A 57,671-nucleotide genomic window follows, 5' to 3' on the forward strand; every position below is an offset into this window, starting at 1 on the left:
TTGCCTAAATCGATACCGAGTAAGGTGATGTTGGACATGAGATGGCTCCTCTTGAAGATTACCTCCCAAGTTTAGACTTCGGAGGGAGGGGAACCATCTCATTAAACCCGCACGAGGCGGGTTCTTCACAACATCTAACTGGCTATTAATAAAATATTAGCCTGCAGATCTCGCTTTGAATGCACGTACAACCTCATTGAAATCATCTGCAATTTGTTTCAAATCATCCAACTCTTTCTTCTCAGATGAACGCGGCAAGCCAGCGCACCCCAAGTAAGCTTCTACACTTTTGATATAAGCTTTCATATCATTGTTAGCCTTTACCATTTGTGCGGTAACCACGGTGGCTGCATCGGGAATTTCTGGTTTAGCTGCAGGCTTTTCGCAAGCGGCTGTTGCCATTGAGGTAGCCAAGCATGATGCAAAAAAAGTAGCGGCAATAACAAACGACTTCATGGAATTTCCTCTTAACAAAAGAACAAGATTAAAAAATCGATAACACAAATCAAAAAAAAACCTTACAAAAATATTAAACCCGGAAGCGCCCGACCAACTCAGCCATTCGCGCAGCCATTTCAGCTAGATTGCCAGTGTTAGTGGTAATACGGCTGGAGCTTTCTGCAGTGTGAGTGGCGACAGATGAAATGCGATCAATATTGGTTTCAATTTGGCGGGTAGCTGCACTTTGCTGCTCAGAAGCAGCGGCAATCTGATTCGTTCTATCGCGAATAACACTTACAATTTCAGTGATGCGCTCCAGCGCATGACTCGCATCATTCGCTTGTACTACAGCGGTATCGGCCTGATTAGTTCCTGCCGCCATCATCTCTACCGCCTCATGCGAACCGGACTGCAAACGCTCAATCATTTCGCGAATCTCAGTGGTAGATGTTTGAGTTTTGGAGGCAAGCGTACGCACTTCATCAGCTACTACCGCAAAGCCGCGCCCTTGCTCACCAGCGCGCGCTGCTTCAATTGCCGCATTTAAGGCAAGCAGATTCGTTTGTTCGGCAATACCGCGAATCACATCCAACACCGAGCCAATACTGACGGTTTCTTTGCGCAAACGATCAATCACATCCGCTGCGGTTTTAATGTCACCGGACAAGTGAGTAATTTGCCCCATGGTATTCACTACCAGCGTTTTACCCGAGGCAGCTGCGCTATCGGCCTGAGAGGATTTATCCGCAGTTTCAGTCACACTGATGGTGACATTTTGCACTACGCCAGCCATTTCTTTTACCGCGCCAACGATATGTTCAATCTCAGTTTGCTGAGTGCGAATTTCACGCTCGTTGTCGCGCGACATTTGCGACAGATGTACCGCGTTATCACTCACCTCACGTGCAGTCTGCGCAACGCTGGAAATAATCGATTGCAAACGCTCCACAAATTGATTGAAACAACGCGCCAATTCCGACACTTCATCATTACCGGTTACCGGCAATCGACGCGTTAAATCCCCCTCGCCCTGGGCGATATCACGCAGCGCGGTCACCACATCATTAACCGGGCGCACAATGCTTAATTGCACCGCATAAGCAAGTGACGCCGCCACCAAACTGATGACCAATATCAGGCCTAACGCCGAAAAAATCGCTGAGGTAATAATGGCATCGACCTCAGACATATCCACACGCAAACTGATCGCGCCTATATCCGCTCCATCAGCTTTAATACCTTCCGTAATAACCAATAACCTGCCATTGGTTTGAATACCAGTCGCACGCGGACCGCCTGACAATTCACGCGGAATTGTTTTTGAATCCGTATTTTTTTCGTACCAGGCGAACGGGGTTTTGTTGTTATAAACCACTGCACTCAACACCCGCGGACTTACCCGCAAAGCACCCAGCGAAGCGCCAACAGTCGCACTATCATCAAACGTCATAGCACCAATACTTGCTTCACCTAAAACTTGTGCCAAGGTGCGCGTATCCTCAATGATTGCCGCCTCGGTTGTTGCAATGCCCGAACGAACAGTAACTAACGTGGTTACAACAACAGCGGCGATACAGGTCAAGGTAACGCTGAGCAAAATCTTCCATTTAAGTGATAAATTTTTCACTTACACCTCGGTTTGAGACAAATAAAATAACGAAAAACAGTGTGTGATGCCGGTCACAATTTGCGCGCTAGATTAGCAGATGGTCGCTTAAATACATCTTTTATTATTCCATTATTAGAATGATGCGCAATAAATTTGCAGAAATTTAATTATTCTGGAATAAGGTGCAGTGATTTGAACAAAAACATGACGCTAACAAAACCCAACAACAAAAGAAGATTTAAATCGACAGAATCTTGGCGGCCAATCAATTGCGGTGTGCATAAGTTAACTGCACCAATCAAAAATCAACAACATTACCGCCCTAAAAATCGCGCTCCGCAACCCTGTGTGGCACCTAAATGACTATAGGCAGAGATAGCTATTTATGCAGAATATTTGCAGGTGAATTTAACTAAAAATTACACTTATGTACGCGCAACAAGCAGTAAAAAAAATCCACTCACCGTGCGGCGGAGAGTGGATTTTGTTAACGGAAAAACAAGAAGTAAACGCAGGTCGTCTACAACTAGTCAATCATCGATGGCTTGCCAAATACCGGCATGCCCTGCTCGTTCCAACGCAGAGGTTTTACAAAGGTATGGCGGTCAGGATTCCACAATGGATCGCCTTCTATCTCCGTATAAGTGCGCGCGTGATAAACCAACATCACCGTATCGCCATCTTCCGCGTAGGTGAAACTATTGTGGCCCGGGCCAAAAATTTTATTGGGGATATCCGAGCAGAGCACTGGCTCCTTCGATTTAATCCAGCTGGCAGGATCTAACAAATCGGCATTTTCATCCGCCCACAATAAACCCATCGCATAATTTTCATCGGTAGCGCTGGCAGAGTAGCTGATAAAAATGTTGCCATTGCGTTTTAATACTGAGGCGCCTTCGTTCACCCAAAAGCCGCGAATTTCCCACTCGAATTCCGGTTTGGTTAACATCACCGGCTCGCCTGCTAATTGCCAGGGGGTTTTCATCGGCGCGATATACAAATTGGAGTTGCCACGGATATTTACATCTTTTTGCGCCCACACATAATAGAGCACACTATTGTGGGTAAAGGTGGTCGCATCCAAACAAAAGGTATCTATACCGCTATCGATTTGGCCCATAAATTCCCACTCACCTTCAAGTGGATTTTCGTTTTTATTGCGCACGCAATACATGCGATGCTGAAACAAATCGAATTTAATTTCACGGCTGGGTGCTGCGGCAAAATATACATACCAGGCCGATTCGCCCGATTGTGGGTCTTGATTGAAATGAATTTCCGGCGCCCACAACAATTCACTGTAAGGCCCGGTTTTCGGTTTGTGCCATGCATCAACTGTGGGTGCCGCAGCTAATTCCGCAATAGTTTTAGCGCGACGTAATTCAATGCGGTCATACTGCGGCACAGAGGCGGTAAAATAATAATAGCCATCGGTATGTTTATAGATAAATGGATCGGCGCGCTGCGGGATCAGGGGTTTTAATAATTCACTCACAATTTCTCTCCAATATTTTTCAAAACGTAGTTCTTAGTGATCGACGCGTTTTTCATCGATCATAGTGCGATAGTAGTCATCTGAAATTTTATATTTAAACAAAATGAATCCTAAAAGCGCATGAAAGACACCCGGAATAATGGTGAGCATTAGCGCCAAACCATTCAGTGTTGCCGCGCTTTGCACTTCATTAGGAACATAGTTGAAATAGGCCAGCAATAGTCCGCCGGTCAAACCTGCCAAACCACCGCCCGCTTTTTGACAAAACGATATGCCGCCAAAAGATAAACCGGAGGCGCGCACACCGTCTTTAATCTCGCCGTAATCCACCGCCTCGGCGATCGCCGACCAAAATACCGGCGCGTGCAAATCCACCACAAACGACAGCAGGATGTACAGGATAAAGGCGAGCATTACATCGCCTGGTTGCACGGCGAAGTACATCGCAATCGAAATAATCAATACCGCAATCTGCGACCAGCGGAATAATTTAATTTTGCAAAAACGCTTGGTAATCCAGGTACTGGCCACCATCGCGACAATCGATGCGGCAATACCGGAACTAGCGAAATAACCGGCCAATTGTTCATCGCCTAAAAAATATTTAGCGTAATACAACGCAACGCTACCGCGAATTGCGTACCCCAAGGTTCCCAATACACAGGCCGCACACAGCAACAACCACTGATCATTTTTCAACAGGACTTTGAGCTGCACCAAAATGCTTTGCTGCTCCACGCGATGCTCAATACGCTCGCGTGTCGTGCCAAAACAAAATAGCATCAACACTACACCGCAAACAGACACCAGCGTCATAGCCAACTGATATCCCTTACCCAAATCACCGCCACCCCAGGCAGTGGCAAGTAACGGCACGGAAAAGACAATCGCGACATTGGCAATTTTTGCAAAAAACATACGATAGCCATTCGCCGACAAACGCTCTTTCGGGTCAGCCGTTAATACACCTATGTAGGAAATATAAGGAATGGCCACACCGGTAAACATTAACGTTGCAAATAAGTAAGTGGCGTAGGCCCAAACTAGCTTCATGTTGTAACTAAAATCAGGCGTAGTAAATAACAATACTATTGAAAAGCCATAGGGAATAGACAGATATAAAAACCAATGGCGGAAATTTCCCCAGCGGGTTTTTACGCGATCAGTAATGACCCCCATCAAGGGATCCGTAAAGGCATCGACAAAACGTGCAACGAGAAACAAGATGCCCATATCGACAGGATCAAGGCCAAACACATCGGTATAGTAAAACGACATAAAATAGAAAAGTGCCGCAACCATAACGTTAATGGCCATGTCGCCGGCACCAAACCCGACTTTTTCAACCACGCTTAATTTCTGTGACTGCATTATTATTTGACCTCGTATTTATATTTTTTTATGTGTAAAAAAAGCGGCATTACGCTATGAGTAAATGCCGCTTCCTTTATCTCTCACCGTTTTCGGTTTGTTCTTTCTTACTAACCTTTATTGCTAATCTTTCTTGCTGACTTTTATATTATTTTTTCTAACTGTTTTTAACGGGAGCTATAAAAAATAATCGTTTTCTACCGCGTGTACTAATAGCACATCAATTCCCGCCATACCTGCGCTTGCCGCTGCTTGCAAACCCAGTTTTGAATCTTCAAATACCACACATTGTTTTGGATCAACACCCAATAATTCTGCACAGCGCAAGAATGTGTCCGGTGCGGGTTTCGGATTTTGTACCTGATCAGCGCCTACAATGGCACTGACATATTTATCCAAGCCACAAATTTTCAAAATAGTTTCGGCTTCCTGTGTGTATGCACCTGTGCCAATCGCCATAGGTTTTATGCCGTGGTATTTCTGCGCCACTTCAAGAAGTGCAGTGGGCTTTACATACTTGTGCATATTGTCATGCACAACCTGCTCTTTAAAATCATTCATTTCATCGAGGCTGGCATCCACCTTGAGGTTGAATTTTTGCAACAGTATTTCAATAGTGCCTTTAGTGGGCACCCCTGCCAATGAACGCATCAAGGGGCGATCAATGGGAATACCGTATTTATTTAACATGGCGCTCCATGCAAACTCATGTAATTGGCCGCTATCTACCAGCGTGCCGTCCATATCAAAAATCAGTGCTGCGTAATGGTCGTACATCATTTACTCTCTTGTTTGCCATTGAAGGCAGAAATTAGAGCACAGATTCCGCTAAACCACACCCTGATTATGGGCGTGATAAATCACGCCCCTACAAATCGTCACTCCATTACATCGCGTTGCATTTATCGGGCATACATTGGGCGTGATAAATCACGCCCCTACAAACCGCGCAACCGTAGGGGCGCAATTTATTGCGCCCTATTTATTGCACCCTATTTATAGCGACCCATCTATTGCGCCCTGATTCATTACAGATGCAAACAGATTTAAGTCAAACGCCATCTTTCAAATGATAGTAAGCCGCGTTGTGGCGCAGTTCGGTTTTGAATGCGCGCACGGTGGTGTCTTCACCGATCACAACCGCTTCAATACCGGCCATTTCTGCATAGTCAACAATTTCATCTGCAGTGACACCTTGAGTGTAAGCACTGTGGTGCGCACCACCAGCTTGAATCCAGGCAGCAGCAGAAATTTCCAGGTTAGGGCGCGGTTCCCACAGGGCTTTAGCCACTGGCAACTTCGGCAATTCTTGCGGAGGATTTACTGTGTCAACTTCATTGATAATCACACGGAAACGGGTGCCTATATCGATCAAAGAAATACACAGCGCAGGGCCCGCTTTGCCGGTGAAAATCAAACGCGCAATGTCATTGCGGCAACCGATGGTGTGCAGGTGCACTTCCAATTTTGGTTTTGCCGCTGAAATACTTGGGCAAACTTCCAACATATGCGCGCCCAATACTTGGCCAACTGCACCAAAGTGATAGGTGTAGTCTTCCATAAAGGATGAACCACCCACGCGGCCTTTGGACATGACTTTACAGATGTGAACCATAGCGGCAGTTTTCCAATCGCCTTCACCGCCGTAACCAAAACCAGCCGCCATCAAACGTTGGGTTGCCAGACCCGGCAAGTTGGTTAAACCCGTCAGGTTTTCAAAGCAGTTGGTAAACGCACCAAACTCGCCATCAGTTAAAAATTTCAACATGCCCAGTTCCAAACGCGCTTCGTTTTTCAGCATTTGGTATTGATGCTCATCATCAAAAATACCCGGGTTTACATCGTATTCTTTTTTGTAGATTTCAATTTGCGCTGCAACTTGCTCATCGGTGACTGCATCAACCACTTTTTGCAAATCGCCCAAACCATAGGCATGAACTTCGTAACCAAATTTAATTTGCGCTGCAACTTTATCGCCATCGGTTACTGCCACTTGACGCATGTTGTCGCCAAAGCGCGCCACTTTCAGGTTTTGGCTGGCATACCAGCCCATTGCCACGCGGCACCAGCTGTCGATTTGTTTTTGTACGGATTCAGTTGCCCAGTGACCCACAACCACTTTGCGCTCTTGACGCAAACGCGTGCTCACATGACCAAACTCGCGGTCGCCGTGAGCCGACTGGTTGAGGTTCATAAAGTGCATGTTAATTTCTGCAAACGGCAGCTCTGCATTGAACTGGGTGTGCAAATGCATATAAGGCTTGCTCAATGCGCTTAACCCGGCGATCCACATTTTTGCGGGAGAGAAAGTGTGCATCCACAGAATCAAACCCACACAGTTGGGGTTGCTGTTAGCCGCTTGGCAGACCGCCAAAATTTCTTTCGGTGATTTAACCGTGTCTTGCGCAACAACCTTGATAGAAATGTTGGCAGACTCAGTTAAACCCGCTGCAATTTTTTGACTGTTCTCGGCGACTTGTTTTAATACGCCTGGACCATACAAATCTTGTGAACCGGTGACCAACCAGACTTCTTTATCGCCGTAGATTTTCATTTTGTTTTCCTCAGGAAATATTTTTTCAATTTTTGTGTCGGGTATCGCTGCGCTCCACCCAACCTACAATTTGCTACCGTAGGATGGGTGGAGTGCAACGATACCCATCAACGATATTGATCAGATTACTTTTGCCCGTAATAGGCATTTTTTCCGTGCTTGCGCAAATAATGTTTATCTACAATGCCCTGTTTTAACGGCGCAGTTTGTTGCTGTAAGGTTTTGGTTAAGTACGCCATGCGTGCAATTTCTTCCAGAATCACTGCGTGGTACACCGCATCCGCACCATTTTTACCCCAGGTAAAAGGCGCGTGACCGGCAACAATTACCATGGGTACTTCTGTTGGGCTGCGCGTTTTAAAACAATCGGTAATTTGCACACCGGTTTCTTCTTCGTAATCGCGTTCGATTTGTTCGTCGGTCATCACCGCTGTGCAAGGAATTTCGCCGTAGGCGTAATCTGCATGAGTGGTGCCGTAGCACGGAATCGCTTGCTGGGTTTGCGCCCAAGCAGTGGCATAAGTCGAATGAGTGTGAGTCACGCCACCGATACTTTCAAAATGACGATACAAATGGGTATGGGTTTTGGTGTCGGATGAAGGGCGCATCTTCCCTTCTACAATTTGGTTTTCCATATCCACGATCACAATATCGTCCGGCGTCATCACTTCATAAGCAACGCCGCTCGGTTTGATTGCAATCACACCTTTACTGCGATCAATTTGCGATACATTGCCCCAGGTATACACCACCAGATTGCGGCGGTTTAATTGCATATTGGCTTCGAAGACTTCGCGTTTTAATTCGATGTAGCTCATTAAGCCTTACCTCCAGCACTACCAACCTCAGCTTTTGATGCAGAGACAAATGCACCGAGTTTGAGGTACTTCTGATACAAGCCTTCATAATTTGCAGCAGCGGCAGCATTAGGCAGATAGGTTTTACACACGCTGGATGCCATCACTTTCTGCGCCGTTTCCACATTGGGATAAACGCCACCGGCAACCGCCGCAAAAATCGCCGCGCCCAGTGCACAGCTTTGTTCGCTCTCTAATACTTCGATCGGGCAGTTCCACACATCGGCACAGGTTTGCATGACAAAATCAGATTTTTTGGATATGCCGCCAATCGCTACTACCGAGTTGATCGCCACACCCTCCTGCTTAAATCGCTCAATAATAGCGCGCGCACCGTATGCAGTTGCTTCAACCAAAGCGCGAAAAATATGCGGCGCATCGCTGCCCATTTTTAATCCGGCAATCGCCATAGCAACCGATTGATCGGCATCCGGTGTGCGGCGGCCATTGACCCAGTCCAGCGCGGTAATACCCGTCTCACCAATCGCTAACTTGCTTGCGGCATTGCTTAATTCGATAAGCGTTTTATCTTCAATTTCTTGCGCGAGTTTTTGTTTGGTTTCTTCATCAAGCAGCGAAGAGTTTTGCAAAATATTGGCAACCGGCCAGTTCACCAGATTGCGGAACCATGCGTACAGATCGCCAAACGCAGACTGCCCTGCTTCCAAACCAACCAAGCCCGGTGTTACTGAACCATCAACCTGACCGCAAATTCCAGCGATGCATTTATCGCCAACATCCGCGTAAGTGGCGACGGTAATATCGCAAGTTGAGGTGCCCATAATTTTGGTGAGTACACCAGGTTTTACTTTGGCGGCGACGGCCCCCATATGGCAATCGAATGCAGAAAAACCTACCGGTGTATTAATTGGCAGACCAAGTTTGTCGGCCCATTTGGCAGTGAGGCCGCCACACACTTGATCAGAAGTAAAAGTTTCAGCCGGTAAACGATCGCGCAGACCATTTAATAAAGGATCGATACCCGCAAAAAAATCATTGGGTGGATAACCGCCCCAGCTTTCATGCCACATTAATTTGTGGCCTGTAGCGCAGCGCCCCATGCGCAATTGGCTCGGGTGGGTGGTGTCAGTCAAAACGGCTGACATCCAATCGCAATGCTCAACCCAGAGGTAGGCCGCTTTAGCAACGGCGGCATCTTCACGCAATACGTGCAGGGTTTTTGCCCAGAACCACTCGGACGAATAAATTCCACCCTCGTATTTCAAATAGTTCGTTGCTGATTTGTTAGCAGCCTCAGTAATTTCTTGTGCTTCTTTGATGGCTGTGTGGTCTTTCCACAAGACAAACATCGCATTCGGATTTTCAGCAAATTCCGGTTTTAGCGCGAGCGCCACACCTTCACGATCGACCGCCACCGGTGTAGAGCCAGTGGTATCAAAACTAATGCCGACAACTTGTTGTGCAGCGCCAGCGGGAGCCGCGCTCCACAAACCCCGCACCACTTGCTCAAGACTTTCCAAATAGTCGAGTGGATGCTGGCGAAATTGATCTTTCGCCGGAACGCAATACAAACCTTTTTTCCAGCGCGGGTAATACACCACATTGCTGGCCACTTCTTTACCAGTCAGGGCATCTACCAACAGAGCTCTGACAGAATCAGAACCATAGTCCAGCCCCAAGGCATAAGAGGTCATATATCCACCCATTTTTATACTATTGCCTCATTAGAGGATGTTAATATTGTATGACAATATTATTCAGATTAGAGAACCCCATGTCAATTGCTTTCACGGGGTTAAAGAGCGCCTGAACGTCTATTTCTTAGCGGGCTTTACAGCCTTGTTGGCCGTCACACCTTCGCTGGTCATGATGATACGTTTGATGGTGCCATCGGGGTTGTAGAACAACTCATCAATACTCACTGAACGGCGATATTGCCCGCCATCTGGACGCCCGGCTCCGGTGTGATAAATGAAGTAGTGTTTGCTGTTGAACTCGATAATCGCCTGATGATTGGTCGGCGTATTGCCCGCCACCTCATTCAAAATGCCCTTGTATTGCCAAGGCCCATTGATGCTCTTACTCATTGCGTAGCCGATTTTTTCGGGGAAACCCATGGCATAAGACAGGTAGAAGTTGTCTTTATGCTTATGGATCCAGATAGCTTCAGTGAAGTCGGGCAAACCTTTAATTTCCATAATCGGGCCGTCTAGCTCGATCATATTTTTCTTGAGCTTGGCGTAATAGGCCTTGCTATTACCCCAGAACAGATAGGCTTGGCCGTCATTGTCGATAAAAACGGAAGGATCTATATCGTCCCAATCGTTGGGTGTATCAGTCGTCATATCGTTAGTAATCAAAGCCTTGCCCAGTGCATCTTTAAAAGGCCCGAGCGGACTGTCGCCCACTGCGACCCCAATCGCAAAACCGGGCTTGGTGTCATTGTGGCGCGTGGTGATATACCAATAGAACTTGCCGTCGCGCTCAATAATCTGGCTCGCCCAGGCATCGCCTTTAGCCCATTTGAAATCTTTTACCCGCAGACGCGGACCATGGGATTCCCAATTGACCATGTCATCTGAGGAGTAGACCAACCAATCGTGCATCTCAAAAAATTTAGTGTTGTCTTTCGCTTCGTCATGCCCTGCATAGAGGTAGACCTTGCCGTTATGCACCATGGCCGCTGGGTCAGCGGTAAACACATCGGTAAAAATCGGGTTGGCGGCCTGCGCGCTTGCTGCAACAGCCGCTAAAGTCAGGACTAGGGGTTTGATTAAGCTTCGCATCTATACCTCTCTTATTCTCATCAACCAGCATATGCGCTGGGGTTGATTTATATTGATATTATAATACAATTAAATCAAGTCTTAACCGCGAAAAGTTTTATCAGTGTGTACCGATAGTGATGAATTATCCGTAAACCTGCGTAATTTGCATTGCTTCGGCCTAACGACACTCTTTATATTGTATGACTTTAAGAATAATTAACAGGCATGATGAGCACCGTGCCCAAATCTAACAAGTAGCACTACCCACGAGGACGCCCTATGAGAACCCTGTTTAAAACCCTCACGCTCGCCGCCGCTATCGGAATTAGCGCCACCGCCAATGCACTCACTGTGGGTTTCGCCCAAGTGGGTTCTGAATCCGGCTGGCGCACCAGCTTTTCTGAATCAGTAAAGGCAGAGGCGGAAAAACGCGGCATCACCCTGAAATTTTCTGATGCCCAGCAAAAACAGGAAAATCAAATTAAGGCGGTTCGAAGTTTTATTGCGCAGCGCGTGGATGCCATTTTAATTGCACCAGTAGTGGAAACCGGTTGGCAGCCGGTGTTGATGGAGGCCAAACGCGCGCGCATTCCAGTAGTGATTCTGGATCGCAACGTATCCGTTACCGATCAATCCCTCTACCTCACCCGTATCGCCCCGGATTTTGAATTGGAGGGCCAACGCGCAGCAAATTGGCTTACCGAAAAAACCCAAGGCAAGTGCTCGATTCTGGAACTGCAAGGCACTGTTGGATCAAGTGCTGCCATCGGCCGCATGAAGGGTTTTAACGAGACCATCGCAAAATTTCCGGAAACCAAAATTGTTCGCAGCCAAACTGCCGAATTTACCCGCTCTAAAGGTAAAGAGGTAATGGAAACCATGCTTAAGGCGGCCGGTGGCGGCAAAGACATTTGTGCAGTTTGGGCGCATAACGATGAAATGGCGCTGGGTGCAATTCAAGCTGTGCGCGAAGCGGGTTTGCAGCCGGGTAAAGATATTTTAATTGTATCGGTTGATGCAGTTGACGATGCGCTGAAAGCGATTGTCGCAGGCGATATTAATGTATCGGTAGAGTTAAGCCCGCATCTTGGTGGCCCTGCGTTTGATGTGATCAATGAATATCGCGACGGAAGAAAAGATTTCGATAAATGGATTCGTATGGGTGACGCGGTTTATACGCAGGAAAATGCGGCGGATGAATTGGCGAAGCGTGGTGCTAAATAATTTTTTGGCGCAAGGACACTAGCGAATAGGGTTGTGCGACTCGCCGTCAATACTTCCATGTAGGCTCGGGCACAGCATCCATGCTGTGCACGGTCGCCCAACCCTATTCGCTAGCATCCCGAAATAATGTGCTAATTCCTAAAACAAAGCGATTTTTAAAAATGAATACGACTCCTGTTTTACAACTCAAAGGAATCCACAAAATATTTCCCAGCGTCCACGCTTTAAAGGGTGTTGATTTCAATTTATACGCGGGAGAAATTCACGCATTACTTGGTGAAAATGGCGCGGGTAAATCAACACTGATCAAAGTGATGACCGGTGTTTACCAGCGCGATGGCGGTGAGATTTTATTAGAAGGAAAACCAATCATCCCCGGCAACACCGGCGACGCACAGGATCTCGGTATTAGCACTGTGTATCAGGAAGTAAACCTGTTGCCCAATCTCACGGTTGCGCAAAATATTTACCTCGGTCGCGAGCCCCGCCGTTTCGGTTTAATCAACTGGAATAAAGTGAATCGCGACGCGCAGGAATTATTAACAGGTTACGATCTGGATATAGACGTCACACTGCCTCTCTCACGTTACTCGATTGCGGTGCAGCAATTAATCGCCATCGCACGCGGCGTGGATATGTCTGCAAAAGTATTGATTCTGGATGAACCCACCGCGAGCCTCGATGCCGATGAAGTGCAATCACTGTTTCGTATCATGCGCGATTTAAAAGCGCGCGGCATAGGCATCGCGTTTGTGACGCACTTTCTCGATCAAGTCTATGCTGTGTGCGATCGCATTACCGTATTGCGCAGCGCGCAACTAGTCGGTGAATTTGAAACCGCCACCTTGTCGCGCAGTGAACTGATTGGCCATATGCTCGGCAAAGAGCTGGCCGAATTGGGCGAACACAAACCGCAAAGCAAATCCGAATGTGGCGATGCCTTGTTAGACGTTTCCGGAATCGCTCGCGCCGCTACTTTGTCGCCTACTGATATTCAAGTCTGCAAAGGTGAAGTGGTTGGCCTTGCCGGTTTACTCGGTTCCGGTCGCACGGAACTGTGCCGCTTGCTGTTTGGTGTTGATAAAAAACACGGCGGCACAGTGATGTTTAATGGCAAAGCCGTCAACTTTTCATCCCCGCGCGACGCAATTGATGCAGGCATAGGGCTATGCCCGGAAGACCGCAAACACGATGGCATTCTCGGCCAATTGTCTATTCGCGAAAACATGATTCTTGCCCGCCAGATCAAACAGGGGTGGTGGAAATTTATTTCGCGCAAAGAGCAGGAAGCTATCGCTAATCAATACGTAAAAGAATTGAGTATTGCGACCTCTGATATTGAAAAACCCATCGAACAATTAAGCGGCGGCAATCAACAAAAAGTGATTCTCGCGCGCTGGCTCGCAGCCAATCCATCGCTGTTAATTCTCGATGAACCTACGCGCGGAATTGATATTGGCGCTCACGCCGAAATTATTCGCTTGATCCGCAAACTGTGCGATCAAGGTTTGGCGCTAGTGGTTGCATCATCCGAATTGGAAGAATTGGTTGCCTTTAGCAGCAAAGTGATTGTATTGCGCGACCGCAATAAAGTTGCCGAGTTGGAAGGCAGCGATATTAATCCGCAACGCATTATGCAGGCGATTGCAGCGAGTTAAACAATAGTTAAATGGGAATCGTCATCCTCCGCAGTGGGGATCCATAAAAACAAAGAGAAGTTTATGAACCTAAGCAAAAATCCAAACTTGCGCCGCTATTTGTGGCCCTGCGCCGGTTTGCTGTTGTTATTGTTAATCAACGCCATCATCGCGCCGGAATTTTTTCATATTGAATTTAAAGACGGTCGTTTTTACGGCAGTGTCATTGATGTATTAAATCGCGCAGCACCGGTTGCGTTACTCGCCATAGGTATGGCGCTAGTGATTGCAACCGGCGGCGTAGATTTATCGGTTGGCTCGATCATGGCTATCGCCGGTGCTGCTAGCGCGTATTACATCACCAAGGGTGTTGATAACCTCGCGATTATTATCGGCGCCGGTTTGCTCGCCGGATTAATTGCCGGTGCAATCAACGGCTTTCTTGTCGGTTATATGAGCATCCAGCCCATTGTTGCCACATTAATTTTAATGGTTGCCGGGCGCGGCATTGCGCAATTAATGAATGAAGGTCAGATAGTCACGTTTGATCACGCGAGCTTTGCCTTTTTAGGCACCGGCGATTTTCTCGGTCTGCCCTTCCCCGTGGTGCTGGTAATTATCACTTTTATTATCGTGCAATTATTAACGCGCAAAACAGCGTTGGGTTTATACATTGAGGCGGTGGGTGCCAATCCATCGGCAAGCCATTACATGGGCTTGAATGCAAAAGCGATTAAAATGAGTGTATATTGTGTTGCGGGTTTGTGTGCAGCACTTGCCGGTATGATTGCCGCCGCTGACATTAAAGGTTCCGATGCTAACAATGCCGGTTTGTGGTTAGAACTGGATGCGATTCTCGCGGTAGTCATTGGTGGTGCATCACTAATGGGCGGACGCTTTTCGATTTTCCTCGCGGTGATTGGCGCGCTGATTATTCAAACGCTCAGCGTCACCATCATCCTCAGTGGCATTCCACCGAAATTTAATCTGCTGATCAAAGCCAGCGCGATTATTATCGTACTCCTAATGCAATCTCCTCGCTTTCAACAACAATTAAGCCAGTTAAATTTCTGGAGCAAAAAGAACAAGGAGATTAACCGTGCTTAATCCAAAATTTATTCCGCTCGCCGTCACCTGCTGTTTATTCTTTTTATTATTTGGCATTGGCGCCGTTCAATTTGAAGGCTTTGGTAGTTCGCGGGTATTGTTTAATTTGCTCAGCGATAATGCCTTTTTAATTATTGCCGCTGTTGGGATGACCTTTGTGATTCTATCGGGCGGCATCGATTTATCGGTCGGCGCAGTTATCGCATTAACTGGCGTAGTGTGCAGCGTATTAATCAGCCAATACCACTGGCATCCACTGGCGGTATTTCCCGTGGTATTAATTGGCGGCACAGCGTTTGGCGCAATCATGGGCGCGATTATTCACTACTACAAAATGCAACCGTTTATTGTCACACTCGCAGGAATGTTTTTTGCGCGCGGTTTGGCGAGTGTGATCAGCGAAGAGTCGATTCCCATCGAACACGAGTTTTACCATCAAGTAGCGGAGTTTGGTTTTATGCTCCCTGGCGATGCCTGGGTCGGCACCTCAACGATCATTTGTTTGTTGGTATTAGTCGCCGCAATTATCATCGCCCACTACACTCGCTTCGGCGGCCGCGTTTACGCCGTGGGTGGCGATGCAAATTCCGCTGCACTCATGGGTATTCCACTCGCACAAACCACCATTCGCATCTACGCCATCAGCGCCTTTCTCGCGACCCTCGCGGGCATCGTCTACTCCTTCTACACCTTCTCCGGCTATTCCCTCGCCGCCGTCGGCGTAGAGCTGGACGCAATCGCCGCAGTTGTTATAGGCGGCACACTATTAACCGGCGGCTACGGCTACATGTTCGGCACCCTCATGGGCGTGCTGATTATGGGTGTAGTACAAACCTATATTTCATTTGACGGAACGCTAAGCAGCTGGTGGACAAAAATTGTGATTGGATTATTACTCTTTTGTTTTATTGCATTACAGCAGTTGTTGGTGCGAAGTAAACCGAGATAATCATTTCAGGGCGGGATTCCTCACAACCCGCCCTGCTTCTTTTCACTCCTCGATTCCTTCTATTCCTCCCTTCTACCTCCGTTACAAATCACTGCACCTACCCAGAAGTTAGGCAAGATAATTGACTTCACCAAAGCAAAACAGGTAGTTTTGCGCAACTCCGTTTATAATGTTGTATCGATATCTCGCCAAGTCTATTTAGGAACAAATAGATCGCCACCGAACAAAGCTTTTCCTCATGAATCACTTTCAAACAGCGGAGAATAGCGTCGCTATACCACAAGGAACATATCACCATGCAATTAAATAAGCATGTTGGTCTCATGGCTGAATATAATCTAAGCATGAACCAGAAAGTTTACGCTGCGGCGGAAAAGTTATCCCCAGGTCAGCTGTATGAAAACTCTGATGCGTTTTTTGGTTCCGTATTTTGCACCCTGAATCATATTGCTGTTGGTGACGCTATATGGTTAAAACGACTGTCCACTACAATGCATTCACATACCGCGTTGGCACCAATTTGTGAGCTGCCAGTTCCAGAGTCGCTAGATTCAGTCCTTTTTGAAAGTCTTTCTGAATTAAAAGTTCGTCGTGACCTGCTCGATAACGCCTTTATAAATCTGGGAAAATCGATATCAGATGTGGAGCTGGCTTCATCCGTTAACTATAAAAACGTGAAAGGTGAATCATTTTCTAAAAATCTGTTTAGCTTATTAATGCATGTGTTTAATCATCAAACACACCATAGGGGTCAAGTTACTACATTGCTCTCACAGTTTGGTTTTGATTATGGAGCGACAGATCTTGTATTACTTATTCCAAACACATAGAAATCACGCAAATTAAAAGGAAACACAATGAAAGGAAGTTGCCTATGCGGCAGTATTGTTTATGAAGTAGAAGAGTTTGCTTCTGAAATAATGCACTGCGCCTGTAAAACTTGCAGAAAAGCACACGCCGCTGCTTTCAATACTGCTGCTGCGGTTGAAACAAGCAAATTCAAATGGCTCAACGGTGAGGACTTATTAAAATTCTATGAATCCTCACCCGGAAAATATAGGTATTTTTGCGGAAATTGCGGAAGCCAGCTTATTAAGAAAATCGAGGGCAGGAATCAAATAGTTCTGAGAGTAGGAACACTGGATGATGACCCACAAAAAATCCCGCAGACTTTTATATGGGCATCACATTCAGTTCCTTGGCTATCTCACGAAACACAACTTAAAGTATTTTCGGAGAGCGAAATAAAATAGATCTCCAACACTTGCTGCGGCAAAAAACTACACTTACCGTTAAAAAATAGAACTACTATTAACTACGCCCTAAGGAAGTTTCCGCTGATGTACCAACTATTCTATTACCCCGCAACGCCAGTTTCGCACCGCATATGCTGCTGGCGGAAATGCAATTGGATTATGAGTTGGTTCTGGTTGATAGGAAAACCGAGGCTCAGAAAAATCCAGAGTATTTAAAACTCAATCCCACCGGCAGAATTCCCACCTTGGTTTTTAATAGCGAGGCGATTTATGAAAGTGCAGCTATCTGTCTATTTTTGTGTGAACAGCACCCTGAAAAAAACCTGATGCCCGCGCTAGGTACAATTGCGCGGGCAAAATTTTACCAGTGGTTATTTTATTTAAATGCATCATTGCAACCGGAACTGATGGTGTATTTTTATCCGCAAAAACATACCTGCGATGAATCGGGTAACGCAGCGATAAAACAAGCGCAGCAACAGCGTATTGAAGAAATGCTTTCGCTGCTCGATAACGAACTGGAAAATAAAAAATATTTATTGGGCAACAACATTAGCGCCTGCGATTTTGTATTGTTTATGTTGTTGCATTGGGGCAGCGGATTGGATCGGCCACCGCTATCATTCCCGCATTTAGGCCGATTTTTACATGACATGGCCAAGCGAAAATCGGTAAGACAAGTTTGTACGGCAGAAGGAACTTCGCTGGATAGTTATCAATAAAAAAGGCATTTATCCACTTTTTTCGCCATGTTAGATTCCCCCCAGCGTAGGCCTGGTGGACTCATACGCAGCACTCAGCAACGAGCATTAGCCCCGGCACTTAATTGGGCAAGTTACCCTTTGTGACCTATACTCTGATTTTATCTCCACTCCTCCCACATATTTAACAGTCGACCGGACAAAGTAATGACTTCAGATAAACACTGCGGCCCTCAGGGTTGTGTGGAATGTACCAATGGCGAAGGGTTGGACTTTGAATTCACCATGGCGTTTCAACCCATTGTTAACGTCAATACCCAGAAGATTTTTGCCCATGAGGCGTTAGTCAGAGGCCTTAATAATGAAGGTGCTGGCCATGTTTTCAGCCATGTAAATGACGGTAATCGCTATAGATTTGATCAGGCATGCCGAACCACCGCAATTAAATTGGCGGCCGAGCTTGGTATGAAACCGCTTCTGAGTATTAATTTTATGCCTAACGCGGTTTATCGCCCTGAATTGTGTATTCGCACCACCCTATCCGCTGCCGAACGGTACGGATTTCCAATAGAGCAAATTATTTTTGAAATTACCGAAAGCGAAAAAGTAGAAGACCTTGGCCATCTACGTGAAATTGTTGAGTACTACCACAAACGCGGCTTTAAAACGGCAATCGATGATTTTGGTGCAGGCTATTCAGGCTTAAACCTACTTGCTGAAATTCAAACGGATATCATCAAACTGGATATGGCGCTGATTCGCAACATTGATACGCGCAGAGCCAACCAGGCTATTGTAAAAGGCATTATTCAAGTATGTGAAGATTTGGGTTCCGTCGTCATCGCCGAAGGAGTTGAAACCTACGAAGAACTCACCGCGCTACGCTCTTTAGGGATCGAATTGATACAGGGATTCTACCTTGCCAAACCCAGCTTTCAATCACTTGCAGAAATTTCACCTGGTGCAATTATATCCCCCGAAAATTAATGATAGTTTTTCACGACATAAAAAATATCACACTGGCAATTTAAATCTTATCGGACAGCGCCATTTTTCTGCGTGTCTGAGGCTAGCTAAACGTCATACTCCTGAAGAGGGTATGCTGGTATCAAACCATTAAAAAAAACAAAACTTAGTATAACCACCCACTACAGCGGCACGGACTGGATGTTATTTGCAAAGAGCTAGAGACTTTTCCATAAAGGAGAGCTGGTTGAAATTTTTTGCACACTTATGTTGCGTTATTAGTGGTTTACTATTAGCGCTCCTTAGCCATGCCGGTAATACTATTACCGCCGCAGTGGACGAGGACATTATTGCGGACTACCAATTATTTGTCGGCGAGCGCGACCCACTATCCATTAATTATTATGGCGGCTTGGGTGCGCGCCGCGATGTGATTGAAATTGTGCTGCTGCAACAAGCGTTACACCTGGGGGGATTTGAAGGGAAAGTGGTGCTGCGCCCGGAAAATAGTTATTTGCGGGTTTTAAAATTAATTCAAGATGGCCATGTACCACTTTCCGGCGCACTGATGTGGCGCGATGATATAAAGCCCTATACCAACGCGTTATTCAAAACCCAAGCGCTGGTGCATGAAGGTGAATTTATTGCCGGACTTTATACTCGCGCAAGCAACACTCGCGCCCTTGCTGCGACAACACCGGAACAAATTCAGCACCTAAGCGCCGCGTCTAACGATCACTGGCAAGCTGATATCGCGACACTAAAATCACTGGGAATTAAAAAAATTTATTACGCAACTTATTGGGTACAAATAGTGCGCATGGTAGTTGCTGGCCGCGCCGACATAACGTTGGCACCGTTTCAAAGTAATCCCGACATGAAAGTGCAAGTCGATAATCTGGAACTAATTCCGATCCCTGGTGTAAAAGTTACCCTGCCCGGCAGCCGCCATTGGCCCGTCAGTAAAAAACACCCGCGCGGACAGGAAATATTTGCTGCATTGGAAAAAGGTATAGCGCTGCTGGAGCAACAAAATATTATTCAGCGCGCCTACGAAGAGTGTGGTTTTTTTCATCCACAGGTAAAAACCTGGACTTTATTAAATGCTTCCGAGAATTCCCCGCAACTAAAACCTCAGTCTACGTCCTCCTCCAGCAATTCATTACACATTAATCCTTAACAAGATCGTACCGGCTAGTTATTCTTATCACATTCATTTTTCCGATAAGAATGCTTATGCCCGCCAGTATCGAAGCCTTAATCAATGGACTTTATCGCAGCGAATCGCGCCGTGTACTGGCGACCTTGATTCGCCTGTTAAAAGATTTTGATCTCGCCGAAGAAGCCATGCACGATGCCTTTGCCGCTGCTCTGCAACAGTGGCCGCAAGACGGCGTGCCGCATAATCCACGCGCATGGTTAGTCTCTACTGGCCGCTTTAAAGCGATTGATCAGATTCGGCGCCGCGCCAAATTTCATGTTTCATTGGAAGATATTGCGGAGCAACTGGAAGAAGAAATTCAAGAACAGGAGGATGATTCTGCAAGCCATCTTGAAGACGACCAGTTGCGTTTAATCTTCACCTGCTGCCACCCGAGCCTTGCGCCGGAAGCGCAAATGGCACTCACCTTGCGTGAGATTTGCGGGCTAACAACCGAAGCAATTGCGCGCGCCTTTTTAACCTCACCCAGCACACTTGCGCAGCGCATAGTGCGCGCCAAAAATAAAATTCGCACCGCAAATATTCCCTATGAAATTCCCCCACGCGCCGAATTGCCTGAGCGCTTAGACGCTGTATTACACGTAATTTATTTGGTCTTCAACGAGGGCTATTCCGCATCATCCGGCGCGGTATTGATCCGTCAGGAATTAACTCAGGAGGCAATTCGTTTGGGGCGCCTGCTGGCCGATTTATTGCCCGAACCGGAAGTGCTTGGTCTGCTCGCATTAATGTTAATTCAAGATTCACGGCGCCATGCGCGCAGCGATAACAACGGCGATTTAATTCGCCTGGAAGACCAAGACCGACACCAATGGGATCGCGCACAAATTGCAGAAGGCAGCGCCTTAATTCAACGTGCGCTGAGCGCTGGGCACGTGGATATTTACTGTCTGCAAGCAGCAATTGCCGCACTGCATGCCACCGCGCCCAGCTTTGCCGAAACCGATTGGGCAGAAATTTGCGGCTTCTACGAATTATTATTGTTGCGCAACCCCTCCCCTATTATTCAACTCAACCGCGCAGTGGCCATCGCCATGCGCGATGGCCCAGCCGCTGGTTTAACTCTGCTCGACCAATTAGTTGCACAGCAACAACTGATCGATTATTACTTGCTCCATGCCGCGCGCGCAGATTTGTTAGCGCAATTAGGGGAACTTGAGCGCGCTACCGCTGCCTACACTAAGGCACTGGAGTTAACCGAGCAGGAACCGGAGCGTCGGTTTTTGCAGAAACAAATGAGCCGCTTGCACCGCTAGTGTAATTGCGCCTTTTAAGTAAACCTGGCCGGTACTTTTAAGTTTCACCTAAGTATAGATCGATATCATCCACAGCAGTGCCTGTTACAGACGTCGCACCTTATTGCTATGGGTAATCACTTGTGTATAACACCTCTACGCTATTGCTTGAAATAGCCCCCTACGCCACATGTTGCATTCTATTGCTGATCACTGTTGCTACCGTGTATTTGCGCAGCACCATACTCCGCTACACTGAAAAAAACCTGCCACACAACTTTATGGAGTTTAAACTCCATGAAGAATACCAAGAAGACACCACAAGCCTCGCACTCTATCGTTACATTACGTCTAACGCCTTTGCTCAGAGCAACGATCCACGTTTTATCGCGCTATGTAGACGCTATATCCGCTGGGGGCAATTATTTATTGTGTTTTTTGTCCTCGCTATTATCGATATAAATGTTATCGCTCGTTTGTTATCGCTAAGCTAAAGTACTTACCTATAGCAACTAATTAGCGTTTTATCTCGGAGTTAATTCATGCGGGTGTTATTGATCGAAGATGATCAAATGATTGGCGAATCCGTTGCTGAAAGCCTGAAAGATTCAGGTTACGCGGTTGACTGGGTAAAAGATGGCGATGCCGGAATACATGCAATTGCCAGCCAACAATACGATCTCTTGTTATTGGATTTGGGACTGCCGCGCAAAGATGGCATTAGCGTATTGCGCAGTATCCGCCAGCAACACTATCCCCTGCCAGTCATTGTATTAACCGCACGCGATGCGCTGGAAGATCGCATTGCAGGATTGGATGCAGGCGCCGATGACTATCTGGTTAAACCCTTTGCCCTTGGCGAATTAAATGCACGTATGCGCGCCGTTTTGCGCCGCCAAGCCAATAGCGCTGGCCCACTGTTGGGCAATGGCATTATCTCATTAGACCCTGTCACACGTGAGGCATGCCTCACCGATGCAACTCCACTGCGTTTATCTGCCCGTGAATTTGCCCTGCTGCAAGCATTGCTGGTGCGCCCCGGTGCGATTTTATCGCGCGCCGAGTTGGAAGAAAAAATATATGCTTGGGGCGATGAAGTAGAAAGTAATGCAATCGAATTTTTTATTCATGCATTACGCAAAAAATTTGGCAGTGACATCATAAAAAATGTGCGGGGGTTAGGGTGGATGGTCGCAAAAGCAAACTAAGCGATTCGCTGCAATTTCGCTTATCAGTTGGTATGGCCAGCGCCATTTTAGCCATGGCGTTAGTGGCGGGATTATTTTCCTACTGGTGGGCATTTGAAGAGGCGATTGAACTGCAAGACGAACAACTGATTCGGCTGTCGGCATTAGTTAATCATCAGCGCATTGTGCAGCCAGCGGCGAATACACCCATTGAAGTTTCAAGCGCTGACCCTGAATCCCATTTTGTGGTGCAGTGGTTAGACAGTACGCCAGAACAAGGCGTCATTGAATTACCCGGCCTTCCAGCAGACTTACCCGAAGGATTACAAACACGATTAGTAGAAAATACCAGTTGGCGCTTGCTGGTAAAAACATTTCAGAATGGTGCCCGTATTGTGGTGGGGCAGCAAACGGAAGTGCGCGATGAGCTCGCGCGCAACAGCGCACTCAACACCCTGATCCCGCTGTTTATATTAATCCCACTCTTATTGCTCTGGGTTGGCTATTTAATTCGGCAGGTATTTGCACCATTAAAAAAAATGGCACTGCAACTCGATCAGAGCACAGACAACAATTTAACCTCACTGCCCGAAACCGATCTCGCGACAGAAATTTCACCCTTTGTCGGTGCGATTAATCATCTATTAACACGCGTGCGCGATTCCATCGCCCAGCAGCGACAATTTGTTCGCGATGCCGCCCACGAACTCCGCTCACCGCTCACTGCTATTTCACTGCAAGCCGAGCGCTTGGTTGAGCTCAGTTCAGGCCAAGACAATATTCACCAGCGATTAATTAATTTGCATCGCGCCACCGAGCGAACCCGCATTCTGATCGAACAGCTCTTAACTATGGCGCGGGCGCAAGATAAACACATCAGCGTCAACAGCCAGCTATCGGTAAAAGCATTACTGCGCGAACTACTGGAAGATTTATTGCCCTTGGCAGCGGTGAAAAAAATTGACATTGCCGTGATTGGCAATGACGTTCAGGTATATAGCCAGGCGATTGATTTGCAAATTCTGCTTAAAAATTTGATTGAAAATGCCATTCACTACACGCCAGCGCAGGGGCATATTGAAATTGTATTAAGCGAGAACAATCATTGCGCCGAAGTACTGGTGCGCGACTCAGGGCCAGGTATTGCAATTGCCGATCAAACACGGGTTTTTGATCCTTTTTATCGCGTGTTAGGTAATGACCAACCCGGCTCCGGTCTTGGCCTTTCTATTGTGCGCACCATTGCCAACCGCTTAAATTTAAAGGTAAGGCTGTACAACAATGATGCCGCAGAACAAACCGGCCTGTGTGTGCAAGTCACCTTTCCCGCGCAGCTGTTAAAGCCTTAATAACCCACCGGGGTTACAAGGCTTTTTTACAACTGCGTACTATATCCAGATCCGCAGCGTACACCTGGGTTTGCACATTCAACAAGCCCAGCACAGTATGAAATAAATTGTCATGGGAGTAATCATTGCTGGTGAGATTGGCCAAACACTGCTGGTCAATATGATTGGCCATTTTATAACCCACCGATAACCACATAAAAAACGGAACCTGTTTTTGTTCTTTTGGCGCGATTGAATAGGGCATACCGTGCAGATACAAATGGTTTTCGCCCAGCGACTCGCCGTGATCCGATAGATAAATCAACGCCGTGTTGTAGTCTTCACTGTTGCGTTTTAACCACTCAATAGTTTGATTGAGAAAATAATCGGTATAGCGAATCGTATTATCAAACGCATTCACCACTTCTGCTTGACTGCAGTGCTGCAACTGATTGGTTTTACACACAGGTGTGAAATAGGTTTTGTGTTGCGGATAGCGGTTGTAGTAATCCGGCCCATGGCTTCCCTTTTGATGCAACACAATGACTTTACTGCCTTTAGTAGCGGCAATTTTTTCATGCAATTGCTGCAATAGAATCTCATCAAAACATTCGCGCTCATTACACAAGTCAGGCACTTGCAAGTGTTGCATGTCTTCATAGGCAACACGATCGCACGCGCCTTTACAACTGGAATTATTATCCCGCCACAACACCCACAGTCCCGCATGTTTTAGCACATCCAACAACCCTTCTTGCGTTTTGGCTTTTGCATCGGAATAGTCGCGGCGCACAAGTGCGGAGAACATACAGGGAACGGATACCGCAGTTTCAGTGCCGCAGGAGCTAACTCGTTTGAAGTTAATAATATTCTGCTGTGCAATCAGCGGCGTGGTATCGCGCTTATAACCATTGATAGCAAAATGGTCGGCGCGCGCCGTTTCGCCCACCACTAAAATAAACAAGGTAGGTTTTGCTTGTGCTTTTCCAAATGGACTCAGCGCTGCGTCCTGCCCAATCGGTTTCACCTCGATGGGATGATTACTAGTGGTTGCGTAAGATAACCCCGCATAAATTACATTGAGCGGATTGGCCATTTGGCGGATATTTTTATGGTTGCGAAAAAACGACGCATAGTCCATTGACATACTTATGATTAGTGCCAAGCAACCGATAAAAGTGAGCAGAATAAATTTAACTTTACGCCAAAGCTCCAACTTCACACTGCCAAACTTCACCTTTACTTTTAACAGCAATAACGATGGCAACACACCCAAAGCAAACCAATAGAGCAAGAGCCTGCCGCTCAATAGCCCCATGGATTCAGCCATATCGGTTTCCATCACATTCTGAATCATCATGCGATGTATCACTACGCCATAGGCATCCATAAAATAGGCAACACTGGCGGCAACAAAAAACAACAGCGACAACACCGGCTTAAACACATAGGGCAGCGCGATAAAAGACAACACCAGCGAGGTAAGTAAGCAGAGCACCAAACTCACATTGGCAACAAATAAAATACCTTTCACGCTGGCGACATTCACCAAACCGAAGATTGCCTCAAAAAATGTAGCGTTGTAAAACACTACAAACAAGAGAGCCGACAAAAGCGAAATAGTGTTTGCACTAAACTCTACTTCATTGTGTTCAACACGAGCAGCGGCAGAAACAGTTATAGACATACCAAGGCCTCCTCAATTTTAGTTTTCGCGGATGCCTTGAAAAAAATAAAGTAGAGCAAGAGTGAATAAAACCAACAGATTGCCAGCGCCCAGAGATCGTGTGAGAGAAAATGTGCGCCGCGCAATTGTTGCGCCAGACCAAAGATAAAACCCACCAACAATGGCAGGATCAAGCCAAAGCGGCGCAAAGGCGATTGATAATGCATACCAAAAAAATAAGCAGCAACCCAGGCGTATCCCGCACTCGCATGCCCGGCGGGAAAACAGCCTTCACCATTGCGCAACAACAACTGATCGATCACATTGCTATAAAGAAGATCGCCACCATAGCGCGAAAATTCCCAAGGGCATGACACTGCAAGTAGCGACTTCAAAGCGCTGATTAACAAACTTCCGCCCGCAGCCGCCAAAAATAAATAGAGCAAGGGTTTTTGATGGGGGCGCAAAAAACGAGTGAAGTGCGAGGCGATAACGAGAGACAACAAGATTAAAGCAAGCAATAGTGAGAGCGCGCGACCACCCTTATGAAAAAAGGTTTCAGCCAGCCAAGCATTTTTTACCGCCCAGCTATTGCCCTGTATGGCGTAAAAAAAATCTGCCAGGCGACGATCCAAATCCCCCACAACAATAACAATTGAAACAATAACCAATGCCGTTAAGGGATAAATAAAATGAGTGGTCAGCAGGTTGTTGCGAAGTTGGGGCATAAATAGAATCATCCTGAGTGAAAGCGATGATCCTAAAATAGAAAACTTAGCTCTCCCTTAAATTCCCCCAATCTATGCCGACAAATGCAATCTAAAATTACAACTGCACATCCTTACTGAATAGATCCTGTAATTCTTTACGGCTTTGTTTCACCAGTAGCGCCAATTCTTTTGGGTCTTTACTTATCGCAATGGCCGCGTGCAACAAACCCATATCGTGTTCGCGAAATATATCGATAGCATGTTGGGATTGCCCCTCGGTGTAGCCCACTTCGGTGAGCGCGCGTGCTGCCGCACTGAGACTGGATTCGTAAATCTCGCGAATAGGATTCTCCACTCCTAACTCCGCCAACTGATACGCGTGGGCGCGGTCGCGGGCACGCACAATGAGGGTAATGTGTGGAAAGTGCGCCTTCACTAATTTGGTAATGGCGAGTGAGGCATCGATATTCACCAAGGCGATCACTAATACTTTGGCATCGCGAATGCCCGCCGCTTCTAATAATTCAAGGCGAGTCGCATCGCCGTAATAACTTTGCACACCGTAATTTTTTAGAAACTCGATATGGTCAGGATTCTTATCCAAGGCGTTAAAAGGAATATTTCCCGCGGTAAGAATGCGACCGATAATTTGCCCGAAACGCCCAAATCCGGCAATGATCACTTCCGCTTTTTGTGCCTCCGGCTGTTCTAATTCCTGCAATGAAAAGGCAGTTTGTGCTGCCTCTTTACGCGCCCTTTTCTTCAGCGAGCCTTTATGTGCAATTAACTTATGCAGTATCACCAATGGGCTTGTTAGCGCCATCGAAATACCCACCACCAACACCACATAACTGGCAATATCATCGGGAATAAAGTGCGATTGCCCGGCAGTAGCCATCACCACAAACGCAAATTCACCACCCTGCGCCAACATAATCCCCACCAGCATGCCGTCTTTTATCGGGTGCTGGCGCAAGCGCAATATCAACGCAATTACGGCTATTTTTATCAGCATTAATACCAATGCCAGCGCGATAATTAATAACGGCTCGGCAAACAATAAACGCAAATTTAATGACATACCCACGGCGATAAAAAATAAACCGAGCAACAAGCCTTTGAAGGGTTCAATATCCGCCGCCAACTGATGGCGAAAGCTGGACTGCGCCAACAGCATGCCTGCCAGAAAAGCCCCCATACTCATGGAGTAACCCACCATCTGCATTAAGTAGGCAACACTCAACACTATTAATAACCCCGCCGCAGTAAGAATTTCACGGCTGCCATATTTGGCCACCACTTGTAATAGCGGATTGAAAATGCGCGCGCCAGCTAAGAGTAAAAATGCCACAGTGCATAGGCCCACCCACCAAGGTACCGGGTGCGCTGCATTCGCCGAGGGCGACCAAGTGGCCAGCAGTAATAAAATAGGAATGACCGCAAGATCTTGCAGTAATAGAATCGAAAAACCTTTGCGTCCAATACGCGAGCCCATCACCTTGTGCTCTTCCATTAATGGCACTGCAAACGCAGTAGATGAAAGTGCAAGCGCAAGGCCAATCATAAAACCCTGCTGCCAGGTCAATTCAACCAATAGCGCGAGTAGCCCCGCAATCGCCATGGCGGTTAATAACATTTGGGCGCCGCCGAGCAGCCCCACATCAAAACGCATTTTCCACAATTGCTGCGGGTTTAACTCCAAACCAATTACAAACAGCAATAACACCACACCCAACTCAGAAAACTGAAATGCCGCTTCCGGTTGATAAATCAGCCCCAGTTCGTAGGGGCCAATAATCGCCCCCGCCACCAGATACCCCAAAATCGCACCCAACCCCAAGCGCCGAAACAGCGGCACGGCGATGGTCGCCGCCAGTAAATAATAAATCGCGTGCAGTAGTGTTTCGTGATGTTCCATTAGATTGTCTCTCGCGTTGAAGTATCTTCTTACTGTCAACAATACCCTTACACATTGCACCCTGCCAGTACTTAGCGCGTTGAACACCAAGTAAAAATTCTGGCGATTCCGCCAGAATTTTTACTTCAATGAAATCAATAACGACCCACACTAACCTCGTAGCTGCCGAGATTGTCGCTACTCTCCGCCAGCGCAGTTTTATCGTTAACAGCAAAAAATAACTCGCCCGCGCGGTCTGCTGTTAATAGATAACTTTCACCGGCAACCATCCAACGTCCGTGAGGCCCAATTTTTACCAATAACGCACCTAAATATGCACCAGGAAATAAACATAGCTGCCCGCAGGACTCAGTACCTCTGGGCGAAGAAAGCGGATAACCCGCATTGGCAGGCCATACATTAACGCGCCCTGCAGCTTTGATTATGACGCGCTGACCAGCAACCACTGAAATATTGGATGCAGTACTGAAGCTTGTCCCTCTTACAACAAAACGTTTCGGCTCATAAAAACCTATAACATCATGAAATTTACGGGAGCTTTTAGTTACACGATAGTAGGCTGTCGCAGTGTGAGCATCATCATTAAATTGTTGAACGGTAATTGTTAACTCATTAACCCCTTCAACAAATGGAGAATAATCCAAGCTCTTGCACAACAATACTCGCTCATTCACTGCAGTCACCCAGTGCTCCTGTATACACTCGTGAAACCAAGCGCTCACATCAGCACTTTGATTGATGACTGCCTTTATTTTCAAAGCAGATGGCCCCCGCTGTGGCGCTAGCGCGGGAGACGGGTAAGGTGATGGATAGACTGGCTCAAAATCCGGGCGGGTTAGCGGTAGCTGAACATTCTGTGGAAGATAGACTGCAATATCAAACTTCTGCGCCTCCAATACATCTGCGACCATAGGCTCTATCCTCAAACCGATATATTCCTCTGGGCTTTGCTGTGCCAACAAATGGCTGCTGAAGGTTAAACCTGCAACAACGTTAAGCAAAGAAAATATTCTCTTAAAAGTCATACTTATATCCTATTAGTTATCCAGTCAATTATTGAGCAATTCGATAATCCAAACATTCTCTCCTTGCCCCGCTACTCTCTTATGAATTAGCGCCATTCTTAGGGCGGCATTAACATAGAGAACTTCATTTTAGCGGTGAATTCTTTTGGCGCATAACGTATTTAAGCTCTGCACTCGGCTCACTCATCGATGAGAGGGATAGACCTCAATAAATATTTACGATTTTCTTTTCGAGGCTGTCGATTTTCCGCGCCCCCACTCGACTAGACAGTGAAAGCAACCTATCCATTAATATACATCCCCATAAATAAGGAGACTGTTATGACTCATTACATCGATGGTTTTTTATTACCTATCACTCCAGAAAAATTGCCGGAATATCAGAAAATGGCTGATTTATCCGGTTCAGTTTGGAAAGAATACGGTGCTATCGCCTATTGGGAATGTGTGGGCGATGATTTGGACATTCAGGATATGACCTCTTTTCGCACTATGGCAGGCTGTAGAGACAATGAAACCGTGGTGCTCGCCTGGATTGTTTATCCTTCGCGAGAAGAGCGCGACCGCATTAATGCTCTGGTGATGGCTGACCCGCGCCTGGCCGATATGTGCAGCAAAGACAATCCACCATTCGATTTCAAACGCATGGCTTATGGCGGTTTTAAAGAACTTGTGCGCCACGAATAATCATTCAAACTTCATATTGTAAAACGACTGAGATTAAGGAATCCGATTATGTCCACCCAAGTATTTATCAACTTCCCGGTAAAAGATTTGGAAAAATCCAAAGCGTTTTTTGCACAGCTGGGTTATACGTTCAATCCACAATTTACCGATGAAAATGCCGCTTGCATGGTGATTAGCGACACGATTTATTCCATGCTATTAACGGAACCTTTTTTCCAAGGTTTCACATCCAAAACTATTGCCGATGCCCACACCAGCAAAGAAGTATTAATTTGCCTTTCGTGTGAGAGCCGTGCGCAAGTAGATGAGATGGTGAAAAAAGCAATCGCAGCAGGCGGCAAGGCGGCGCCTGCAGAACCTATCGATCACGGCTTTATGTACTATCACGGCTTTGAGGATCTTGATGGGCACAACTGGGAAATCATGTATATGGACCCCAGTCACGTTCAACAATAAATGACACAGGAATTTTTATGAAATATCTCTGTTTGGTTTTTTACGATGAAAACATTATTAACAGTATGACTTCCAGCGAATGGCAAGCGCTGAACCATGAATGTGTGGCCTGCGGTGAAGGATTGCGTGCGAGCGGAAAAATGATTGGCGGCAATGCACTGCACCCTTCAGTAACCGCGACCAGCTTACGTATTCGCGAGGGCAAGCCGCTGATTACCGATGGCCCGTTTGCCGAAACTAAAGAGCAATTGGCCGGTTACTACATGTTGGACGCACGGGATTTAAACGAAGCCATTCAACTCGCGAGCAAAATTCCACCCGCGCGTTTTGGCACAATTGAGATTCGACCCATCCGCGAATTGGACCCTGAAAAAGATGAACGATTCCAACAGCACTTTGCTTGAACCCGATGCCAGCGCCGTTTTGTCACCGCATTTTGTAACAGCAGGCCCGTTATTGATTGCCGGTTTACGCGAGCCACTCGATGCAAATGCCGCGCAAAAAATCCCGCAACTTTGGCAGGAACTAGTCGCCTGTTGGGATGACATTCCACAGCGTGTTGGCGCTGCAGATTATGGTTTGTGCATTCGGCTTAACGATCATGAGTACTATTATATGGCCGGCTGTTCCGTGTGGGATTTTACTGGGCTACCGGAAAAATTCAGTCCATTTATTATTCCCTCGCAAACCTACGCGGTATTTAACCATGTAGGTTCGGTACAGTTTATTTGCAAGACTGTTGAGGCCATTTTTGACCAGTGGTTGCCACGATCAGCTTATCTACATCAGGCACCGAGAGAAAATGCGCTGCATTTTTTTGAGCGCTATGGCGAACAATTTGACCCAATCACTGGCGAGGGAGATATTGAAATATGGCTACCCGTTATTCCTAATCGACTAATTTAATTAAAAAAACGGAGAGCCTAAACTCTCCGTTTTTACTACCGAGCTAACCGTATTATTGCAACCGGGTTTTAGACTTGTCAGTTTCCGGGCTTGAATTAAGCGACACAATACGTGTTTTGCTGATTTTATGGCGATAAATTTCACGCAAGTATTTGATCGCTTTTTTCACGCTGTCGCGCGACAGGCGAATATCGTTGATCGAGCAAAACTTGTCGGCATCATTGATTAACTCGCGGTACTTTTTCTCGTACATGGGTTTAATTGCATACCAGTTAGTATCGAGAATTTTTGCCGGGTTCTCATACTCATTGAGCATTTTATCCACCAGTTTTTCATCAAATTCATCTGCGCGAATAAAATCCAACATTGCCGCATCTAGCTGCTCATCAAAGCGGTAAGGGTCTTTGGCAAAACAGCGCTTGATAAAGGCGACAATCAAGGTAAGAAAGTCATCACTCAAACAGGGGCTTTTTACAATCAGCGTAGTCAGCGAGATATTAGCCGAGGCGCCGATCACCAGAGCGTAGCGCTTCAGCGTGGTATTGGGGAACAGCGCATTTAAGTGGGATTTGAGTTTATTCAAGTCCATGTAGCTGAGTTTATAATCTTTGGGCAGTGAAATAATCGACACTACCGACGAACAATTTTTAAAGAAATGCAGGTCTTTTAATTCGTTAGCGTCGTAACCTTTTTGCAAATACTTCGCCAGCGCTTCGCGATAGCGCGCCGACTCAATTGGCAGCAAACTAATGCCTTCAATCGCCTGGGTTATTTTATTGAAGTGCGGCAAATCAATTGAACGATAAAATAAATCATCGATATTCAGTTCGCCAATTTTTTTGGTATCTATACCACGCAGTTTATCCACTCCTTGCGGCAAACTGCTGGGAATAACTGATTCAGCATAGGCAACCGCCACTGGGCCAGCGAGGCTCATAAACAAGTCGTTGGCATCGAGGCGAATAGTTTCGCCTATATCGATACCGGCGCGGCGGAAATAATTTTCGTCGTAGTCCGTGGTAACCGCCTGTGCGGTGAGAATATTAAAAATCTGCTGGGAGATATACTGGTTGGCGTACTTCTCCATAGCGTTAACATCGATATGCTGAATTGCGCCTTCGTCGGTTTCCTCTGCGTAACGCATAATGTCGTTGGAGATCAGCATCATCGCATTCCAGGGGCGAATACGATGCATCACACTGGCTTCACTGCTGTCTTCATTGTCGAAGTTGTAAGAGAAATCCCACTCTTCTGACAAGTATTTACACAGTAAACGCCCGGCGTTGATATGCAGAGCTTCCGACATTTCTACACCGTGATCAGAAATATTCGGCAGAATACAAATACCGCTAGTGAAGATCGGCTCAAACACAAAGGAGTGGCCGTGATTTTCTGCGCTTTCAGGTTGTGCGCGGGAATCAAAGGTTTTGCTCATGTAGGCATATTGTTGCGCAAGGCCAAACTCGCTCGCCATGCCCGAACCAGTGCCACCACCGGCGCTGAAAATATAAAAATACAACCGCGACTGATTGGCTTTAATGCCACAGGAATCAATTAGATAAGAGTGCACGAATTTCCAATCGGGATTGGAAAAACGCTGGGTATCTTTATTCAAAATTATTTTGGCCAGATATTGGCCGAGAATCGGCGCGTTACCGGAACCACCGGCATGGACTTCAGACAAGTCCATAATTTTCATTTTGGTGTAATCTTGGAGAAAACCGGAGCGCTCGCCTTTGTGCGAGAAACGAATGCGCCCTTCGATGTCTTTATCCAAATCACCCAACATCACCAGCGGCTCAATCAAAAATACCGGTTTAACTTGATGGCTACCTTTTAAGTGCAGGCTGCGTTTAATCCAACGCATGGGCTTATCCTGCTCACGCACTTCTTTTTCTTCGCTGTTAAATTCATTGAGATAAAAATTGCGCGCGTTGTACACCAGCGAAGCTACATCCAAAGCGATATTAGAACCACAGCGCCCCAAACCAATCAGGCATACCGACGGAAACTGCGGCTGCTTGTAATTCTCGGAGTCCTGCTGATTGGCCGTATTGGGGTACACACTGGTGCGCAGGGTATCCAGGTTGTACAAAATTTTGTTGAGGTCACGTTCGGTAAAATACATGTAACCATTGTTCGGCGCCGGTGTGAGCAGGTTAATGACTTGCTCATCCGGCGGCGAATCCAAAGTGATCAGATCATCTTGGTCCGTAGGTTCTGTGGTGCGAGTGGTTTTTCTGGTGGCCATGGGGTGTAGATCCTTGGTGAGCTGCACTGGGCGTTTTTTTAAAACCAATTCCTGCAAACCAAACCTAAAAAAAAACAATTTGGCTTATGGTCTAAATTCCTATTAACGCTAGTCGCGACTTGGCATAAATACAAATTTGCATGCCGTAATCACACAATAAGTCACCAAAATCTACTTTTTTACCCCTTTGTTGGCTTAGCGCCGCTCATTTAGGGCGGCCAGCACTTTGGCATCCCGCGCATAAATATCCGGTTTGAATGCAATGCGAGTTTCATCCAAAGCATCCACTGTCCAGTAGGCGAGCAATATCGGCACACGCTTGGCCAGCGTGACGTTACGGGTTTTGCCTGTCGCCAGCGCTTTATTGATCGCCGCAGAATCCCATGCGGGCGTTTCGGCTAACAACAGCTCAACCAATTCCAATACGCGCTCCACCCGGATGCAACCAGAGCTAAACGCCCGCTGGCTCTTATTAAATAATTTTTGGTGCGGTGTATCGTGCAAGTAAACCGCATGGCTGTTGGGGAAGCGAATCACCACCTTACCCAGCGCCGCATCGTCGCCCGCATCCTGCCGTAAGGTGATATTGCCGGGCCTCTGCCAATCGACAGTCGCCGGATCTACTTCTTTGCCGCTGCTATCCAGAACGCGGATATTGCGCTCGCGCAAGTAATTCAGGTTTTGTCGCACCTTGGGCAATACATCCTTGCGCAGTATGGTGGGCGGCACAGTCCAGGTGGGGTTGAGGGTGATGTAATTGACCTCCGATTTAAAAATCGGCGTAGTGCGATAAGCCATGCCCACCTGCACCCGCGAGCGCCAAATCGGCTGGCTCGCTTTAAAATAAGTGACTTTAAACCCGGCCACATCGACCAATAACATCTCTGGCGGTATGTTGTGCAACAGCCAGCGCGCGCGGTCAAGGTTGACGCGGATCTGATCGATACGCGCTTGCACCGAGATATTTAACGCGGCGCGGGTCGCCGGGCCGATTGCGCCATCCACCTCCAGATATTGTTCAGTTTGAAACTTCTTAACCGCTTCCACTAAATATTCATCGAAAACTTCATCGGGATTAACCGGTGCCGCGCTGGAAGATTGCACGGATGACACCGCAGCAAACGCAGTAGGTTCAAGGCTTGCAGCGATCGAACTGGATTCGCTAGCAGCCGTCAGTGATGACTCATCACCTATTGCGCTGGCAGCCGCACTGGAGCTGGATGCAGCTAACAACGCCGCTTGGGCTTTTGCCTTGGCCTCGGCATTCGCGATCAAACACTTTTCCGCTGGTGTTGGCGCAGTGTCATCAACCGGCAAGCCCGGATCGACATACTCACCGGTGACGCGCAAGCGCTGGCGCAGGATAGCGACCGATGGATCCACCATGCAGGGTTTGAGCGTCTCCCCCACCGGCAGCGACGGCCAACCACCCTGTTCAGCCAATTGACGATACTGCTGCAAACCCGCTTTAAAGCTGCGATAGGTAGGGTGCTGTGGCCGGGTTTGTTCAAATAAGCGGGCAATTTGGCCGGTCTCTATGCTCTCAATCAACCGCGTAACATCCGCAATAGGTGCCATATCCTGCAGCTCAAAATCCCACTGCGGCGCAAGGCCGGCGGAATCTACCTTGCCGTGATACAAATGGTAGAGCGCCCGCAGATAGGCATTGGTTGCACGCAATTCATCGGCAACCCGCATAGGAACGGCTTCCGGGGAATCATCGCCCAGCAGCGGCAAGGCGTGGCGCAATTGCTGGAGCTGATAATCCGCCGGTGTAAGTCCATCGGACTCCAGCTCTTGCAGTGCGCCAATCAACTGTTCCAGGCGACCGGCCTGATCCCATATTGGGCGATACTGGCGCTGCTCGTAAAAATCGACCACCGCCTGAGTCAAATTATAGGAGGCAGGTGTACGGCGCCCCTCCAGCACATCCAGCTGTAAAGCAACCATTTGCACTTCAATTTCGCGGGCAATCAAGCTTGCCGCACTAAGCGCCTGCCCCATGCTGGCAGTGGACGGATTGCCCCCCTCGGCCACGGCAAAGGCAGTACCAACGCCGAGTAACACCAGTAACAATCCTTTCGCCAAGGCAAGACGAAAACACCTAACAGATCCCATTAAACGCGATAACAACATAAACGAGCGCTCCTGCGCGCTTAAAACAACGTGAATTTATTCCCTAAAAAGCGACCCCAACAGCAAGGTGGCGATTAATTTTTGAACTTTTGTTATTTGCCGCATTCCCATATGGATGCTAGCATTTCAACACTATTGAATTAACTGACTACGCATAAATTTTCATAGCAAGGCTGCTACAACTTTAATTACCCAGCGCATTCGGGGCTATCCATGTTGTACAAAACCCTTAAGGGCCGCTTTTTTTTGGCCTGTTGCAGCCTTCTATTCACACTAAATACGGCAATAGCACAAGATCGCCCAACGAATCCGTTTAATTACACTCCTTTTAGCAAAGACCAAACCTCCGCTGACCTGCTTAACAAACTTAGCCGCGCAGCGCCTGCTGCTAACCCCAAGGTGATTGGATTAGCACTATCAGCCTTGAACTGCGCGCTCACACAGGGCATGTCGCCCGCGCGCAACCTGACGGTAATTGATTATTCGCTAGTCTCGACTAAACCGCGCCTGTGGGTGTTTGATCTGGTCACCGGCAAACTCCTGTTTCAAGAGTTGGTCGCCCACGGCATGAATACCGGTAAAAATTACGCGCGCAACTTCTCCAACATCTATGGCAGCCGCCAAACCAGCCTTGGCCTATTCCTCACCAAAGAAACCTATGTTGGCGCCAATGGATATTCACTGCGAATGGAAGGTTTAGAGGACGGCTTCAACGACAAAGCCATGGAGCGCGCGATTGTGTTTCATGGTGCCGATTATGTGGATTTAAAACTCGCCAAAAAACTCGGCCATCTTGGTCGCAGCCATGGTTGCCCTGCGGTGCGCAGAGGTATAGCGCGCAAAGTCATAGATACCATCAAGGGCGAGCAATTTTTATTTTCCTACTATCCCGACCAACAATGGCTCGCCACTTCGCAATTTTTAAACTGCCCAGACAATGGTCATCTGGCCCAAAAGTAGTTCCCTCCCCCCGCGATACCGGCCCCTACCCTCGGCGCCCGGCGCCCCCAAGCGTTAGTCACACAATGTAAAGCAATGTTAACAATCTTTTGATTTATCTGATAATTTTATCAAGCTATGTAAAAGCAGTCGCCGCACTGTAATTTACCCGCTATAACTACACTCAAAAGCACAATCAAAAAAATACAACCATAACAATCAAGACAAAAACTCCACTACAAAAGCTCAGGGTCAAACTCCATGAAAAAACGTTTGCTAACAAGCGGCTTACTGCCCGCCATCAGCCTGCTCAGCACCGCATTTATCTATTCGGCAACCTGCGTAGCGGCTGAAAAAAAAGAACCCTGGCAACTCGCCGAAGAAACCGAAGTGTGGGAACCGGTTCCCGCTGTTATCAGTGTTCCAGCAAGCGGTATACCTTCAGATGCAATGCAACTATTCGATGGGAAAAATTTAAACCAATGGCAAGGCGCCGAAGGTGGCGAAGCGAAATGGAAAATTGTCGATGGCGCACTTGTGGTAGTCCCTAAAACCGGCGACATCAAAACCAAAGAATCTTTTTGCGATGTGCAACTGCACGTTGAATGGAAAACCCCCACCTTAATTACCGATGAAAACGGCAAATTACTGGAAGGCCAAGGGCGCAACAACAGTGGCGTATTTTTTCAGGAGCGCTACGAAGTACAGGTGTTGGATTCCTACAACAATAAAACCTATCCCAATGGTCAAGCCGCCTCGATTTACAAACAATCCATACCACTGGTGAACGCATCGCGCGCACCGGGCGAATGGCAAACTTACGATATTATTTTCACCGCGCCAAAATTTGATGCCGCGCAAAAACTGACATCACCCGGTTACGTGACCGTGTTGCACAACGGCGTTTTAGTACAAAACCATTTCGAAATTCAGGGCGCCACCGAATGGATTGGCAAACCCGTCTACAAAGCCCACGGCTGCGCGCCGATTCGCTTGCAAGATCACGGCAATGCAATGAACTTCCGCAACATTTGGGTGCGCAAACTTTAATTTCATGTTCTTTCCGCTGACAGTTGCTTATTGCTCACACTGTCGATTGTTTGCGCCGCAGTTATTCACTGCGGCGCTTTTTTAATGCAATGACATAGGTAAAGATTATGTCTCTCCTGAATAACCTTGGATTATTTTCAAAAGTCGCGCTGCTGGGTTCGCTCATCGCCAGTGCTATGCCGCTCTATGCACAAAACCCAGCTGGTTTTTTTAAAGCGAACAACGCTTGGGTTAACGCCAGCAAAGTAAGCGCAGTCGGCAACAAATTACAAGCGACTATCGCCAGCGATGGCGAGATTCTCCTACTCACCACTAACGGCAGCGCTGAACACCTGAACACAACTGCATACCTCGGTGACTCTGTACTCGAAACAGAATTTTTGGTTCCAGAAGGTAGCGATGCAAAACTCTATGTGCAAGGTCGTTATGCAATAGACCTCAACAATGTCAACAACGAATGGCAAAAGTTATACGTCACCTTCCGTGCGCCGCGCTATAACGAAGCCAGTGCAAAAGTAGACCCGGCATTAATTGTGGAAGTGCGTATCAATGGTGAGACTGTATCGATAAATGATATCCGCACCGGCATGAGCGAAAACGCCAATGTCGGCTGGGAAAATCCGGCGGGCAATACCAGCTTTTTGGTCAAGAAAGGCCAACTGGCACTGCGCAATTTCATCATCGCGCCTGCAGATTTTTCATTAATCACCATGCCCAAAAATTCCGGTGAAGCCACCAATCAAAAAGAGTTGGTGGATTTTGTTGCACTCGGCAAAGAAACGTTTGAATCAGTCGGCTGTAATGCTTGTCACTCGGTAATTAAAAATGATTCCGGCGTTAGCTCTGGGCCGAATTTATTTGGCTTATTTAAGCGGGAGCCACGGGATCGCGAAATTGCAGAAGGTGGCGAAGGCCATCGCTTTACCATTAAAGCAGATCGCCAGTATTTACACCGCAGTATTCGCGCCGCGACCGATCAGTTAGCCATTGCCGAAAGCGGCGCTAAAAAAGGTGAAGCCTTTCTGCCCATCATGCCGGCATTTTCACCGCAGGTATTAAGCGATTTACAAATCAATGCGATTGGCGATTATCTCGCAACACTAAACGATGTGCACGACCAAGGCCCGACCATTAAACTGCTCGCGCAAACCGGCGCCGAAGAATACGACCCCATCGCCGACCGTTTGCAATTATTAGTTGACGATGAAGTGCGCATTCAGCGCGGGCCGATGACAGGTGTGTCCGGCCGTGCAATTCACGTAGGCTCACCCTGGGGCGTGAACTATTCATTTGATCCACGCCTGCTGGCGATCACCAAGATTTGGCAAGGCGGATTTTTGGATATGACCGGCGAGTTTACCAATCGCGGCGGCAAGGGTTTGAAGATGGGTTATGAAAGCCGCGAGATTAATTTTGGCGATCAGGAATTTTTATTTGCCCCACTCAATACGCAGGGCAAGATAATCGACTTCTCCTTTAAAGAGGCAAAATTCGGCGATGTGGAAACAATAAAGGCATCACTCAACAGCAAAGAAGATCACCTGCCCCGCGTAGCGGCAATGAATGCACAATTTTTAGGTTACACGCGCAATTCAAAACAAAAAAATGAATTGCCAACCTTTAATTATCGCGTTGGCAACAACACAATAAAAGTCCAAACTTCGATTGCCGCAAACGGCGATGTGAATATCACTGTAAACGGCGAGCTAAAAACTGCACAACAATTCTCGCTCAATACACAACTACTGCAAAGCGCAGCGGTGAACAAAGGTGAAATTAGCAACGGCCAGTGGAGCGTGCCTGCAGGCAGCAAAAGCGCCACGCTCACGGCAAAAATGCAAGTTGCCAATAATGTCTGGCATGCAAAAAAATCAGACTTCGATTATCGCAAACAACCAATCAGAATTACCCAAGCGAAAGCTGATCTGCCGGCGGGTTACAGTATCGAAAGTTATTATCCACCCAAAGATAATTTTGGCCGCGAGCAATTATTTGAAGCGCTTGGCTTAGCATTAACCCAAGACAACACTACAGTAGTTGCAACGCGCACTGCGGGAATCTGGCGCATGGTGAAAGGCCAATGGCATTTGTTTGCTGAAGGCACTTTTGACAGCCTTGGTGTATTAGTTGAAGACAAAAAAGGGCTCAGCGTAATCGCCGGACAAAAAGCCGAACTCACGCGCATTAGCGATACCAACGGCGACGGCATCGCCGACAGTTATGAAACTTTATTTGATGCCCATTCCTATCACGGCAACTATCACTCCTATATGCATGGGCCGGTGCGCGGCAAAGACGGTGCTTACTACATCAGCATCAATCTTGCCGATGGCGGCGATGGCTCCACCTACAAAGCTGATGGCAAATACATGGGCTCACAAGGTGGTTTATCGGGATGGAATATTCGCGTTGAACCCAACGGAAGATTTGAACTGTGGGCCAATGGTTTACGCAGCCCTGCTGGTTTAGGCACTGCGCCAGATGGTCGCCTGTGGTATTCCGATAATCAGGGTGAATTTATGGGCACCTCGAAAATTTTTATCATCGAAAAAGATAAATTTTACGGTCACCCATCAGGCCTTGTGGATTTACCCGGCATGACACCCGACTCGCCAGAAATTGCGTGGGACAAAGTACAAAACAAACGCACCAACGCAATAGTTTTGTTGCCACACAATCGTGTTGCCAACTCGCCCGGCAATCCCGCATGGGATACCACTAAAGGAAAATTCGGTGCATTTGCAGGTCAAATGTTAATGGGCGATCAAACCCAATCGAATTTATTGCGCATCGCATTTCAAACGGTTGATGGTGTTGAGCAAGGCAGTGTGATGCCGTTTATTGATGGCCTCGAATCTGGCGTAATGCGCCCACTCTTTTTGAAAGATGGCAGTTTATTGCTCGGTCAAACGGGTCGCGGCTGGCAGGCAAAAGGCGGCCATGTCGCGAGTTTGCAACGCATTGTGTGGGACGGAAAAACCATTGCACCGGCGATTAGAGAAATGCTCGCTACCGCAACCGGTTTTAGCCTTGAATTAACGCAAGCAATTGACAATAAAATAACGGCAGATGAATTAAAATCGCTGTTAACCTTGGAGTCTTGGGTGTACCGCGATGCGCCGGATTACGGCTCGGATGAACTGGGTTTACAACAAGAAGCAATCAAATCGATTTCACTGAGTGATGACCGTAAATCGATTCGGATTGATTTGGCATCACTGGAGCTAGCAAATATTCACCCACAACAAACTGCGCGGGTTTATCACGCACAGTTAAAAACTCAATCATTGTTTAGCAAAAACGCCCCAGAAAAAATGGATACTTATTACACGCTGTATAAGTTTCCCGCAGTTAAAAATTAAGCAGATAAATTACCCAAGTGCGATAAAAATGGATTCCGGCATTTGCTCTGAGACCGTGCGCAGCAAGAATGCTGTGCCCGAGCCTACATGGATGTATTCACGGCGTGTCTCAGAGTGAGTGACGGAGTCCATTTATCCCCCAGTTAAAAACCAAATTACCATACAGATAAACTAAGGCTTTAAATGAAAACTTTCCGCTTCTCCCCATTATTCCTTGCAGTCATCACACTACCCACACTGGCCTCTACCGAAGAACTTATTGTTACCGGCAGTTATAGCCCGGTCACTAACGAACAATTGTCCTCTTCTGTATCGGTAATCAACAAAGAACAATTGTTGCAACTGAGCAATCACAGTTTGATTGATGCGTTGCGCCAAGTGCCCAGCCTCTGGGTAGAAGAACAAGGTGGCCCAGGCGGGATTACCTCAATAGCATTGCGCGGCGCTGAAGCAAACCACACGCTTGTCCTGCTTGATGGTGTGCAGCTCAACGATCCCACCAATACCCGCGGCGGTGCATTTGATTTAAATGGCATCAACATCGAATCCATCGAGCGTATTGAAATTATTCGCGGCGCACAATCAGCGGTCTATGGTTCAGATGCACTCGCTGGTGTGATTCACATCATCACCCAAACACCAGGGAAAAAATCCACTACCTTAAATGCAAGCTTGGGCAGCGATGATTACAGCAGCGTTGGTGTATCTACCAGCGGCAGCATCAACAAGCTCAGTTATGCATTTAGTTTACAAGGTAAAGATGCTGGCGAACCCGTTGTTGGCAGCACCGCAAAAAATACTGAATTCACCAGCCGTTTGAACTGGCAACAAGATACACACACAGTGAATTTTAATTATCGCTATTTTGATGGTGAACGCACCAGTTTCCCCGAGCAAAGTGGCGGGCCAGAATTTTCTGTTGGTCGGGACTTGGACATGAGCGATTATAAAGACCAAAGCGCCGCATTGAATTGGATATCACAGGTTAATCACATTTGGAAAAGCAAAGTAAGTGCAAGCTGGTATCAACGCGACGAAGATCTTACCTCTCCCGGAATAATTCCCTTCGATGCTGTTCCACCTAATGGTTCAGTGGTTGATTTTAATCGCACCCAATTTAGCTGGATCAACACACTCGGCGATAAACAAAAATTCTGGGCGAATATTGGTGTAGAAACTAAAAAAGAAGATGGAGCCAGTGAAGGCTATCTATTTTCACCAGATGTATACCCGATTAATTTTGCTCTGGATCGCCAAATTGACAGCGCCTTTATCAATTTGAATACCTATGCCACTAAGGCGTGGTTAGTGCAAGCCAGCATTCGCCGCGATGATGCAGAAGGTTTTGATGCGAATGACAGCGGCCAAATAGGCACCAAGTTTACCGTCAATGACAATTGGACACTGTTCGCCAATTGGGGCGAAGGCTTTAAACTTCCGAGCTTTTTTGCGCTGGGCCATCCACTAGTGGGCAACGCCGATTTGCAACCCGAAACAGTCACCACCCGCGATGCCGGTTTTGAATTTAATCAAAACACATTCAATGCACGGGTCAGCTATTTTGACCATCACTATCGCAACCTGATCGATTTTGATTCCGAAACATTCAGAAACGTCAACCGCTCGCGAGTAGAAACCAGCGGAGTTGAATCTGAATTTAATTGGCAAGTACAAGAAAATCTCAGCTTACGGGCGCATGCAACCTATACCGATATCGACATGATATCGTCTGACAATCACTTACTCGGCCGTCCACAAGTTACCTATGGCACATCTATTAATTACGCGTTAAACGATGCGTGGAGTTTCAACGCGCAATATATCCGGGTAGATGAGCGCTTTGCCGTCAGCCGCTACACTGGCACTGATGTTGAACAAGCATTGGCTGCCTACAACCGTTTTGATGCCAGCGCACAATGGAAACTCAATGCACAACTTCAAGTAGGCCTGAGCTTGGAAAATCTTGCCGATGAAGACTACTACACCGATATAGGTTTCCCAGCGGCAGGGCGCAGTGCAAAAATCAATGTGAAATTAAATTTCTAAACTTTTAGTGAGCCTCAAAAAACCGCTCACGCGCAAGCTGGGCGGTTTTTTATGTAGTGGGGCTCGTTATTTACCTCCTATCTGTTGCAACTAGTAAACTCACCTAGGTTGTGCACACTTTTGATGTTTACTCTCACAGCCTATCGCTTCAATCTAAATTCCTGCCACAACACTTCATCTAATTGTACAGGTGTTATTTCGGTTACCATTTCCTCATCGCCGCGTAATTGCTTTAATTGGTTGCCGGACAAAACTGTTCGGCCATCTGGGCGCTGTTGCATTACCAGATAGCGTTGCACAAATACGGCGTCGGGATGGGTGGAGTTGTAGTAATTGACGGGCATAAAGTCGATCATTTCCATGGGGTATAAATCAAAACCAAATTGATTCGCCCATTCACTTTTTACCAGGGCTTTTAAAACAAACTCGCCGCGCTCGTTTTTATCCAACATAAAAGTTTCATTGTCTTGCTGGATAATCTGCCCCAACTGATTTAACTCAATGGGTCCACGCAAACCAAAACTGCCAAAACCGGTATCGCACAACCAGCGCTCTGCGCCGATTTTTACCACGAGTACCATATGGGACTTGGGACGGCGATAGGGATAAAACATGGGGCGCGCGCCGATCAGATCGTACTCAAACCCTAAAGCGGTCAGGGCCATGGCAAACAAACTATTCACTTCGTAACAGTAGCCGCCGCGATTGTGATAGACAATTTTATTGACTATATCTTCCGGCACCAGAGATACAATTTTACCTGCTTGCACATCGAGATTCTCAAACGGAATGGATTGCAGCTGACAACGCATTAATTTGCATAAGTTATCGGCACTCACAATAAGCTCGCCTGCATATCCAATTCGTTGCAAATAATCCGTTAAAACAAAGTTTTGTGCCTGCATTCGCTACTCCTGCTAAGAATTAAACAAAAAATAACTTACATACCATAAACGAAATCTCTATTCTTGGCATCCGCTAGATGAGTTGAGAGTTTAATCATGAATCCGCAGTTGACGGTATGGTTGATGGTGATTGCAAGCACCTTTTTTTGGGGCAGTAATTTTAATGCAGGCCATGCAATCGCAGATGATGTAGCACCGCTTACCGCAGCCGCTGAACGCTTTGGTATAGCACTGATCCTGTTTTTATTATTACGCCTGGTGCAGGGCAAGGCCGAATCCCGGTTGGAATGGAAAGATGCGCGCGCACTGATTCCACTCGGCATTATTGGTGTGTTCGGATTTAACTACGCTTTTTTTACTGCACTGCACACCACATCGGCATTAAATGCAGCGTTAATTATGGCGCTATCGCCCATGTTGTCACTGGTGTTTTCTGTCTGGCTACTCAAAACCCGCATACGAGCTTATCAATACATAGGTATTGTGTTGGCTTTTATGGGCGTCAGTTTGGTGATTACCGGCGGGAATTTTGCTTTACTACATATCGCCCTTGGCGATGCGTGGATGCTGGGCGCCTGTATTGTTTGGAGCCTTTATAGTGTGGGCACAAAAAAATTTGCTGGCCATATTCCATCATTACAACTGGCCCGCTGGACGGTCAGCATAGGTGCAATTGCATTAATGATTAGCGCCAGTGTCATTGAACAACCTTTTGCGACCATTCCGAATTTATCCTTAACAACCCATGGAATTTTATTTTATATGTCGATCTGTGGAACTGTATTGGCGTATATTTTTTGGTTGCGCGGCGTGCATTTTCTGGGGCCAGATAAATCTGCAATTGCGTTTAATCTAGTTCCCGTTTCCACGCTGTTGGTAAGCCTCGCACTAGGCACCCTGCCCAATATCATTCAGCTGTTAGGTATGTTGTTAGTGTTATTCGGGGTGGTGATTTCCAGCGGTTGGCGGCCAGGATTTAAACGCGCAATTGCCTAAGCCGTTAAATAAAAAGGCCCTCGCGAAGAGGGCCTGCAATTCACATATTAACGAATCATTATCTCTCGGACTTCTGGCCGGACTAACTCACCAGAAAATGCCTCTGCAGACATCTTTTGCTGGCGCCCACTCGCTGCTGAAGGGCATACACCGGTTGCACGCAATTGCAGCGCGGCGGCAAGCAAGCCTTCGTTCGGGTCACCCAACTCACGCGTCAAATCATCGGCCACTTTACAACCTTTGACTTTATCCAAACCGTTATCGGTACTGGACGGAATAAAGCCGTCACTATATTCACCAAAACCTTTGGCATTAATCGCTTTAAATTGAATGGTGTAATAGGTGGTGCCGCAGTTTGGCTGCGGTAAAAAGCCATAGGGTTTGCCGCAGGTGGTATCACCAATTAAATACACACTCACACCAATACCGCGCAAACTGTTGATAACCAATTCACTTGCCGAGCAAGTGCCTTTAGTCGCCAACACATACACACGCTGCAAATTCAGCGTAGGCAAGGTTAAGGATTTATTTAAACCGTAGAGGCCGGTATCCAGAAAACCCCAGGGATCTTCTTTAGGACTTTTTGAATTAGCAACATCTTGATAGAACACTTTATTGCGAGTGTTTGCCCCTGCAATCATATAACCCACTTGCGCAGCAACCGAGATGTAACCACCGCCGTTGTAGCGCATATCCACCACCAGATCAGTCACACCAGAATTTTTCAGTGAGTTCACAGCAGTGACCCATTGATCTTGCGCATCAGGAATAAATGTATTGAATTGCACATAACCCACCTTGCTTCCGTTATGGGTAATGGTTTTGGCAACCGAGACGGAATCGGTCGGCAGCGAAGCCGATTCCAAAACAACCTTGCGCGTGGTACTAGCCCCTTGATCGAGAATTTCAAATTCATGCACCGCATTAATCTGCGAAGGATAGAGTGCATCAACCAGCGTATTAATATTAACGGTCGCAACACTTAAGCCATCAATTGCAATGATTTTTGCACCGCGCTTTATACCTTTATTGGCAGCGGGCGATCCAGTATCGCTATAGGTCACATAAATCGTGCGTGGAATATCCCAACTCGCTTTGAGGTTGAGGCCATAGCCGTAGGTAATACCGGCAGTCCAAGCTTCTTCATTTTCAGTGGGCTCATAAAAATGAAAGTTATCTTTAGGCGAACCTGATGCGGTTTTTTTACTGGAAACCAAACGCTTAAAATAGGCTTGCGGTGTATCACCGTTATTAGGATTTACATCTGGCAAATCTTCAAACCACAAATAGGTTTCGTAACTCCAGGAGCGCAAGAAGTTTTTCTCTTGCAAGCTGCTGCCTTTTTTATCGGGAAACGGAATACCGGTAATTTTGCTCGCTCCCACACGTGGCGCCGCACAATAGTGTGCAAAACTGTTAGATGACTTATACACACCCGCTTGCCATGCATCAGTACTACCACCACTAGAAAATGGATTACCTCCGCCGCTCCCGCCACCTCCACCGCCGCCACCGCAGGCAGTCAATAAACAGGAGAGGCCAAACGCGAGGCTCAACTTGGGCAAATGTGTGGATGCTAGCAATACAGAAAACGAAGAACGCGAGGTGATACGCAAGTAAGAAGAGGATTCTTTCACGAGAGACTTCCTTAATATCCTATAAGCCCGCGTGCGGTATGCCACGGGTAGATGCAGGATAAAAGAAAATGGCGGATAAAACTATGCCGCAACGCAGACATCATTAAGTGGCTGACACACATCCCTGTGTGTCACACAAATTAGAGCTGAGTGGTTACTACAGGCGTCAAATAGACTTTTTTAGCGGAGATATTGGTAGCCTTACCGATAATATCAATTTCACCTTTAAGGCGAATATCTGCCGACGACGCTCCCATAAGCAAATTGATTTTGCCCGGCTCCAGCACAAAATCCATCTTGCGATCATAGAAACCCAACTGATTCGCCGAGAGCGTAAAGGTCACCCGTGCCGATTCATTAGGAGCAAGGCTGACGCGCTTAAAGCCACGCAATTGTTTTACTGGCTGAGTCACACTCGCAACTGGATCATTGGTATAAAGCTGCACAATTTCATCGCCTGCGCGCTTGCCGGTATTGGTGATAGTTACGCTAATATCAACCGATTCATTGGCACTGAGTTTGGTTTTACTCCACTGCAGATCTTTATATGCAAACTGCGTGTAACTCAAACCAAAGCCGAATGGATAAAGCGCATCAGTTTTATCAAATGCATAACCACGTTTTGCTGCAGGCTTGTAATTGTAGTAAACCGGCAAGTGACCAACGGAGCGCGGCACACTCACCGGCAATTTGCCACCGGGATTTACCTCACCAAATAAAACTCGTGCAAGTGCATGACCAGTTTCTTGGCCCAGATACCAGCCTTGCAGAATGGCCGGTGCGGTTTCAGCCAGTTTGCTAATCGCCAGCGGACGCCCACCGATCAACACCACCACGGTTGGCTTGCCAGTTGCCAATACTGCATCAACCAACTGTTGCTGCTCACCCAACAACTCCAAGCTAGTGCGATCCCCCAGATGGCTTTCAGCCCAAGCCTCGCGCGAAGTCGCTTCGTTATCGCCCACCACTACAATCGCCACATCACTTTTTTGCGCTGCGGCAACGGCTTTGGCAATCATGCCTTTGGTGTCCGCAGGTGTTGCAAGCACCACCTCATCTGTATGCCAACGCTGCTTGGAGCGTGAATTTGCTGCCGCAGAATCCGCATCGGACGCCCACTTTTCAATCGTCAACAAGGTGCCTTTTTCATGATGAAGTGTTACCCCAGTGCCAAGATATTCTTGCAAACCTTGTAAAATACTGACGGTTTTTTTCGGCACATCGCTGTAACCACCAAGCAGGGTTTCATCCACATGCGGACCAATCAAAGCAACTGACTTTAATGCGGACTTATTCAGCGGCAGAATATTTTTTTCATTCTTCAATAACACAATTGATTTTTCAGCGAGCATTTGTGCAAAGGCAACATGCTTGGCATTGCCGATAAACTCTTCAACACCTTCTTCTTTCACGTAGGGATTTTCAAACAAACCAAGCATAAATTTTTCATGCAATACGCGCGCAACAGCGGTATCGAGTTGTTTGATACTGAGTTTTTTATCTTTAACCAATTGCACCAGTGTCTTATAAGCGTCGCCATCGGGGGTCTCTACATCGACACCGGCGTTAATTGCCATGAGTGCCGCTTCAGATTTGTCTGACGCGAGATTATGGCGCGAAACCAATTCGGCAATCGCAAAATAGTCGCTCACCACCACACCGTCAAAACCCCACTCGCCGCGTAAAATATTTTGCAGCAAATCAACATTTGAATGGGAGGGAATACCATCGATTTCGTTGTAAGATGCCATCACACTACGCGCACCGCCCACTTTGATTGCTGCTTCAAATGGCGGCAGAAAAATTTCGCGCAAACCGCGCTCACCAATCGGCGCAGGCGCTGTGTTTAGACCACCAACCGGTTCACCGTGACCGGCCAAATGTTTTAATGTGGCAATCACGCGATTAGGCGCAATACCTTCACCATCACCTTGAAAACCTTTAATGCTGGCAACGCCTAATTCCGTAACCAGATAGGGATCCTCACCCATGGTTTCTTCAATGCGTCCCCAGCGTGGGTCGCGCGCCACATCGAGAATCGGCGTTAGTGCTTGATGCACCCCCACGGCACGAACTTCTTGCGCGGCAATTGCGTACATATCGTGAATTAATTGGGCATCCCAGATACTGGCCAAGCCTATCGCCTGAGGAAAACTGGTTCCGTTGCGCGCGGCAAATCCGTGCAAGGCCTCTTCATGAAAAATCGCGGGAATACCCAAACGGGTTTTTTCCACTAAATATTTTTGTACCGCATTAGTGAACGCAACGGTTTGTGCCGGCGTTTTATTAATCGAGATAGTGGCTTTATTTTCCGCCGGGCGCGCCACCTGCCCAATACCTAAACCTAGAATATCTTTGGCATTCTCTTCGGTAAATATACCCTCATCTGTCTCCAGCTTTTGGCGCGCGGCCCAGACGGTTTGTAATTGCGCCGCCTTTTCCTCTAAGGTCATACGTTTGAGCAAATCTTTTACCCGTGTATCGATGGGTTTTTCTGGATTTTTATACACCGGCTCTGCCGCCACAGTTGTCGCACTAGCCAAGGCTAGCACCATGCTTGCAATACCTATTTGATAAAACTTTTTTGTGGTTGTGTTCATTGGGTTTTGACCTCATGTGGTTAACACTTTTACTCATTATTTAGTAAATACACTCTTGCCATTAGCAACAGCGCCTTTAGGGCAACCGTGACAACATCCTTTTTTATTTTTTATTAGATTAAAAAAAAGCCGCCAAGCATCTGGTCACTAATGAGTCGATGTTTAGCGGCTAAGCTTTGCTAGAAAAACCCGGTTAACCCAAAATAATCAGGGTTAACCAACTGGGATTTAACAACCAGAATTAACGAATGTAACGATTGATTACGTTTTCGTACAGTTCCTGACGACCACTTTGCAGAACAATCTCGCCGCCTTTGTTGCCCAGGTCAGCCAGTTGTTGCAGAGTCAATTTACCTTGTTCGTAGGCAGCGCCATTACCCGCATCAAATGACGAGTAACGCTCTTTGCGCATACCTTCCAGCGGTGATTGTTGAATCAAGCTATCAGCGATTAACAATGCGCGAGCAAAGGTATCCATACCGCCAATATGGCCGTAGAACAAATCGATAAAGTCGGGAGAATTACGACGCGCTTTTGCATCGAAGTTAACACCACCACCTTGCAAACCACCTGCGCGCAAGAACACCAACATCATCTCAACAGTTTCGTTGATGTTGTAAGGGAATTGATCTGTGTCCCATGCGTTTTGGTAGTCGCCGCGGTTAGCATCCAATGAACCCAACATGCCAGCGTTTGCTGCTGCTTGCATATCGTGACACATGGTGTGGCCAGCCAAGGTCGCGTGGTTAGTTTCCAGATTCAATTTAAAATCCTTATCCAAACCGTGGTGACGCAAGAAACCAATTACTGTTTCTGCATCGAAATCGTATTGATGCTTTGAAGGCTCCATTGGTTTTGGCTCAATGAAGAAATAGCCTTTAAAGCCTTGGCCGCGGGCGTAATCGCGAGCCATAGTCAGGAAGCGCGCCATATGTTCTTGCTCGCGTTTCATGTCGGTATTGAGCAAGCTCATATAACCTTCACGGCCACCCCAGAACACGTAGTTCTCACCGCCAAGTGCGATGGTTGCATCAATCGCATCTTTTAATTGCGCACCGGCATAAGCCACTACGTTGAAATCTGGATTGGTAGACGCGCCGTTCATATAACGCGGGTTGGAAAACAGATTGGCGGTGCCCCACAATAACTTCACACCAGAAGCTGCTTGCTTTTGTTTGGCGTATTCAACGATGGTTTGCAAACGCTTGGAAGTTTCTGCGCGAGTAGCGCCTTCATCGATCAAATCTATATCGTGGAAGCAGTAGTAAGGTGTGCCGAGTTTGGTGATAAATTCAAATGCCGCGTCCATTTTTTCGTGCGCACGCGCCACTGCATCAGCAGTTGATGACCATGGAAATATTTTAGTGCCTGGGCCGAACGGATCGTGACCAGCGCCACAAAAACTGTGCCAGTAACAGGTGGCAAACTTGAAATGTTCTTTCATAGTTTTGCCTGCCACTACACGATTTTCGTCGTAGTATTTAAATGCTAAAGGATTGTCAGAATCAGCGCCTTCGAAACCGATTTTGCCAACGCCGGGGAAATATTCTTTGCTACCGATAACAACGCTCATAATTTTCACCTTGAGGATTTTTTACTAAAACACTATTCAAAAAAATTGTTTATCGCGACTTTTTTCACCGATTTATTGCGGCAAAAAGTGAACCCAGTTTTGATAAGCATCCTGATACTGCGCAAGCAATTCTGCCTGTGGCTCAACCACGCTCAAGCGGGTCAAACCGGTAAAAGCTTCTGTTGCTGACGCGTAATAACCACTGCCCAACGCCGCCGCGCGCGCTGCACCTTCGGCGCCGTCGGTTTCAAACATTTCAACGGCTGCTTGCGTGGTATTAGCAAAGGTTTGTGCGAACACATCGCTCAAAAACATATTGCCTTTGCCCGCGCGCACCACATCGCAACTACCGCCTAAGGATTTCAACACATCAAAACCCTGATTGAGAGAGAATACGATTCCCTCTTGCGCGGCACGCACCATGTGACCTAAACCGTGGCGATTAAAATCGAGGTTGCGCAACTGCGCGCCCAGATTTTTATTTTGGAAAATACGTTCAGCGCCATTGCCAAACGGATGGAACAACAAACCTTCACTACCTACCGGCACCGCTTGTGCCAGTGAATTTAACTGGGGATAAGACGGTGTTGCGCCCGCCTCACCCAAAGTTTGACGCAACCAGGAATACAAACGGCCGCAGCCGTTTACACAAACCAAGACACCGTTGCGATTTTTTTCTTCGGTATTGGTAACGTGTAAAAACGTATTCACGCGAGATTCCACATCTGCTGCGGGCTGATCGGTCACGCCGTAAATCACACCCGATGTTCCTGCAGTTGCTGCCACTTCACCCGGCTCCAGCACATTCAAGCTAAAGGCATTGTTGGGCTGATCGCCAGCGCGATAACAAATTTTTACTCCCTCGCGCAAACCTAATTCAGCGGCAACACTTGCACTGACATGAGATTGCACCCCAAAACTCGGAACAAGATCAGGGATCAAATCACTAGCCATTCCCCAGTGTTCCAATAGCTCAGTGGCAACACGGTTTTGTTTAAAATCCCACAGGGTCCCTTCTGACAAACCAGAGGCAGTGGTATTAATCACGCCAGATAATTTCATCGCAACAAAATCACCGGGCAGCATAATTTTATGAATGCGCGCAAAAATATCCGGTTGGTTTTGTTGCACCCAGCGCAATTTTGCTGCGGTGAAATTACCGGGCGAGTTAAGCAGATGACCAAAACAATAATCTGCGCCCAGCTCCTCTAGCGCCGCATTACCTAGCGGTACCGCGCGGCTATCGCACCAGATAATCGACGGACGCAGCACTTTTTGGTCTTTGTCTACCACTACCAAACCATGCATCTGGTAGGAGATACCAATCGCATCAATTTGCTTGGGATCAAAACCTGCCCGCGCCACCAAGCACGAAAACCCCTGACGGATACAGTCCCACCAGGTATCGGGATGCTGTTCGGCAAAACCTACTGCGGGACTGTCAATCGCTAACTCAGACTCAGGATAGGAAAGCGCGCCCAGACTCTTACCTGTGTGGCCATCCAACACCGATAACTTGACTGAAGAACTGCCGACATCAATACCAAGAAACAACATAAAGGCTCGCTAATTCAGAGAGTTAATACGCCCGACCGGTCTTATCGCGGCGTGATCTGTAAGGTTCAGCACAGCGTGTGACTAAAAGCTGTGCAATCCCTTAAACCATGTAGACAGAATAGCTTATTGTCCAACTGACAACAAGATGAAAGAGTGTAAATATTTATCAGCGAAGCCTTTCGCGCGCCATAAACAAGCATTAAATGGCAGGCAAATCGCTGAACTGACACTATAGTGCACAGAGATCAGGCAGGCTAAGGCGCAAAAAACGCGTTACTATGCGCCTCTCGACCATTTTTTCACTGGCTTATACAATGCCCATTAAATGAACCTATCGTTCAGATCTCCACTAACTAAAAGAAACAATCATTCCAGCGCAAGCCCTGAGGACATTGCACGTGCCCAATAACCATATTCCCGGCAGCCAACACTCACCCAATGCATTAAGCCTAGCGGAGAATGTCATTAAAGCACTCTCTATCGATAACTTGGTGTTTGGGTTGGACAACGACGACCTGAAAATCTTGTTGGTCAAACAAACGGATCCCCTGCACCAAGGCAAATGGGCGCTACCGGGCGGCTGGATTCGCTACGACGAAAATCTGCGCGACGCGGCTTACCGCTTGCTGGAAGAATTGACCGGCGTGCGCGATCTATTTTTGGAGCAGCTAAAGACCTTCGGCCGGGTTGACCGTTTTCCCAGCGAGCGGGTAGTGACCATCGCTTATTATGCTTTGGTGAGTGCGGATAAGTTTTCACTGGTAGCGGGCCAGAGCGCTGCGGATGTGAGCTGGCAAAGCGTGAACAACCTGCCAGAACTGGTGTATGACCACGCCGAGATTATCGAACACGGGCTAAAAGTCCTGCGCCATCAAGTTTGCCACCAGCCAATTGGCTTTAATTTGCTGCCCGAAAAGTTCACCCTGCTGCAACTCCAAGCATTGTATGAGGCGATCCTTAATACAACCTTGGATAAACCCAACTTCCGCCGCAAGATCATGAAGATGAACCTGTTGTCGCCCTGCAACGAAAAGCAGCAAGGCGTACCGCATCGTGCTGCAAGCCTTTATCGTTTTGATGCCGAGGCCTACAAACACCTCAGCGAGTCAGGCTTCGCCTTTGAGATCTAACCGCATAGATTTAACTGGCAGTTTACGAACCGCCATATAGTCAATTAAACCTTATTGCTTTAGTATCGCTTCACACGCTGAAATGCCAGTTCACGAGACTGGCATCTTCTCTGCTTCAAGACCTCAAGTACCCGGCAACAGCTGCCCGCCATCCGGCAACTGTGATATGGTCGCGCCGTCGAACCAGCGGCAATAACAAGCCAGCCCGCAAGGCCGGTATAAAAAGATAATTCAATAATAGGTATATCCATGAACGAGACCTCTAGCGCGAATCAGGCGAATACGCCGTTTATTATTCTCATTAGTGTCATCGCCACTATCGGTGGCTTTTTGTTTGGCTTTGATAGTGGTGTTATTAACGGTACGGTTGATGGGCTGCGAACCGCGTTTAATATCAACACCGCCGGTTTTGAAGTTTCATCTATGCTGCTCGGCTGCGCGGTGGGTGCCTTCTTCGCAGGGACCCTTGCCGATAAATTCGGGCGCAAAATTATTCTAATCATTGCCGCAGCACTGTTTATTATTTCAGCTTGGGGCTCAGGTGTAGCCACCGGCTCAATAGAATTTATTATCTACCGCATTTTGGGTGGTTTAGCGGTGGGCGCCGCCAGCGTAATGTGCCCAGCGTACATTAGCGAAGTGGCACCGGCCCGATATCGCGGCAAGCTTAGCTCAGTGCAACAAGTCGCCATTATTACCGGATTGACAGCCGCTTTTGTCAGTAACTATTTCCTCGCTAAAACTGCAGGCTCGTCACTATCGGTATTCTGGCTGGGCTATGAAACCTGGCGCTGGATGTTCTGGATGGAGCTGATCCCCGCCGTTATCTTTTTTGTCGCCTTGCTATTTATCCCTGAAAGCCCACGCTTCTTAATGGCCTCAGGCCAAAAAGACAAAGCCAGAACTGTGTTGGTACAACTTTACGGCGCCGCTGAAGGCAATGCCAAGGTGAGTGAAATCGATGCATCTTTAGCCGCTGATCACCATAAACCCCGCCTGTCCGACATTATTGATAAAGCCACAAAGAAAGTTCGCCCGATTGTTTGGATCGGTGTTGGCTTGGCAGTTTTACAACAATTTGTCGGTATTAACGTGGTGTTTTACTACGGCTCGGTACTCTGGCAAGCGGCAGGCTTCTCCGAGTCTGACTCACTGTTAATCAACGTAGTTTCTGGCGTCGTCAGTATCGGCGCCTGTTTTATCACCTTCTTTGTGGTCGATAAAATTGGTCGCAAACCACTGCTCTGGATTGGATCTCTGGGCATGACAATCACCCTGTCGCTGGTGGCCATTGCCTTTTACGGCGCGCCGCTCGATGAGCAAAATAAACTCATCCTCTCCACTGAGATGGGTACGCTGGCACTGATCGCCGCCAACCTTTACGTGATTTTCTTTAACGTATCCTGGGGTCCGGTAATGTGGATCATGCTCGGTGAAATGTTCCCCAACCAAATTCGCGGCTCTTCATTGGCCGTCGCAGGTTTGGCACAGTGGGGCGCGAACTTCCTGATTACCTTTACCTTCCCCTACCTGCTGGCCTCGTCACTCGGCTTGCCTGGCGCCTATGGTATATACGCCTTCTTCTCCGCCTTCTCGATTTTCTTTGTACTGAAACTGGTCAAAGAAACCAAAGGCAAAGAGTTGGAGCAAATGGAAGGCTAACCCCCCACAGGGTGCATACCCTCTGTGCAAAATGGAAAGGCGAATCCGCAAGGCTTCGCCTTTTTTATTGGCGCAAGTAAGTCCAACAACAACACTTACAATTCTTAAACATTACCGCTGGTGTACAAGCAAATCCAACTTATGGTTTAATTGACCACAACAATAACACCATAACTAGAGAACCATGCCATGCACCAGATCCAACGTTTGATCCCGCTGCTTTTTGTGACCCTCGGACTCACCGCCTGTGGTGGCGGAGGCGGAGGTAAATCACCTTCATCCTCCAGTCCTGCATCATCAACACCAGCCTCATCGGTTGCACCTAGTTCAACGGCAGCATCCTCGGTTGCGCCGTCATCTACCCCTGCATCATCTGTAGCGCCCAGCTCTGTAGCTCCCTCGTCCACGCCTGCCTCATCCATTGCCGCCAGCAGCTCAAGTGCCGCTGCGACTGTGTTAAATCTAAACATGACCAGCGGTTGGCGCGGTAACGGCGAGGGCAATAGTGGAGTTACCTACAACAGCGATGGTGTCAGTTTTACCGCTAGCGGGGACAATATTGGCGCAGTGACCGATATAGCCAAACCTATCCTGCTGGAAGATGCGGTAATCAGCATGGTGGTAAATGTCAGCAGCGAATTCAAAGCGAGCGGAGCCAGCCTGCAAATTTTTGCGCAAATCAAAGGCGGCAGCTGGGCGGGTGAATGGAATTGCTGGTCAGGCAATGAAGAACTTACCGCTGGAGCAGATGCCACTATCAGCTGTACCGTGAAAGAAGATGATAAAAAATTCAACCAAACGGATAGCGACGTGCAAATTGGCGTGCAGGCCAAGAGCGCACCCACCGGCGTAGTCACCATCAAGAGCGTCAAGATAACCCTCGCCAGCAGCCAAGCCAGCTCGGCAGCAACCAGTAGCGCCGCCTCCAGTGCAACCAGCGTTTACTCCGCCAATGTAAATAGCCTGCACACACTGGCAAGTTTTCCAATTGGCGCCGCCGTCACCAACAATGACTATGCCGCCTACAACATTCTGACCAATGCCTCCGAACAAGCTATTGTAGAAAAACATTTTGATCAGATGACCGCTGGCAACATTATGAAGATGAGTTACCTGCAACCAACGCAAGGTAACTTTACCTTCACCAACGCCGATGCCTTTGTGGACTACGCAAAAAGTAAAAATATTAATATTCACGGCCACGCTCTGCTCTGGCATTCAGACTATCAAGTGCCCGGCTTTATGAAAAACTGGAGCGGTTCTGCGGCAGACTTCATCACCGCGGTTGAGACCCATGTCACCACTATCGTCGATCACTATGAAGCAAAAGGTAATTTGGTGAGCTGGGATGTAGTGAACGAAGCACTCAATGATGGCAGTCCATCCAACTTCCGTACTGACTCCGCGTTTTATGTGAAGAGTGGCAACAGCGCGGTGTACATTGAAAAAGCGTTTCAAGCGGCGCGCGCGGCCGATGCCAATGTGACGCTCTACTACAACGATTACAACATCGACCAAAACAATGCCAAAACCACCAAGTTGATTGAAATGCTGACAGATTTCCAAGCGCGCAATATTCCTATCGATGGCGTCGGCTTCCAGATGCACGTATTTATGGATTACCCATCCATCGCCGACATCAGCGCCGCCATGAAAAAAGTGGTTGATAAAGGCCTGAAAGTAAAAATTACCGAATTGGATGTGGCAGTAAATAACCCTTACAGCGGCAGCTGGCCGGGCAACAAAGTCAGCACCTTTAACAATACCGTTGCACTGGCACAAAAGAAGCGTTACTGCGAAATTGTGAAAGCCTATTTGGATACAGTACCTGCAAATTTACGCGGTGGAATTACGGTGTGGGGCACCACCGATGCCAATACTTGGCTGAACGATTTGTTGAAATCGCCAAGCCAATACAACGGTGAAAAAATTGCGTGGCCGCTATTATTTGATAGTAACTACAACGATAAACCTGCACTGCGCGGATTTGCCGATGCATTACAAGGCACTGCGTGCAACTAAGAATCTAACCGTGTTTTAACCTTCATCCCTTTTGGGCAGTTACGCAAGTAGCTGCCCATTTTTTATCTATGCCCGAGGTAAATACATGAAAGCAAAACAACTGACTGGTTTTTTAGCTGCCAGCTGCCTGGCATTAAATGCGCTTGCCAACGACAACCAAACAATAAACTTCTATCAATTTACCTATGAAGGCAAAGATGCCGTTTTTGCACAAAAACCGGCGCAGGGCCAATTCCAAAATCCAATCATTGCCGGTTTTTACCCTGACCCGAGCATTACCCGCGCAGGTGATGATTATTATTTAGTGACATCCTCTTTTTCTTATTCCCCCGGCGTGCCCATTTTTCACAGCAAAGATTTGGTGAACTGGAAATCGCTCGGTCATGTATTGGTTACTCCGAAACAACTACCACTCTACAAACAACAAACATCACGTGGCATTTATGCACCAACCATTCGCTATCACAATGGTACTTTCTATTTAATTACCACACTCGTGGACGTGCGCGGCAATTTTATTGTCACCGCTAAAAATCCTGCAGGCCCTTGGTCTGATCCTATTTTATTAC

General features: G+C 47.3%; 48 protein-coding genes (1 of these 48 running past the window's edge). 26 read left to right on the forward strand and 22 right to left on the reverse strand.

Features of this window, described 5'->3' with window-relative positions; all coding sequences use genetic code 11:
* Positions 1–156 precede the first annotated feature (156 nt).
* From AC2CG4_RS05630 to AC2CG4_RS05670, 9 genes are all read right to left on the reverse strand, one after another.
* Positions 157–456, reverse strand: coding sequence for a hypothetical protein (locus AC2CG4_RS05630; RefSeq protein ID WP_484485311.1), 300 nt, complete (start codon positions 454–456; stop codon positions 157–159).
* Positions 457–529: 73 nt separating this feature from the next.
* A complete protein-coding gene (locus tag AC2CG4_RS05635) occupies positions 530–2,068 on the reverse strand; it encodes a methyl-accepting chemotaxis protein (protein WP_484485312.1) in 1,539 nt (512 codons plus the stop codon).
* 508 nt (positions 2,069–2,576) lie between these two features.
* A complete protein-coding gene (locus AC2CG4_RS05640) occupies positions 2,577–3,545 on the reverse strand; it encodes a glycoside hydrolase family 43 protein (protein WP_484485313.1) in 969 nt (322 codons plus the stop codon).
* A gap of 33 nt (positions 3,546–3,578) precedes the next feature.
* A complete protein-coding gene (locus AC2CG4_RS05645; protein WP_484485314.1) occupies positions 3,579–4,916 on the reverse strand; it encodes an MFS transporter in 1,338 nt (445 codons plus the stop codon).
* A 177-nt stretch (positions 4,917–5,093) separates the two neighbouring features.
* Positions 5,094–5,696 (reverse strand): beta-phosphoglucomutase family hydrolase, encoded by a 603-nt coding sequence (locus AC2CG4_RS05650; protein WP_484485315.1) that lies wholly within the window; start codon positions 5,694–5,696, stop codon positions 5,094–5,096.
* A 271-nt stretch (positions 5,697–5,967) separates the two neighbouring features.
* Positions 5,968–7,470 carry an L-arabinose isomerase gene (gene araA / locus AC2CG4_RS05655; RefSeq protein WP_484485316.1) on the reverse strand — a complete coding sequence of 501 codons (1,503 nt, stop codon included), beginning with the start codon at positions 7,468–7,470 and terminating at the stop codon, positions 5,968–5,970.
* A 125-nt stretch (positions 7,471–7,595) separates the two neighbouring features.
* Positions 7,596–8,288, reverse strand: coding sequence for an L-ribulose-5-phosphate 4-epimerase (locus tag AC2CG4_RS05660; protein ID WP_484485317.1), 693 nt, complete (start codon positions 8,286–8,288; stop codon positions 7,596–7,598).
* On the reverse strand, positions 8,288–9,982 hold the full coding sequence (locus AC2CG4_RS05665) for a ribulokinase (protein ID WP_484485318.1): 1,695 nt from the start codon (positions 9,980–9,982) through the stop codon (positions 8,288–8,290). Before AC2CG4_RS05665 ends, AC2CG4_RS05660 begins: the two co-directional genes overlap by 1 nt.
* Positions 9,983–10,102: 120 nt before the next feature.
* Positions 10,103–11,074 carry a glycoside hydrolase family 43 protein gene (locus AC2CG4_RS05670; RefSeq protein ID WP_484485319.1) on the reverse strand — a complete coding sequence of 324 codons (972 nt, stop codon included), beginning with the start codon at positions 11,072–11,074 and terminating at the stop codon, positions 10,103–10,105.
* A gap of 261 nt (positions 11,075–11,335) precedes the next feature.
* Between AC2CG4_RS05670 and AC2CG4_RS05675 the strand changes: the two genes are divergently transcribed.
* The 13 genes from AC2CG4_RS05675 (at position 11,336) to AC2CG4_RS05735 (ending at position 23,889) form a co-directional block, all read left to right on the forward strand.
* On the forward strand, positions 11,336–12,280 hold the full coding sequence (locus tag AC2CG4_RS05675) for an ABC transporter substrate-binding protein (protein ID WP_484485320.1): 945 nt from the start codon (positions 11,336–11,338) through the stop codon (positions 12,278–12,280).
* 161 nt (positions 12,281–12,441) lie between these two features.
* The gene (locus tag AC2CG4_RS05680; protein WP_484485321.1) at positions 12,442–13,938 is read left to right on the forward strand and encodes a sugar ABC transporter ATP-binding protein; all 1,497 of its coding nucleotides are present in this window, start codon (positions 12,442–12,444) and stop codon (positions 13,936–13,938) included.
* Positions 13,939–14,001: 63 nt separating this feature from the next.
* A complete protein-coding gene (locus AC2CG4_RS05685) occupies positions 14,002–15,024 on the forward strand; it encodes an ABC transporter permease (RefSeq protein WP_484485322.1) in 1,023 nt (340 codons plus the stop codon).
* Positions 15,017–15,973: a galactofuranose ABC transporter, permease protein YjfF gene (gene yjfF, locus AC2CG4_RS05690; RefSeq protein ID WP_484485323.1), complete on the forward strand. Its 957-nt coding sequence runs from the start codon at positions 15,017–15,019 to the stop codon at positions 15,971–15,973. The genes AC2CG4_RS05685 and yjfF overlap by 8 nt, the downstream gene beginning before the upstream one ends.
* 296 nt (positions 15,974–16,269) lie before the next feature.
* Positions 16,270–16,803: a DinB family protein gene (locus AC2CG4_RS05695; RefSeq protein ID WP_484485324.1), complete on the forward strand. Its 534-nt coding sequence runs from the start codon at positions 16,270–16,272 to the stop codon at positions 16,801–16,803.
* 27 nt (positions 16,804–16,830) lie between these two features.
* On the forward strand, positions 16,831–17,226 hold the full coding sequence (locus tag AC2CG4_RS05700; protein ID WP_484485325.1) for a GFA family protein: 396 nt from the start codon (positions 16,831–16,833) through the stop codon (positions 17,224–17,226).
* A 149-nt stretch (positions 17,227–17,375) separates the two neighbouring features.
* Positions 17,376–17,951, forward strand: a complete 576-nt coding sequence (locus AC2CG4_RS05705; RefSeq protein ID WP_484485326.1) for a glutathione S-transferase family protein — start codon at positions 17,376–17,378, stop codon at positions 17,949–17,951.
* 186 nt (positions 17,952–18,137) lie between these two features.
* Complete coding sequence (locus AC2CG4_RS05710) at positions 18,138–18,917, forward strand: EAL domain-containing protein (protein WP_484485327.1); 780 nt, start codon at positions 18,138–18,140, stop codon at positions 18,915–18,917.
* Between the two features lie 226 nt (positions 18,918–19,143).
* Entirely contained in the window at positions 19,144–20,076 is a 933-nt protein-coding gene (locus AC2CG4_RS05715) for a hypothetical protein (RefSeq protein WP_484485328.1), read from the forward strand.
* Positions 20,077–20,132: 56 nt separating this feature from the next.
* Positions 20,133–21,374, forward strand: a complete 1,242-nt coding sequence (locus AC2CG4_RS05720; RefSeq protein ID WP_484485329.1) for an RNA polymerase sigma factor — start codon at positions 20,133–20,135, stop codon at positions 21,372–21,374.
* Between the two features lie 122 nt (positions 21,375–21,496).
* Positions 21,497–21,847 carry a hypothetical protein gene (locus tag AC2CG4_RS05725; RefSeq protein ID WP_484485330.1) on the forward strand — a complete coding sequence of 117 codons (351 nt, stop codon included), beginning with the start codon at positions 21,497–21,499 and terminating at the stop codon, positions 21,845–21,847.
* Between the two features lie 48 nt (positions 21,848–21,895).
* Positions 21,896–22,561 (forward strand): response regulator, encoded by a 666-nt coding sequence (locus tag AC2CG4_RS05730; protein ID WP_484485331.1) that lies wholly within the window; start codon positions 21,896–21,898, stop codon positions 22,559–22,561.
* The gene (locus tag AC2CG4_RS05735; protein WP_484485332.1) at positions 22,537–23,889 is read left to right on the forward strand and encodes an ATP-binding protein; all 1,353 of its coding nucleotides are present in this window, start codon (positions 22,537–22,539) and stop codon (positions 23,887–23,889) included. Before AC2CG4_RS05730 ends, AC2CG4_RS05735 begins: the two co-directional genes overlap by 25 nt.
* Before the next feature lie 13 nt (positions 23,890–23,902).
* On the opposite strand, the gene AC2CG4_RS05740 is transcribed toward AC2CG4_RS05735, so the two are convergent.
* From AC2CG4_RS05740 to AC2CG4_RS05755, 4 genes are all read right to left on the reverse strand, one after another.
* Entirely contained in the window at positions 23,903–25,555 is a 1,653-nt protein-coding gene (locus AC2CG4_RS05740) for a phosphoethanolamine transferase (protein ID WP_484485333.1), read from the reverse strand.
* Entirely contained in the window at positions 25,546–26,262 is a 717-nt protein-coding gene (locus tag AC2CG4_RS05745; protein ID WP_484485334.1) for a phosphatase PAP2 family protein, read from the reverse strand. Before AC2CG4_RS05745 ends, AC2CG4_RS05740 begins: the two co-directional genes overlap by 10 nt.
* Before the next feature lie 97 nt (positions 26,263–26,359).
* Complete coding sequence (locus tag AC2CG4_RS05750; RefSeq protein ID WP_484485335.1) at positions 26,360–28,162, reverse strand: monovalent cation:proton antiporter-2 (CPA2) family protein; 1,803 nt, start codon at positions 28,160–28,162, stop codon at positions 26,360–26,362.
* A 134-nt stretch (positions 28,163–28,296) separates the two neighbouring features.
* Complete coding sequence (locus AC2CG4_RS05755) at positions 28,297–29,187, reverse strand: hypothetical protein (protein ID WP_484485336.1); 891 nt, start codon at positions 29,185–29,187, stop codon at positions 28,297–28,299.
* Between the two features lie 321 nt (positions 29,188–29,508).
* Here AC2CG4_RS05755 and AC2CG4_RS05760 point away from each other — a divergent pair, with 321 nt between their 5' ends.
* Genes AC2CG4_RS05760 through AC2CG4_RS05775 form a run of 4 tightly spaced genes read left to right on the forward strand, consistent with a single transcriptional unit; the run spans position 29,509 to position 31,236 of the window.
* Positions 29,509–29,874: a DUF1428 domain-containing protein gene (locus tag AC2CG4_RS05760; RefSeq protein ID WP_484485337.1), complete on the forward strand. Its 366-nt coding sequence runs from the start codon at positions 29,509–29,511 to the stop codon at positions 29,872–29,874.
* Positions 29,875–29,922: 48 nt separating this feature from the next.
* Positions 29,923–30,330 (forward strand): VOC family protein, encoded by a 408-nt coding sequence (locus AC2CG4_RS05765; protein WP_484485338.1) that lies wholly within the window; start codon positions 29,923–29,925, stop codon positions 30,328–30,330.
* A 17-nt stretch (positions 30,331–30,347) separates the two neighbouring features.
* Positions 30,348–30,734, forward strand: coding sequence for a YciI family protein (locus AC2CG4_RS05770; protein WP_484485339.1), 387 nt, complete (start codon positions 30,348–30,350; stop codon positions 30,732–30,734).
* Positions 30,706–31,236 (forward strand): GyrI-like domain-containing protein, encoded by a 531-nt coding sequence (locus AC2CG4_RS05775; protein WP_484485340.1) that lies wholly within the window; start codon positions 30,706–30,708, stop codon positions 31,234–31,236. The genes AC2CG4_RS05770 and AC2CG4_RS05775 overlap by 29 nt, the downstream gene beginning before the upstream one ends.
* 52 nt (positions 31,237–31,288) lie before the next feature.
* On the opposite strand, the gene AC2CG4_RS05780 is transcribed toward AC2CG4_RS05775, so the two are convergent.
* On the reverse strand, positions 31,289–33,487 hold the full coding sequence (locus AC2CG4_RS05780; protein ID WP_484485341.1) for a hypothetical protein: 2,199 nt from the start codon (positions 33,485–33,487) through the stop codon (positions 31,289–31,291).
* A gap of 195 nt (positions 33,488–33,682) precedes the next feature.
* Positions 33,683–35,623, reverse strand: coding sequence for a L,D-transpeptidase family protein (locus AC2CG4_RS05785; RefSeq protein WP_484485342.1), 1,941 nt, complete (start codon positions 35,621–35,623; stop codon positions 33,683–33,685).
* Between the two features lie 213 nt (positions 35,624–35,836).
* On the opposite strand from AC2CG4_RS05785, the gene AC2CG4_RS05790 reads away from it, so the two are divergent.
* The 3 genes from AC2CG4_RS05790 (at position 35,837) to AC2CG4_RS05800 (ending at position 40,974) form a co-directional block, all read left to right on the forward strand.
* Complete coding sequence (locus tag AC2CG4_RS05790) at positions 35,837–36,583, forward strand: murein L,D-transpeptidase catalytic domain family protein (RefSeq protein ID WP_484485343.1); 747 nt, start codon at positions 35,837–35,839, stop codon at positions 36,581–36,583.
* Between the two features lie 240 nt (positions 36,584–36,823).
* Positions 36,824–37,612 carry a 3-keto-disaccharide hydrolase gene (locus tag AC2CG4_RS05795; protein WP_484485344.1) on the forward strand — a complete coding sequence of 263 codons (789 nt, stop codon included), beginning with the start codon at positions 36,824–36,826 and terminating at the stop codon, positions 37,610–37,612.
* Positions 37,613–37,719: 107 nt separating this feature from the next.
* A complete protein-coding gene (locus AC2CG4_RS05800; RefSeq protein ID WP_484485345.1) occupies positions 37,720–40,974 on the forward strand; it encodes a DUF7133 domain-containing protein in 3,255 nt (1,084 codons plus the stop codon).
* Between the two features lie 9 nt (positions 40,975–40,983).
* Here AC2CG4_RS05800 and AC2CG4_RS05805 read toward each other — a convergent pair whose 3' ends face one another.
* Entirely contained in the window at positions 40,984–41,106 is a 123-nt protein-coding gene (locus AC2CG4_RS05805) for a hypothetical protein (protein ID WP_484485346.1), read from the reverse strand.
* Positions 41,107–41,157: 51 nt separating this feature from the next.
* Here AC2CG4_RS05805 and AC2CG4_RS05810 point away from each other — a divergent pair, with 51 nt between their 5' ends.
* A complete protein-coding gene (locus AC2CG4_RS05810; protein ID WP_484485347.1) occupies positions 41,158–43,020 on the forward strand; it encodes a TonB-dependent receptor plug domain-containing protein in 1,863 nt (620 codons plus the stop codon).
* A gap of 140 nt (positions 43,021–43,160) precedes the next feature.
* Here the strand turns inward: AC2CG4_RS05810 and AC2CG4_RS05815 are convergent, their stop codons facing one another.
* Entirely contained in the window at positions 43,161–43,925 is a 765-nt protein-coding gene (locus AC2CG4_RS05815) for an arylamine N-acetyltransferase family protein (protein WP_484485348.1), read from the reverse strand.
* A gap of 96 nt (positions 43,926–44,021) precedes the next feature.
* Here AC2CG4_RS05815 and AC2CG4_RS05820 point away from each other — a divergent pair, with 96 nt between their 5' ends.
* Positions 44,022–44,921, forward strand: coding sequence for a DMT family transporter (locus AC2CG4_RS05820; protein ID WP_484485349.1), 900 nt, complete (start codon positions 44,022–44,024; stop codon positions 44,919–44,921).
* 47 nt (positions 44,922–44,968) lie between these two features.
* Here AC2CG4_RS05820 and AC2CG4_RS05825 read toward each other — a convergent pair whose 3' ends face one another.
* The 4 genes from AC2CG4_RS05825 to AC2CG4_RS05840 all read right to left on the reverse strand — a co-directional run bounded on the left by AC2CG4_RS05825 (position 44,969) and on the right by AC2CG4_RS05840 (position 52,288).
* Positions 44,969–46,558: a S41 family peptidase gene (locus AC2CG4_RS05825; RefSeq protein ID WP_484485350.1), complete on the reverse strand. Its 1,590-nt coding sequence runs from the start codon at positions 46,556–46,558 to the stop codon at positions 44,969–44,971.
* Positions 46,559–46,698: 140 nt separating this feature from the next.
* A complete protein-coding gene (locus tag AC2CG4_RS05830; RefSeq protein WP_484485351.1) occupies positions 46,699–49,158 on the reverse strand; it encodes a glycoside hydrolase family 3 N-terminal domain-containing protein in 2,460 nt (819 codons plus the stop codon).
* 241 nt (positions 49,159–49,399) lie between these two features.
* On the reverse strand, positions 49,400–50,731 hold the full coding sequence (xylA, locus tag AC2CG4_RS05835; RefSeq protein WP_484485352.1) for a xylose isomerase: 1,332 nt from the start codon (positions 50,729–50,731) through the stop codon (positions 49,400–49,402).
* A gap of 72 nt (positions 50,732–50,803) precedes the next feature.
* The gene (locus AC2CG4_RS05840) at positions 50,804–52,288 is read right to left on the reverse strand and encodes a xylulokinase (RefSeq protein ID WP_484485353.1); all 1,485 of its coding nucleotides are present in this window, start codon (positions 52,286–52,288) and stop codon (positions 50,804–50,806) included.
* 398 nt (positions 52,289–52,686) lie between these two features.
* Here AC2CG4_RS05840 and AC2CG4_RS05845 point away from each other — a divergent pair, with 398 nt between their 5' ends.
* Together AC2CG4_RS05845 and AC2CG4_RS05850 are read left to right on the forward strand one after the other, a co-directional pair.
* Positions 52,687–53,418, forward strand: a complete 732-nt coding sequence (locus AC2CG4_RS05845) for an NUDIX hydrolase (RefSeq protein WP_484485354.1) — start codon at positions 52,687–52,689, stop codon at positions 53,416–53,418.
* Between the two features lie 249 nt (positions 53,419–53,667).
* Entirely contained in the window at positions 53,668–55,080 is a 1,413-nt protein-coding gene (locus AC2CG4_RS05850; RefSeq protein ID WP_484485355.1) for a sugar porter family MFS transporter, read from the forward strand.
* Positions 55,081–55,226: 146 nt separating this feature from the next.
* Here AC2CG4_RS05850 and AC2CG4_RS05855 read toward each other — a convergent pair whose 3' ends face one another.
* Complete coding sequence (locus AC2CG4_RS05855; protein ID WP_484485356.1) at positions 55,227–55,550, reverse strand: hypothetical protein; 324 nt, start codon at positions 55,548–55,550, stop codon at positions 55,227–55,229.
* Here AC2CG4_RS05855 and AC2CG4_RS05860 point away from each other — a divergent pair.
* Both AC2CG4_RS05860 and AC2CG4_RS05865 read left to right on the forward strand, forming a co-directional pair.
* The gene (locus tag AC2CG4_RS05860) at positions 55,534–57,102 is read left to right on the forward strand and encodes an endo-1,4-beta-xylanase (protein WP_484485357.1); all 1,569 of its coding nucleotides are present in this window, start codon (positions 55,534–55,536) and stop codon (positions 57,100–57,102) included. The two genes, AC2CG4_RS05855 and AC2CG4_RS05860, sit on opposite strands and share 17 nt — an antisense overlap.
* Positions 57,103–57,187: 85 nt before the next feature.
* A protein-coding gene (locus AC2CG4_RS05865) for a glycoside hydrolase family 43 protein (protein ID WP_484485358.1) crosses the window boundary here: on the forward strand, positions 57,188–57,671 show its start. It continues 1,181 nt past the right edge of the window; 484 of the gene's 1,665 nt are visible here — the first part of the coding sequence; its start codon is at positions 57,188–57,190; its stop codon lies beyond the right edge, outside the window.

This window comes from Cellvibrio sp. ATLC23, from assembly GCF_057196725.1.

Coding starts and splice junctions, on each gene's coding strand:
- AC2CG4_RS05695 (WP_484485324.1), top strand. CDS start 16,270: ATGCAATTAAATAAGCATGTTGGTCTCATGGCTGAATATAATCTAAGC.
- AC2CG4_RS05680 (WP_484485321.1), top strand. CDS start 12,442: ATGAATACGACTCCTGTTTTACAACTCAAAGGAATCCACAAAATATTT.
- AC2CG4_RS05810 (WP_484485347.1), top strand. CDS start 41,158: ATGAAAACTTTCCGCTTCTCCCCATTATTCCTTGCAGTCATCACACTA.
- AC2CG4_RS05820 (WP_484485349.1), top strand. CDS start 44,022: ATGAATCCGCAGTTGACGGTATGGTTGATGGTGATTGCAAGCACCTTT.
- AC2CG4_RS05650 (WP_484485315.1), bottom strand. CDS start 5,696: ATGATGTACGACCATTACGCAGCACTGATTTTTGATATGGACGGCACG.
- AC2CG4_RS05850 (WP_484485355.1), top strand. CDS start 53,668: ATGAACGAGACCTCTAGCGCGAATCAGGCGAATACGCCGTTTATTATT.
- AC2CG4_RS05705 (WP_484485326.1), top strand. CDS start 17,376: ATGCAATTGGATTATGAGTTGGTTCTGGTTGATAGGAAAACCGAGGCT.
- AC2CG4_RS05795 (WP_484485344.1), top strand. CDS start 36,824: ATGAAAAAACGTTTGCTAACAAGCGGCTTACTGCCCGCCATCAGCCTG.
- AC2CG4_RS05840 (WP_484485353.1), bottom strand. CDS start 52,288: ATGTTGTTTCTTGGTATTGATGTCGGCAGTTCTTCAGTCAAGTTATCG.
- AC2CG4_RS05730 (WP_484485331.1), top strand. CDS start 21,896: ATGCGGGTGTTATTGATCGAAGATGATCAAATGATTGGCGAATCCGTT.
- AC2CG4_RS05790 (WP_484485343.1), top strand. CDS start 35,837: ATGTTGTACAAAACCCTTAAGGGCCGCTTTTTTTTGGCCTGTTGCAGC.
- AC2CG4_RS05710 (WP_484485327.1), top strand. CDS start 18,138: ATGACTTCAGATAAACACTGCGGCCCTCAGGGTTGTGTGGAATGTACC.
- AC2CG4_RS05855 (WP_484485356.1), bottom strand. CDS start 55,550: ATGTTTAGATTTAACACAGTCGCAGCGGCACTTGAGCTGCTGGCGGCA.
- AC2CG4_RS05665 (WP_484485318.1), bottom strand. CDS start 9,982: ATGACCTCTTATGCCTTGGGGCTGGACTATGGTTCTGATTCTGTCAGA.
- AC2CG4_RS05775 (WP_484485340.1), top strand. CDS start 30,706: ATGAACGATTCCAACAGCACTTTGCTTGAACCCGATGCCAGCGCCGTT.
- AC2CG4_RS05765 (WP_484485338.1), top strand. CDS start 29,923: ATGTCCACCCAAGTATTTATCAACTTCCCGGTAAAAGATTTGGAAAAA.
- AC2CG4_RS05645 (WP_484485314.1), bottom strand. CDS start 4,916: ATGCAGTCACAGAAATTAAGCGTGGTTGAAAAAGTCGGGTTTGGTGCC.
- AC2CG4_RS05720 (WP_484485329.1), top strand. CDS start 20,133: ATGCCCGCCAGTATCGAAGCCTTAATCAATGGACTTTATCGCAGCGAA.
- AC2CG4_RS05660 (WP_484485317.1), bottom strand. CDS start 8,288: ATGAGCTACATCGAATTAAAACGCGAAGTCTTCGAAGCCAATATGCAA.
- AC2CG4_RS05785 (WP_484485342.1), bottom strand. CDS start 35,623: ATGTTGTTATCGCGTTTAATGGGATCTGTTAGGTGTTTTCGTCTTGCC.
- AC2CG4_RS05700 (WP_484485325.1), top strand. CDS start 16,831: ATGAAAGGAAGTTGCCTATGCGGCAGTATTGTTTATGAAGTAGAAGAG.
- AC2CG4_RS05770 (WP_484485339.1), top strand. CDS start 30,348: ATGAAATATCTCTGTTTGGTTTTTTACGATGAAAACATTATTAACAGT.
- AC2CG4_RS05830 (WP_484485351.1), bottom strand. CDS start 49,158: ATGAACACAACCACAAAAAAGTTTTATCAAATAGGTATTGCAAGCATG.
- AC2CG4_RS05755 (WP_484485336.1), bottom strand. CDS start 29,187: ATGACTTTTAAGAGAATATTTTCTTTGCTTAACGTTGTTGCAGGTTTA.
- AC2CG4_RS05745 (WP_484485334.1), bottom strand. CDS start 26,262: ATGCCCCAACTTCGCAACAACCTGCTGACCACTCATTTTATTTATCCC.
- AC2CG4_RS05740 (WP_484485333.1), bottom strand. CDS start 25,555: ATGTCTATAACTGTTTCTGCCGCTGCTCGTGTTGAACACAATGAAGTA.
- AC2CG4_RS05630 (WP_484485311.1), bottom strand. CDS start 456: ATGAAGTCGTTTGTTATTGCCGCTACTTTTTTTGCATCATGCTTGGCT.
- AC2CG4_RS05760 (WP_484485337.1), top strand. CDS start 29,509: ATGACTCATTACATCGATGGTTTTTTATTACCTATCACTCCAGAAAAA.
- xylA (WP_484485352.1), bottom strand. CDS start 50,731: ATGAGCGTTGTTATCGGTAGCAAAGAATATTTCCCCGGCGTTGGCAAA.
- AC2CG4_RS05805 (WP_484485346.1), bottom strand. CDS start 41,106: ATGGACTCCGTCACTCACTCTGAGACACGCCGTGAATACATCCATGTA.
- AC2CG4_RS05800 (WP_484485345.1), top strand. CDS start 37,720: ATGTCTCTCCTGAATAACCTTGGATTATTTTCAAAAGTCGCGCTGCTG.
- araA (WP_484485316.1), bottom strand. CDS start 7,470: ATGAAAATCTACGGCGATAAAGAAGTCTGGTTGGTCACCGGTTCACAA.
- AC2CG4_RS05685 (WP_484485322.1), top strand. CDS start 14,002: ATGAACCTAAGCAAAAATCCAAACTTGCGCCGCTATTTGTGGCCCTGC.
- AC2CG4_RS05815 (WP_484485348.1), bottom strand. CDS start 43,925: ATGCAGGCACAAAACTTTGTTTTAACGGATTATTTGCAACGAATTGGA.
- AC2CG4_RS05675 (WP_484485320.1), top strand. CDS start 11,336: ATGAGAACCCTGTTTAAAACCCTCACGCTCGCCGCCGCTATCGGAATT.
- AC2CG4_RS05670 (WP_484485319.1), bottom strand. CDS start 11,074: ATGCGAAGCTTAATCAAACCCCTAGTCCTGACTTTAGCGGCTGTTGCA.
- AC2CG4_RS05750 (WP_484485335.1), bottom strand. CDS start 28,162: ATGGAACATCACGAAACACTACTGCACGCGATTTATTATTTACTGGCG.
- AC2CG4_RS05780 (WP_484485341.1), bottom strand. CDS start 33,487: ATGGCCACCAGAAAAACCACTCGCACCACAGAACCTACGGACCAAGAT.